This window comes from Neisseria sp., assembly GCF_030530745.1.
Taxonomy (GTDB): domain Bacteria; phylum Pseudomonadota; class Gammaproteobacteria; order Burkholderiales; family Neisseriaceae; genus Neisseria.
This window is the reverse complement of sequence record NZ_JAUMUI010000001.1, coordinates 100098-157564: the sequence shown is the minus strand read 5'-3', so window position 1 is coordinate 157564 and position 57467 is coordinate 100098. Positions and strand designations below refer to the sequence as shown.

49 protein-coding genes, 1 tRNA gene and 1 pseudogene (1 of these 51 only partly in view) are annotated in these 57467 nt (G+C 55.0%); 26 read left to right on the top strand and 25 right to left on the bottom strand.

The window, feature by feature from the left end; all coding sequences use genetic code 11:
• Nucleotides 1-16: 16 nt before the first annotated feature.
• On the bottom strand, nucleotides 17-1651 hold the full coding sequence (pgi, locus tag Q3970_RS00740) for a glucose-6-phosphate isomerase (protein WP_303098700.1): 1635 nt from the start codon (nucleotides 1649-1651) through the stop codon (nucleotides 17-19).
• 273 nt (nucleotides 1652-1924) lie between these two features.
• On the opposite strand from pgi, the gene Q3970_RS00735 reads away from it, so the two are divergent.
• Together Q3970_RS00735 and Q3970_RS00730 are read left to right on the top strand one after the other, a co-directional pair.
• On the top strand, nucleotides 1925-2977 hold the full coding sequence (locus Q3970_RS00735; protein WP_303098699.1) for a LacI family DNA-binding transcriptional regulator: 1053 nt from the start codon (nucleotides 1925-1927) through the stop codon (nucleotides 2975-2977).
• Nucleotides 2978-3250: 273 nt separating this feature from the next.
• A pseudogene (locus tag Q3970_RS00730) lies at nucleotides 3251-4568 on the top strand (MFS transporter).
• 521 nt (nucleotides 4569-5089) lie between these two features.
• Here Q3970_RS00730 and fabD read toward each other — a convergent pair.
• The 6 genes from fabD to Q3970_RS00700 form a co-directional block, all read right to left on the bottom strand.
• Nucleotides 5090-6019, bottom strand: coding sequence for an ACP S-malonyltransferase (fabD, locus tag Q3970_RS00725; protein ID WP_303098698.1), 930 nt, complete (start codon nucleotides 6017-6019; stop codon nucleotides 5090-5092).
• A gap of 9 nt (nucleotides 6020-6028) precedes the next feature.
• Nucleotides 6029-7285 (bottom strand): DUF1294 domain-containing protein, encoded by a 1257-nt coding sequence (locus Q3970_RS00720; protein ID WP_303098697.1) that lies wholly within the window; start codon nucleotides 7283-7285, stop codon nucleotides 6029-6031.
• A 176-nt stretch (nucleotides 7286-7461) separates the two neighbouring features.
• The gene (locus Q3970_RS00715; RefSeq protein ID WP_303098696.1) at nucleotides 7462-8427 is read right to left on the bottom strand and encodes a beta-ketoacyl-ACP synthase III; all 966 of its coding nucleotides are present in this window, start codon (nucleotides 8425-8427) and stop codon (nucleotides 7462-7464) included.
• A gap of 141 nt (nucleotides 8428-8568) precedes the next feature.
• A tRNA-Pro gene (locus Q3970_RS00710) sits at nucleotides 8569-8645 on the bottom strand.
• A gap of 88 nt (nucleotides 8646-8733) precedes the next feature.
• Complete coding sequence (locus tag Q3970_RS00705; protein ID WP_303098695.1) at nucleotides 8734-9444, bottom strand: SAM-dependent methyltransferase; 711 nt, start codon at nucleotides 9442-9444, stop codon at nucleotides 8734-8736.
• Between the two features lie 269 nt (nucleotides 9445-9713).
• Nucleotides 9714-10304, bottom strand: coding sequence for a nucleoside triphosphate pyrophosphatase (locus tag Q3970_RS00700; protein ID WP_303098694.1), 591 nt, complete (start codon nucleotides 10302-10304; stop codon nucleotides 9714-9716).
• Nucleotides 10305-10355: 51 nt separating this feature from the next.
• Here Q3970_RS00700 and Q3970_RS00695 point away from each other — a divergent pair, with 51 nt between their 5' ends.
• The 6 genes from Q3970_RS00695 to Q3970_RS00670 all read left to right on the top strand — a co-directional run bounded on the left by Q3970_RS00695 (nucleotide 10356) and on the right by Q3970_RS00670 (nucleotide 14861).
• Nucleotides 10356-10859, top strand: coding sequence for a DUF177 domain-containing protein (locus Q3970_RS00695; protein ID WP_303098693.1), 504 nt, complete (start codon nucleotides 10356-10358; stop codon nucleotides 10857-10859).
• A gap of 36 nt (nucleotides 10860-10895) precedes the next feature.
• A complete protein-coding gene (gene rpmF / locus Q3970_RS00690) occupies nucleotides 10896-11075 on the top strand; it encodes a 50S ribosomal protein L32 (RefSeq protein WP_003785213.1) in 180 nt (59 codons plus the stop codon).
• Between the two features lie 165 nt (nucleotides 11076-11240).
• Nucleotides 11241-11768: a phosphoribosyltransferase gene (locus tag Q3970_RS00685; RefSeq protein ID WP_303098763.1), complete on the top strand. Its 528-nt coding sequence runs from the start codon at nucleotides 11241-11243 to the stop codon at nucleotides 11766-11768.
• Between the two features lie 66 nt (nucleotides 11769-11834).
• Nucleotides 11835-12899: a phosphate acyltransferase PlsX gene (plsX, locus tag Q3970_RS00680; protein ID WP_303098692.1), complete on the top strand. Its 1065-nt coding sequence runs from the start codon at nucleotides 11835-11837 to the stop codon at nucleotides 12897-12899.
• Nucleotides 12900-13416: 517 nt separating this feature from the next.
• Entirely contained in the window at nucleotides 13417-14259 is an 843-nt protein-coding gene (locus tag Q3970_RS00675) for an SDR family NAD(P)-dependent oxidoreductase (protein ID WP_303098691.1), read from the top strand.
• Complete coding sequence (locus Q3970_RS00670; RefSeq protein ID WP_303098690.1) at nucleotides 14256-14861, top strand: nucleoside triphosphate pyrophosphatase; 606 nt, start codon at nucleotides 14256-14258, stop codon at nucleotides 14859-14861. Before Q3970_RS00675 ends, Q3970_RS00670 begins: the two co-directional genes overlap by 4 nt.
• Before the next feature lie 121 nt (nucleotides 14862-14982).
• On the opposite strand, the gene Q3970_RS00665 is transcribed toward Q3970_RS00670, so the two are convergent.
• The 3 genes from Q3970_RS00665 to Q3970_RS00655 all read right to left on the bottom strand — a co-directional run bounded on the left by Q3970_RS00665 (nucleotide 14983) and on the right by Q3970_RS00655 (nucleotide 17582).
• Entirely contained in the window at nucleotides 14983-15789 is an 807-nt protein-coding gene (locus Q3970_RS00665) for a TSUP family transporter (RefSeq protein ID WP_303098689.1), read from the bottom strand.
• A 48-nt stretch (nucleotides 15790-15837) separates the two neighbouring features.
• Complete coding sequence (locus Q3970_RS00660) at nucleotides 15838-16749, bottom strand: TauD/TfdA family dioxygenase (RefSeq protein ID WP_303098688.1); 912 nt, start codon at nucleotides 16747-16749, stop codon at nucleotides 15838-15840.
• 179 nt (nucleotides 16750-16928) lie between these two features.
• On the bottom strand, nucleotides 16929-17582 hold the full coding sequence (locus Q3970_RS00655) for an IS1595 family transposase (RefSeq protein WP_303098687.1): 654 nt from the start codon (nucleotides 17580-17582) through the stop codon (nucleotides 16929-16931).
• 218 nt (nucleotides 17583-17800) lie between these two features.
• On the opposite strand from Q3970_RS00655, the gene gcvP reads away from it, so the two are divergent.
• The gene (gene gcvP, locus Q3970_RS00650) at nucleotides 17801-20653 is read left to right on the top strand and encodes an aminomethyl-transferring glycine dehydrogenase (protein WP_303098686.1); all 2853 of its coding nucleotides are present in this window, start codon (nucleotides 17801-17803) and stop codon (nucleotides 20651-20653) included.
• A gap of 279 nt (nucleotides 20654-20932) precedes the next feature.
• On the opposite strand, the gene speA is transcribed toward gcvP, so the two are convergent.
• Together speA and Q3970_RS00640 are read right to left on the bottom strand one after the other, a co-directional pair.
• Entirely contained in the window at nucleotides 20933-22837 is a 1905-nt protein-coding gene (speA, locus tag Q3970_RS00645; RefSeq protein ID WP_303098685.1) for an arginine decarboxylase, read from the bottom strand.
• Nucleotides 22838-23473: 636 nt separating this feature from the next.
• Entirely contained in the window at nucleotides 23474-24262 is a 789-nt protein-coding gene (locus tag Q3970_RS00640) for an inositol monophosphatase family protein (protein WP_303098684.1), read from the bottom strand.
• Nucleotides 24263-24345: 83 nt separating this feature from the next.
• Between Q3970_RS00640 and Q3970_RS00635 the strand changes: the two genes are divergently transcribed.
• Nucleotides 24346-25068: a 16S rRNA (uracil(1498)-N(3))-methyltransferase gene (locus Q3970_RS00635; protein WP_303098683.1), complete on the top strand. Its 723-nt coding sequence runs from the start codon at nucleotides 24346-24348 to the stop codon at nucleotides 25066-25068.
• An 81-nt stretch (nucleotides 25069-25149) separates the two neighbouring features.
• Here Q3970_RS00635 and Q3970_RS00630 read toward each other — a convergent pair whose 3' ends face one another.
• Nucleotides 25150-25758 (bottom strand): riboflavin synthase subunit alpha, encoded by a 609-nt coding sequence (locus Q3970_RS00630; protein ID WP_303098682.1) that lies wholly within the window; start codon nucleotides 25756-25758, stop codon nucleotides 25150-25152.
• 237 nt (nucleotides 25759-25995) lie between these two features.
• Nucleotides 25996-27276 carry a NupC/NupG family nucleoside CNT transporter gene (locus Q3970_RS00625; protein WP_303098681.1) on the bottom strand — a complete coding sequence of 427 codons (1281 nt, stop codon included), beginning with the start codon at nucleotides 27274-27276 and terminating at the stop codon, nucleotides 25996-25998.
• A gap of 238 nt (nucleotides 27277-27514) precedes the next feature.
• Between Q3970_RS00625 and Q3970_RS00620 the strand changes: the two genes are divergently transcribed.
• From Q3970_RS00620 to Q3970_RS00585, 8 genes are all read left to right on the top strand, one after another.
• Nucleotides 27515-27955, top strand: a complete 441-nt coding sequence (locus tag Q3970_RS00620) for a peroxiredoxin (protein ID WP_303098680.1) — start codon at nucleotides 27515-27517, stop codon at nucleotides 27953-27955.
• Nucleotides 27956-27966: 11 nt separating this feature from the next.
• Nucleotides 27967-28551, top strand: coding sequence for a GNAT family N-acetyltransferase (locus Q3970_RS00615; protein WP_303098679.1), 585 nt, complete (start codon nucleotides 27967-27969; stop codon nucleotides 28549-28551).
• Nucleotides 28552-28682: 131 nt separating this feature from the next.
• The gene (locus Q3970_RS00610; protein ID WP_303098678.1) at nucleotides 28683-29144 is read left to right on the top strand and encodes a methylated-DNA--[protein]-cysteine S-methyltransferase; all 462 of its coding nucleotides are present in this window, start codon (nucleotides 28683-28685) and stop codon (nucleotides 29142-29144) included.
• Between the two features lie 49 nt (nucleotides 29145-29193).
• The gene (locus tag Q3970_RS00605) at nucleotides 29194-29394 is read left to right on the top strand and encodes a hypothetical protein (RefSeq protein WP_303098677.1); all 201 of its coding nucleotides are present in this window, start codon (nucleotides 29194-29196) and stop codon (nucleotides 29392-29394) included.
• Between the two features lie 9 nt (nucleotides 29395-29403).
• Nucleotides 29404-30294: a site-specific tyrosine recombinase XerD gene (xerD, locus tag Q3970_RS00600; RefSeq protein WP_303098676.1), complete on the top strand. Its 891-nt coding sequence runs from the start codon at nucleotides 29404-29406 to the stop codon at nucleotides 30292-30294.
• A 421-nt stretch (nucleotides 30295-30715) separates the two neighbouring features.
• Nucleotides 30716-31840: an ABC transporter ATP-binding protein gene (locus Q3970_RS00595; protein ID WP_303098675.1), complete on the top strand. Its 1125-nt coding sequence runs from the start codon at nucleotides 30716-30718 to the stop codon at nucleotides 31838-31840.
• A 16-nt stretch (nucleotides 31841-31856) separates the two neighbouring features.
• Entirely contained in the window at nucleotides 31857-32834 is a 978-nt protein-coding gene (locus Q3970_RS00590) for an ABC transporter permease subunit (protein ID WP_303098674.1), read from the top strand.
• Nucleotides 32834-33724 (top strand): ABC transporter permease subunit, encoded by an 891-nt coding sequence (locus Q3970_RS00585; protein ID WP_303098673.1) that lies wholly within the window; start codon nucleotides 32834-32836, stop codon nucleotides 33722-33724. Before Q3970_RS00590 ends, Q3970_RS00585 begins: the two co-directional genes overlap by 1 nt.
• A 340-nt stretch (nucleotides 33725-34064) precedes the next feature.
• Here the strand turns inward: Q3970_RS00585 and Q3970_RS00580 are convergent, their stop codons facing one another.
• Complete coding sequence (locus Q3970_RS00580) at nucleotides 34065-35231, bottom strand: nitronate monooxygenase family protein (RefSeq protein ID WP_303098672.1); 1167 nt, start codon at nucleotides 35229-35231, stop codon at nucleotides 34065-34067.
• A 399-nt stretch (nucleotides 35232-35630) separates the two neighbouring features.
• On the bottom strand, nucleotides 35631-36566 hold the full coding sequence (locus Q3970_RS00575; RefSeq protein ID WP_303098671.1) for a serine hydrolase: 936 nt from the start codon (nucleotides 36564-36566) through the stop codon (nucleotides 35631-35633).
• Nucleotides 36567-36941: 375 nt separating this feature from the next.
• Between Q3970_RS00575 and clpX the strand changes: the two genes are divergently transcribed.
• A complete protein-coding gene (gene clpX, locus Q3970_RS00570; protein ID WP_303098670.1) occupies nucleotides 36942-38198 on the top strand; it encodes an ATP-dependent Clp protease ATP-binding subunit ClpX in 1257 nt (418 codons plus the stop codon).
• A 466-nt stretch (nucleotides 38199-38664) separates the two neighbouring features.
• Here clpX and recN read toward each other — a convergent pair whose 3' ends face one another.
• The 4 genes from recN to prmB all read right to left on the bottom strand — a co-directional run bounded on the left by recN (nucleotide 38665) and on the right by prmB (nucleotide 44079).
• Nucleotides 38665-40326: a DNA repair protein RecN gene (gene recN, locus Q3970_RS00565; protein WP_303098669.1), complete on the bottom strand. Its 1662-nt coding sequence runs from the start codon at nucleotides 40324-40326 to the stop codon at nucleotides 38665-38667.
• A gap of 187 nt (nucleotides 40327-40513) precedes the next feature.
• Entirely contained in the window at nucleotides 40514-42676 is a 2163-nt protein-coding gene (locus Q3970_RS00560) for a cation-translocating P-type ATPase (RefSeq protein WP_303098668.1), read from the bottom strand.
• A gap of 39 nt (nucleotides 42677-42715) precedes the next feature.
• Complete coding sequence (locus Q3970_RS00555) at nucleotides 42716-42925, bottom strand: heavy-metal-associated domain-containing protein (protein WP_303098667.1); 210 nt, start codon at nucleotides 42923-42925, stop codon at nucleotides 42716-42718.
• Nucleotides 42926-43179: 254 nt separating this feature from the next.
• Nucleotides 43180-44079 (bottom strand): 50S ribosomal protein L3 N(5)-glutamine methyltransferase, encoded by a 900-nt coding sequence (prmB, locus tag Q3970_RS00550; RefSeq protein WP_303098666.1) that lies wholly within the window; start codon nucleotides 44077-44079, stop codon nucleotides 43180-43182.
• 169 nt (nucleotides 44080-44248) lie between these two features.
• Here prmB and glmM point away from each other — a divergent pair, with 169 nt between their 5' ends.
• The 4 genes from glmM to Q3970_RS00530 all read left to right on the top strand — a co-directional run bounded on the left by glmM (nucleotide 44249) and on the right by Q3970_RS00530 (nucleotide 48382).
• Nucleotides 44249-45610 carry a phosphoglucosamine mutase gene (gene glmM, locus Q3970_RS00545; RefSeq protein WP_303098665.1) on the top strand — a complete coding sequence of 454 codons (1362 nt, stop codon included), beginning with the start codon at nucleotides 44249-44251 and terminating at the stop codon, nucleotides 45608-45610.
• 155 nt (nucleotides 45611-45765) lie between these two features.
• Nucleotides 45766-46452, top strand: a complete 687-nt coding sequence (locus Q3970_RS00540; protein ID WP_303098664.1) for a DedA family protein — start codon at nucleotides 45766-45768, stop codon at nucleotides 46450-46452.
• Nucleotides 46453-46587: 135 nt separating this feature from the next.
• Entirely contained in the window at nucleotides 46588-47556 is a 969-nt protein-coding gene (speB, locus tag Q3970_RS00535) for an agmatinase (RefSeq protein WP_303098663.1), read from the top strand.
• 211 nt (nucleotides 47557-47767) lie between these two features.
• Entirely contained in the window at nucleotides 47768-48382 is a 615-nt protein-coding gene (locus Q3970_RS00530) for a hypothetical protein (protein WP_303098662.1), read from the top strand.
• A 77-nt stretch (nucleotides 48383-48459) separates the two neighbouring features.
• Here the strand turns inward: Q3970_RS00530 and Q3970_RS00525 are convergent, their stop codons facing one another.
• Nucleotides 48460-49290, bottom strand: coding sequence for a neutral zinc metallopeptidase (locus tag Q3970_RS00525; protein ID WP_303098661.1), 831 nt, complete (start codon nucleotides 49288-49290; stop codon nucleotides 48460-48462).
• 149 nt (nucleotides 49291-49439) lie between these two features.
• Nucleotides 49440-50477, bottom strand: coding sequence for a sensor histidine kinase (locus Q3970_RS00520; protein WP_303098660.1), 1038 nt, complete (start codon nucleotides 50475-50477; stop codon nucleotides 49440-49442).
• A gap of 46 nt (nucleotides 50478-50523) precedes the next feature.
• On the opposite strand from Q3970_RS00520, the gene argH reads away from it, so the two are divergent.
• Both argH and era read left to right on the top strand, forming a co-directional pair.
• Nucleotides 50524-51921 (top strand): argininosuccinate lyase, encoded by a 1398-nt coding sequence (argH, locus tag Q3970_RS00515; protein WP_303098762.1) that lies wholly within the window; start codon nucleotides 50524-50526, stop codon nucleotides 51919-51921.
• Nucleotides 51922-51986: 65 nt separating this feature from the next.
• On the top strand, nucleotides 51987-52907 hold the full coding sequence (gene era, locus Q3970_RS00510) for a GTPase Era (protein WP_303098659.1): 921 nt from the start codon (nucleotides 51987-51989) through the stop codon (nucleotides 52905-52907).
• Between the two features lie 150 nt (nucleotides 52908-53057).
• On the opposite strand, the gene Q3970_RS00505 is transcribed toward era, so the two are convergent.
• From Q3970_RS00505 to cysT, 3 genes are all read right to left on the bottom strand, one after another.
• Complete coding sequence (locus Q3970_RS00505; protein WP_303098658.1) at nucleotides 53058-54131, bottom strand: sulfate/molybdate ABC transporter ATP-binding protein; 1074 nt, start codon at nucleotides 54129-54131, stop codon at nucleotides 53058-53060.
• Nucleotides 54128-54988, bottom strand: coding sequence for a sulfate ABC transporter permease subunit CysW (gene cysW / locus Q3970_RS00500; protein ID WP_303098657.1), 861 nt, complete (start codon nucleotides 54986-54988; stop codon nucleotides 54128-54130). The genes Q3970_RS00505 and cysW overlap by 4 nt, the downstream gene beginning before the upstream one ends.
• 94 nt (nucleotides 54989-55082) lie before the next feature.
• Nucleotides 55083-55919: a sulfate ABC transporter permease subunit CysT gene (cysT, locus tag Q3970_RS00495; RefSeq protein WP_303098656.1), complete on the bottom strand. Its 837-nt coding sequence runs from the start codon at nucleotides 55917-55919 to the stop codon at nucleotides 55083-55085.
• Nucleotides 55920-56210: 291 nt separating this feature from the next.
• On the opposite strand from cysT, the gene Q3970_RS00490 reads away from it, so the two are divergent.
• On the top strand, nucleotides 56211-57467 hold the 5' portion of the coding sequence (locus Q3970_RS00490; protein ID WP_303098655.1) for an amidase family protein. It continues 120 nt past the right edge of the window; only the first 1257 of its 1377 coding nucleotides appear in the window; it begins with the start codon at nucleotides 56211-56213; the stop codon falls past the right edge of the window.

Here is a 57467-nt window from a genome sequence, read left to right as displayed (position 1 = left end):
GGCAAAAGGTGGCGGCCTATGGGTTGCATTTGCGGTAAAACGCAATCAATCCGGCGGTTGAAGAATCGTGTTGAATGTTTTGGGTGCGGGCAAGCTCGGGTTCGATGTTTTTTGCCAGCGCTTTGCCGTATTCCACGCCCCATTGGTCGAAAGAGTTGATGCCCCAAATTGCGCCTTGGGCGAATACTTTGTGTTCGTACATGGCAATCAGCATGCCGAGGTTGAACGGGTTGATTTCTTCGATCAGTATGCTGTTGCTGGGCTGGTTGCCGGGAAATTCTTTCTGCGGCGCAAGCTCTTCGCGTTCGGCTTCAGGCAGGGCGGTGAGTTCGGCGCGGGCTTCTTCAAGGGTTTTGCCGCGCATCAGTGCTTCGGTTTGGGCGAAGGCGTTGGCGACGGTGAAGCGGTGCTGGCGGCCGATTTGGTAGGGGGTGCGCATCGGCACGATGAAATCGGCGGGAATCAGCCGCGTGCCTTGGTGCAGCAGTTGGAAAAAGGCGTGTTGGCAGTTAACGCCTTCTTCGCCGAACACGATGCCGCCGGTGTGGCATTCCACCGTGTCGCCGTGCAGCGTGCGGCGTTTGCCGTTGCTTTCCATGTCGAGCTGCTGCAAATAGCCCGGCAGGCGGCGCAGGTTGTGGCTGTAGGGCACGACGGCCTGGCCGTGCGCGCCGCAGAAATTGCCGTACCATATGCCGATTAAGGCCAGTAAAACGGGGATATTGCGGCGCGGCGGGGTGTTGAAGAAGTGTTTGTCCATTGCGTGCGCGCCGCTGAGAAATTTGCGGAAGTGGGTGCCGCCGACGGCCACCATCACGGGCAGGCCGATGGCCGACCATACGGAATAGCGTCCGCCCACCCAGTCGAACATGGCGAATACATTGTCGGGTGAGATACCGAAGTTGCGTGCGGCAGCCACGTCGCTGGAAATGGCAGCGAAATGGCGGGCGATGTCGGCTTCGCGCAGGCCGCCGTCGCGGAACCAGGCACGGGCGGCGTGGGCGTTGAGCAGGGTTTCGGGGGTGCCGAACGATTTGCTGGCCACGCAGAAAACGGTGGTTTCGGCGTTGAGGGGGGCGAGCACTTGGGCGATGTTGGCATCGTCGGAGTTGGAAACGAAGTGTACGCGCACGTTTTTGTGAAAGGGTTGCAGGGCCTGCACGGCCAGTTGGGGGCCTAAGTCCGAGCCGCCGATGCCGATGTGCACGAAATCGGTAATGCGTTTGCCGGTGGCGCCGGTGTGCACGCCGTTAATCAGGTTTTCGGCGAAAGCCAGTGCGCGGTCGAGTTCGCGGTGTACGGCGGGGATAATGTTTTCGCCGTCTACCAGCACGGGATCGGCATCGGCGGGCAGGCGAAGGGCGGTATGCAGCACGGCGCGTTTTTCGCTGATGTTGATTTTGCCGCCGCGGCGCATGGCCGCGGCCTGCTGTTGCAGCCCGGCGGCTTCGGCCAGTTCGCACAATAATTGCAGGGTTTCTTCGCTGATGCGGTTTTTGCTGTAGTCGAACAGTAGGCCGTGCAGGGTTTCGTGCATGTTGTCGAAGCGTTGCGGATCGGCTTCGAAAAGCTCGCGCATGCGCATATTGGCGGTATTGATTTGATGGGCCTGCAGGTTTTGCCAGGCGGCGGACTGGGTGATGTTGTTCATGTTTTATTTCCGATGGACTTTATCAAGGTGAGGCCGTCTGAAACGGGTTTGTAGCGGCGTGTAGTATAACCTGCATGCCGTTATTTTCACACAAATAAGTATTTGACCCGGAAAGCGGCGAAAAGTACGGCAGGAGAATGAAAAGATAGATTGATTTTTCTCAAATTTGTGTATAAAAAACGGTATGACACCGATGTCATCTGTGATATGCTTTGCCGCAATTAACCGAAACAGGCAGCTGCGGTAAGAAAAATCCGCAGGAAAGCGGCAGGTATGGCCACGATTTATGATGTTGCAGAACGGGCAGGCGTGTCGCCCAAAACCGTCAGCCGGGTTTTGAACCGTGATGCGCCGGTGAGTGCGAAAACCCGTGCCGCAGTGGAGGCGGCGATGGAAGAGCTGGGTTATATCCCCTCGTCTGCCGCCCGCATCATGCGTTCCAACCGTTCCGGGCTGGTGGGTCTGATTACCGGTGCGATTTCCCGCCATCACGACCGCCACAGCGGCGGCGGCCTGCCCGATATGTTTTTGGTGCAGGGCATACAGCGCACGATGGCCGAAGCGGGCAAAACGGTGATGATTGCCGACACGGGCAACCGTTTTGATCAGGTGGAAATGCTGATGCGCACATTTTTGGAGCACCGGGCCGAGGGTATTCTGTATGTGGCCGAGTTTCATCAGGAAGTACGCCTGCCGGAGCTGAAACCCAACTGCCCGCTGGTTTTGGTCAACTGTTTCGACAAGCAGGGCACGCCGTCGGTGCTGCCCGACGACGAACAAGGCCAATACGGCTTGGTAAAGCGGATTATTGCAGCCGGCCACCACCGTATTGCTTATCTGAGCCTGCAGCCGCAGACTGTTGCCAGCAAACTGCGCCGCCTCGGCTACCGCCGCGCGTTGGAAGAAGCGGGCATCGCTTATGATGCGGCTTTGGATTTGGCGGGCTACCCCGACTACACCAACCGAAGCGAATCTTTGCAGGCGGCAGTAGGGAAACTGCTGGCGCTGCCGAAACAGCCCACTGTTTTGTGCTGCGGTAACGATGAAATGGCGGTGAGGCTTTACGGCATTTTGCGTTCGCGCGGCATCAAGGTGCCCGAAGAAATATCGGTGGCCGGTTACGACGACCACCGCTCGATTGCCGAAACGCTGTTTCCGCCGTTGACCACCGCCGATCTGCCCTATACGGCCATGGGCGCACGGGCGGCGCAGATGCTGCTGGATGCGGTGGCGGGTAAAGATCTGCCGCAGCGGCCGGTCGTGATCGGCTGCGATACCGTGTGGCGGGAATCGGTAACCGATATAAACCGCATAAAACAACCATAAATATCTAGAGCCTGATTCACAGGCCGTCTGAAAACCGTCTCTCATTAAAACAATAACAACAAACCGTCGCCACCGCCGTCAAAAATCTGTTTTAAGGAATCGCTTTGCCGGTTTGCCGCCGATGTGCGCGGCGGGCAGGGCGGTTTTTTAGAAAACAAAACCGGCCGTACCCGATAATCAAAACAAGCCTGAACATAAGGCTGCGATTTACCTTCACCACACACGCACGGGACAAACTTTCTCAGGTTTTTCAATTAAAAGGAGTCTTCAATCATGAGAATAGACCACCGTGTGGCGATGACGCTGCGCCAGATTATGCTGATGAACTTCGGTTTTTTCGGCATCCAATACAGCTTCGGTTTGCAGCAAACCGCCATCAATCCGATTTTCAGCTTTCTGAATGCCGACCCCGGCCAACTGCCGATTCTCAATATGGCCGGCCCCGTAACCGGCCTCTTGGTGCAGCCCTTGATCGGCGCTTTGAGCGACCGCACATGGGTTAACGGCTTGGGCCGCCGCCGCCCCTATTTCTTAATCGGCGCCATCGGGTGCAGTATCTGTCTGTTTTTCTATCCGCACGTTACCGCGCTGTGGATGGCCGTGCTGATGTTGTGGCTCTTTGGATATCAGCAACAACACCGCCATGGAACCCTACCGTGCGTTTATCGCCGACAAACTGCCCGATAACCAACAGCCCACCGGCTTTCTGATGCAGTCGGTGTTTACCGGTTTGGGCATCACGCTGGCCAACGTGTCGCTGTATTTCTTCCAGCAATGGATTACCGGCACTTCCGAATCCGGCATTCCCTATTGGGTATACGGTTCGTTTTATGTCGGTGCCGTCTGCTCCATCGGTTCGGTTTTAATCTCGGTATTCTCAACCCCCGAAATCCGCCCCAGCGACGAAGAACTGGCAGAGATGCGCGCCAAACCGCGAGGCCTTGTCGCCGCTGTAACGGAAATCGCCTCGGCCATCAAGGAAATGCCCAAACCCCTGTGGCAGCTTGCTTTGGTTTACCTGTTCCAGTGGTATGCCATGTTTATCTACTGGCAATACGTTACCCTCAGTATCGCCAAATCGGTGTGGGGCGCCACGCCTGCCGACAAAGCAGGTTTCGAGCAGGCAGTGGGCTGGACGGGCTTGGTAAACGGCTGGTACAACATCGTAACCTTTATTTCCGCTTTCGGCCTGATGGCGTTGGCCAAAAAATACAGTGCAAAACAAGTTCATGCCCTGTGTTTGATATTGGCCGCAGCTGCCCTGCTGACTTTCCCGCACATCACCAATAAATATATGCTGTTCCTGCCGATGATAGGTTTCGGTATCGCTTGGGCTTCGATTATGGGCGTGCCGTTTTTGATTGCTGTGGCTGAAGTGCCCAAAGAGCGTTACGGCGTGTATATGGGCATCATCAATATGATGATTGTGATTCCGATGCTGATTGAAACCGTTACCTTCGGTCCGATTTTCAATCATGTGTTGGGCGCCAATCCCACCAATGCAATGATGTGCGCCGGTGTTCTGTTGGGTTTGGCCGCATTCTGTACTCTGCGTATCAATACCAAGCAGCGTCCTGCTGAAGCATCGTGATTGGTTACGGCACAAAAGAAGGGTTGGTTGACAGGCCGTCTGAAACGGGGGAGACCACCTCCCGATACTTGGACATTTCTCAAACAGCCTTTTCAAGCCGGGTTCTGTAAGCAGCAGAACCCGGCTTTTTCTAACGGTATTCATGATGGGATGGATCGGATTTTCAGACGGCATGAGGCCTTTGCAAAACTCCTTCCAACAACTTAAAACCTCTGCGTTATGCCCGAGCCTGCCCCGGGCATCTTTTTGAGACCTTTACCCCCCATCTGCGGCGCATTTCTGCGTTGCGCGCTGCCCGCCCGCCTGCCTGACTCTATGTTTATGTCTGCGCCCGCTGCGCTGCTACGCCTTGAACTGTATCCACATCTGGAGGTTTGCAAAGGTATCTTTTTGTTTCAAAAGAAATAACAGATACCCAGAACAAGCCCGGGTATGATGAAACATAAATAAATTCAGGACTAAAACCTATTTTTGCAAAGGTCTCGGCATTAGTGTTTCATGCCGTCTGAAAAGTTCTGTTATCAGGTTTGTGATTCGATAAAAGCGGCCACTTGCGCGGTATCGGTCAGCGCGCTGCACGAGGCTTCTTTGTTGATACGTTTGGCCAAGCCCGCCAATACTTTGCCGGGGCCGCATTCTGCGGATTGGGTAATGCCTTCGGCAACCAGCGCGTTGACGGTTTCGGTCCAGCGCACGGGGCTGTAAAGCTGGCGTACCAAGGCGTCTTTGATTTTTTCGGCATCGTCGTAGGCGGCTACGTCGGCATTGTGGATTACGCGGATTTGCGGTGTTTTGATCACTACGTTTTTCAATGCTTCGGCCAGTTTTTCGGCGGCAGGCTTCATCAGGCTGCAATGCGAGGGTACCGAAACAGGCAGCGGCAAGGCGCGTTTGGCGCCTTTTTCTTTGGCAAGCTCCATCGCGCGCTCGACCGCAGCGGCGGCACCGGCAATCACCACTTGGCCGGGCGAGTTGAAGTTGACGGCTTCCGCCACGCTGCCTTGGGCGGCTTCGGTGCAAACTTCGCGCACCGCATCATCGTCCAGCCCCAAAATGGCGGCCATCGCCCCTTCGCCTTGCGGCACGGCGCTCTGCATCAGCTCGGCGCGCAGGCGCACGAGTTTGACGGCATCGGCAAAATCCAATGCGCCCGCAACCACCAATGCGGTGTATTCGCCCAAGCTGTGCCCGGCCGCTACGGCGGGAGCTTTGCCGCCTGCTTCGAGATAGGCGCGGTAAGTGGCCACGCCGGCGGCCAGCATCAGCGGCTGGGTGTTGACGGTTTCGTTGATGGGGGCGGCATCGCCGCCGTTAATCATCGCCCACAAATCTTGGCCGAGCACGGCGGAGGCTTCGTCGAAAGTGGCCTTCACAACGGCGGTGCCGTCGAAACCGTTCATCATGCCGAGGCTCTGCGAACCTTGGCCGGGAAAGAAAAATGCGAAAGACATAGCAATCCTTTAGTTTTTTAACAATGAAGCAAGCGGATTATCGGCATAATGTATCAGCAGAGCATAGGTGATGGCAATATTGATTGCCGCCACCAGCCAGAAAACGCGGATAAACGATGCTTTGCCGGTTTTGTGGTTGAAAGTGCCGCGTGCCAAAAGAGCGCCCGGCCAGCCGCCGATCAGGCCGATTTGGTGCAGCTTTTTCTCCGGCACACGCCCCAGATAACCTGTTTTGCCGGCTTGGGTAACGGCGGTTTGCTTGTCGCTGCGGTAAAGCCAGAAGGCGGCAGCGCTGGCAAGCAGGTAAAACGCGGCCAGTTTGGTGGAATAATGGTTAACGGCCAGCAGGTAAACCGTTCCGCTCAGTCCGTAACACAAAAATTTGCGCATATTCAGGTTCAGCTCGTGGTAATCGTAGGGGCGGTCGGAAAACAGCGAGGCCTCGTGGCCGCTCAACACCACTTTCAGGGCTTTCTGCGGTTCGCTGCCGACGGGGCGGTTGCAGTAGAAACTCACTTGCTGCCCGGCCTGCGGCCGCTGCGATGTGTAGTGGAACGCAGAAATGTGGAAAAACACACTTTGTTTTTTTGCGGTGCGGATAAAACCGTAGCCTTTTTCGTCGTCCCAACTGATGATTTCACCGTTTAAAACACGGTTGGCGGGCAGGGCGGGCGTGTCGGATCCGGCGGTGCCGTGTTGTACGGTATCGGTGCCGCCAGAGATTTGCGGGCCGCCGGCGCGGCCGGTTTCGGTTTGCGGTTGTTCTTCGGCGGCAGTGGCGGAGGGTTGCTGTGCTGTGTCCGGTGCGGTTTCAGACGGCCTGCCGATAATGTCGGCTTCCACCAAAAGCCATTGGCCGTTGCCGTGTTTGACCAGCCTGCCTTCCAAAACTTCGCCGGTTTCGGGAATACGGGTTTGGTCGTTTAAAAACTGCCCCAAAATAAAAATCGGGGAACTGCGCTGCACTTGGTGGATGCCGTAGCCGCCGTTTTGCCTGAAATCCCATTCGGTAAGTGTTACTTCCACCCGTTCATTTTCCTTTAAGGGGGGCAGAAGCGACACACCTTCTGCGCACAAGCGGTTTTTGGCGTCTTGATGCAGGCAGAAACTGATGCGGTCGCCGCTTTTCGGGTGGGCGTAGTGCCGGCTTAAAGATGAGGCTTCGAGCAGAATCCGCTGCGCGCCGTGATCATCGGAAACCACCGAGCCGCGTTGCAGCCCGGCGAACCAGTGCGTTACTGTGCCGTAATGTATTTGTTTGGTCATTTTCGTAATGTGTTTGGTAAATTATGGTTGGGCGGACGGGAGCTTCCCCTGCTCGCTGGTTGGCCGCCGTCGTTTTATTCGTTTTTTGTTTGGCCGTCTGAAAATATTCGGTTTGCTGCTGTGTTTCAGACGGCCTGAATGTTGTTTTTTTAATGGTTTGTATTGTTTTCAAACGGTTAGTATTTCAACAGCACCGCGCCCCAGGCAAAGCCGCCGCCTATGCCTTCGAGCAGCAGGTGTTGGCCGCGGCTGATTTGGCCGCTGCGTATGCCGCTGTCTAAGGCGAGCGGAATAGACGCTGCGGAAGTGTTGCCGTGTTCCTGCACGGTCAGCACCACTTTTTCCATGTCCAGCCCCAAATGTTTGGCGGTGCTTTCGATAATGCGTTTGTTGGCTTGGTGCGGCACGAGCCAGTCGATTTGATCGGCAGTGCAGCCTGCTTCGGTGATCACTTCGTCGGCCACTTTCGCCAGCATTTTTACGGCGAATTTGAATACGCCGGGGCCGTCCATGGTTAGGAAAGGGGTGCCCAAAACCCGGCCGTTTGCCACTTGGCCCGGGGTTTTGAGCAGGTCAAGGTAGTTACCGTCGGCCTGCAGTTTGCTGTGGATGATGCCCGGTTCGTCGGATGCACCCAATACCACCGCTCCTGCGCCGTCGCCGAACAGCACGCAGGTGGTGCGGTCGTTCCAGTCGAGAATACGGCTGAAGGTTTCCGCGCCGATTACCAACACGTTTTTGGCCATGCCGCTTCTGATGTAGGCGTTGGCGGTGGTGACGGCATACATAAAACCTGCGCACACGGCCTGTACGTCGAAAGCGGGGCAGCCGCTGCTGCCGATACCGAGCTTCTGCTGCACGATGGTGGCGGTGGAAGGAAAAATCATATCGGGCGTTGAAGTGGCGACGATAATCAGATCAAGCTCTCCGGCGGGCAGGTTGGCGCTTGCCAAGGCATTGTGCGCGGCGGCAACGGCCAAATCGCTGGTTTTTTCGTTATCGTCGGCGATATGGCGGAATTTGATACCGGTGCGCGTGGTGATCCATTCGTCGGAAGTATCGATTCTTTTGGCTAAATCATCGTTGCTGACGCGGTTGGCGGGCAAATAGCTGCCTGTGCCGAGAATTTTGGCATACTGCATGGTAACGCCTTTATGATGGTTTGCGGATAACGGCTATTGTAAGATAATCCGCCCGGTTTCCCAAATATTAATAACCGGGGGCAGGGCAGCCTCTAAGCAAACAGGCAGCTTTGGATTGCCAAAGCTGCCTGAATTGTTTGTTGGTCGGAATGAGAGGATTCGAACCTCCGACCCCTTCGTCCCGAACGAAGTGCGCTACCGGGCTGCGCTACATTCCGAATAAGCCGTGCATTATAGGTAAAGAGTTTCCGTTTGGCAAGACATGATGGAAATGAACGGTTGGGGAAGCGGCCGCCTGCACCGTAGTCAGCGAGCGTGCACAACAAATATGGTGGGGCGTTTTTTCAGGTCGGGCAATGTGCCGTTTTTGCGCCAGTCGGCCACGGTTCGGCTGATGATGGTTTGCGAAGGCAGCGTTAAATCGCTGGCGGTGCACAGGCGGGTGGTGGGAGAGAGTGTTCCGACAGCATCGGCCAGCAGGGCGTCGTTGCGGTAGGGTGTTTCGATAAACAACTGGGTTTCGTTATGCTGGCGGGAACGCTGCTCCAATGCCTTTAAAGCATGGATGCGTTCGCTTTTTTCAGACGGCAGGTAACCTTTGAATGCAAAATTCTGACCGTTGGCACCCGATGCCATCAAAGCCAGCAGCAGGCTGGACGGGCCGATCAAGGGCCGCACTTCAAAGCCGTACCCGTGCGCCAACGCCACCAGATTGGCGCCGGGGTCAGCCACGGCAGGGCAGCCGGCTTCGCTGACTATGCCCATGCTGCGGCCTTCTTGCAGCGGTTTGAGCAAATCGGGCAGGGTTTTGATGTCGGTGTGTTCGTTGAGTGTTTGCAGGTTCAGTTCGCGTATCGGCGCGGTTACGCCCAAATGCTTCAGGTGGGCGCGGGCGGTTTTTTCGGCTTCGACTACGAAATCGGTCAAGCCGGTGATTTGTGCCTGTTCGTGCGGCAGCAGGCAGGGTGTGTCGGGTGCGCCGAGCGGGGTGGGAATGAGATAGAGTATGGCGGGCATGGTTTCGGGCTTTCGGTGCAACCGGCAAACCGGCCGGTTTGATCAGGCCGTCTGAAAAAAACGGGCTATTTTATCTAAATGTTTCAACACACAGGACGACACATAAAGCGCCGCCCTACGTGTTTCCCTGATTGGGAAAGGGTTACACCCCGATAAACCCAAATTCTACTGCCATAAATGGCGGGGTCTCAACCGAAAAGGAAACTTGATGAAAATATTTTCAGACGGCCTCAAAGTGGTTTTATAAAGGTTTTTTGGTCTGATTGTTGTTAAATAACTTCCATACCTTCCGCCGCCAGAAACTCAACCAGTTTGAAAACCGGCAGGCCGATGAGGGCGTTGGGATCGGTGCTGTCTATCCGTTCCAGCAGCGCCGCGCCCAGGCCTTCGCTTTTGGCTGCGCCGGCGCAGTAAACTGCATCGGGTTCGCGCTCCAGGTAACGGCGGATTTGCCTGCCGCTCAATTCGCGCATGGTAACCACGGTTTTATCAACGTGGGTGTGCAGGCCGTCTGAAACGGTGTTGAGCAGGCAGAGTGCGCTGTAAAATTCAATACGCTGCCCGCTTAATTGAGCCAGCATCTGTTGTGCGTTTGCGACGTTCATCGGCTTGCCGAGCTGGCGGCCGTTGCACCAAGCCACTTGGTCGGCGCCGATAATCAGCGCGTGCGGAAATTTTCCGGCCAGCGAGCGGGCTTTGCCGACGGCAAGGCGTAAGGCGGTTTGCTCGGCGGTTTCGCCGGGCACGGGCGTTTCGTCGAAATCGGGACGGGCCGTTTGAAACGAAACCCCCAAGCGTTGCAGCTGTGCTTGGCGGAACACCGAACCCGAGCCTAAAATAAGCGGCAGATTTGCATTCATGTGTGTAAAAACATTGACGTTAAAACAATAAAATTATATCATGTTCCGTTTATGTCAGACCTTGATTTGATTGATCCCGCCGCCTTCGCCGCAGAAAAGCAGAACCTTAAAGGCAGGTTTTTGCTGAACCAGTTGGACGAACGCGTTTGGTCGCACGAATATTTTGCCGACAAACAGGCCGAGGTATTGTTCACGCTTCAGGGCGGGCAAGACCGCTTCGGGCGTTTGTTTCTTGATTTGGGCGTAACCGGCAGCGTGCCGCTGGTGTGCCAGCGGTGTATGCAGCCGATGCAGTTCGATTTCAACGAAACCGGCCGTATCGTGTTGTTTGCCGACGAAGCCGGTTTGGATTCGGCCATGCTTTCCGACGAAGACTTGGAAGGCATGGTGGCGGAAGAAACGCTCGACGTGCGCACTTTGGTGGAAGACCAAATCCTGATGGCCCTGCCGTTTTCGCCCCGCCATGAAAACTGCGGCAATGCCGCCGTCGGAGAGGTCAACCGAGACAAACCCAACCCGTTTGCCGTTTTGGCAGGGTTGAAAAGCAGCCGCTGACCCGGTTTTACAGTTTTTATATTTTAGGAGCTTGAAATGGCCGTTCAACAAAACAAAAAATCCCCCTCACGCCGCGGTATGCACCGCTCGCACGATGCTCTGACCGCGCCCGCCCTGTCGGTTGACGGCGCTACCGGCGAAGTGCACCGCCCGCACCATATTTCCCCCAATGGTATGTACCGCGGCCGCAAAGTGGTGAAAGCCAAAGGCGAGTAACCCACTCTAGATCCCGACTATGAACAAAAGCCAGAAGATTGCCTTTCAACCGCAATTACTGGCTTTTTTGCGTTAAACGCCGCAGATTTGACATATCAATAAATCAGACAGTTTGAAATTTTACTTTGAAGGTATATGCCTGCGGTATTGCCGGTGTTTGTTATGATGAAAAAGAAAATCTGGTATACATACGACGATATCCACCGCGTTATCAAGCAACTTGCAGAAAAAATCCGAGCCTCGGGCGTGCGTTATGATGCCATGATAGCTATCGGTGGCGGCGGTTTTATTCCGGCTCGGATTCTGCGCTGTTTTTTGGAAATTCCGATTTACGCCGTTACCACCGCCTATTACGACAGCGATAACGAAGGCCGGGTAACCGACTGCGTGAAAAAAATCCAATGGCTGGATCCCATGCCTGAAACCCTGCGCGGTAAAAACGTGCTGGTGGTGGATGAGGTGGACGACAGCCGTGTTACGCTTGAATTCTGCCTCAATGAATTGGCCAAAGAGCAGTTCGGCACTGTGGGTATTGCCGTTTTGCATGAGAAAATCAAAGAAAAACAAGGCAAACTGCCTGAAAATATGCCTTATTTCAGCGGATTGACCGTGCCCGACTGGTGGATCAACTACCCGTGGGATGCCGAAGATATCGACGGGCACAACCGCCTGGCAGCGCAGGCTGCAGAATGAGCGCAGGTTTTGCGGCCGTGAAGCCCGGCCGTCTGAAACATTTGTATAACATACGGAGAAACATGAATGATTACTTTGGCCGTTGATGCCATGGGCGGCGATGCCGGATTGAACGTTACCGTTCCCGGTGCCGTGGCCTTTCTAAACCGGCAGAACAACGTGAATCTGATTATGGTGGGAGACGAGGAGCGTGTGAAAGCCGCGCTTGCCGCCGCCCATGCGCCGATGGGGCGCATCACCGTGCAGCACGCTTCCCAAGTGGTGGAAATGGACGAAGCTCCGCAGTTGGCGTTGAAAAACAAAAAAGACTCTTCGATGCGCATCGCCGTCAACCAAGTGAAAGAAGGCTTGGCGCAGGCTGCTGTGTCGGCGGGCAATACTGGCGCGCTGATGGCGACGGCGCGTTTCGTGCTGAAAACCATTCCCGGCATCGAGCGGCCCGCCATTGCCAAATTTCTGCCGTCTTCCAACGACCACATGACATTGATGCTGGATTTGGGTGCCAATGTCGATTGCACCGAAGAGCAATTGATGCAGTTTGCCGTCATCGGCAGCGAACTTTACCAAGCCCTTTACCCCGAAAACGGCCGTGCGCGCGTGGGTTTGCTGAATGTGGGTACGGAAGACATCAAAGGCACCGAAACCGTTAAGCAAACGTTCAAGCTGCTGAAGGCAAGCAACCTGAACTTTGTCGGCAACGTGGAAGGCAATGCAGTGTTTTCCGGCAAGGTCGATGTGATTGTGGCAGACGGGTTTGTGGGCAATATCGTGCTGAAAACCATAGAAGGCGCTGTGAAGTTTATGGGCGGCGCCATCAAGCAGGAATTTCAGGCCAATGTGTTCACCAAAGCCGCCGCACTGGTTTCCATGCCGGCGCTGAAAGGTTTTAAAAACAAATTCGACCCCCGCCGCTTCAACGGCGCCATCTTTCTCGGACTGCGCGGCGTGGTGATTAAAAGCCACGGCGGCACTGATGCGGTCGGCTTTGCATTTGCGTTGGAAGAGGCTTATCACGAAGCCCACGCGGACAGCCTGACCAAAATAGAGCAGGGCGTAGCCGCACAGCTGGCGGTGATGATGGAGAAAAAATTGGAAAGCGAGCAGGCGGCTATGGCCGACAACATCGGTTAGTGCGGTTGGATATATATATATAGAGAGAGAGACTTCTTGCGAAACTGCCGGTTTTTTAAACTGGTTTCATAAGTTACGAAACCGGTACAAGACTCACAGGCATCGAATTCAAAAGACTAATCGGCATAGGGCACGAAACCTTCTTCGCACACATGCATTCAAATATTGAATGCCGCCTACACACAACGGCATCGGCGCGGCGGCCGTACGCCCAAATTGTCATTTATATAGCGGAAAAACTTATTTTTGCCACAAGGTAGCAAGCCGCAGAGTACAGTAGTACGGCAAGGCGCAGCAACGCCGTGGCAGAAATAAAGTTTTTTCGCTGTAGTGGCTTAAATTTACAACAGTACAGCGTTGCCCCGCCTTCGCCCAAAGAGAACGGTTTTGTAAGCCGCTGAAGCGGCAACAGAATCGGTTCCGTATTATTTGTACTGCCTGCGGCTTCGCCGCCTTGTCTTCTTTTAAATTTAAGCCACTATACTTATCCCACGCTTATCAAACCGTTATTAATGCTATGAAAACCATCTTAATCACCGGCTGCTCCAGCGGCATCGGTTACGATACTGCCAAACAGCTGCACGCACTCGGCTGGCGCGTGTTCGCAACATGCCGCCGCCCTGAAGACGTCGGGCGCTTGCGCAACGAAGGTTTGACCGACGCACTGCAACTGGACGTTACCGACAGCCACAGCATACAAACCGCTTTCGACTCCCTGTTGGCACTAACCGGCGGCAGGCTCGACGCCCTGTTCAGCAACGCAGGCTACGGCCAGGTCGGTGCAGTGGAAGACGTTCCGCGCGAAGCCCTGCGCGAGCAGTTTGAAACCAATGTTTTCGGCGCATGGGAATGTATCCGCCTGGCCATGCGGGTGTTCAGGCAGCAAGGCCACGGCAGGATTTTGGTGAACAGCAGCATTTTGGGGTTTTCGGCCATGCCTTGGCGCGGCGCCTACAACAGCACCAAATTCGCACTCGAAGGCATGTGCGACACGCTGCGCCACGAAACCTACGGTAGCGGTATTTTTGTCAGCTTGGTCGAACCCGGTCCGATTGCTACCCGCTTCCGCCCCAACGCCTTGAAAAAACTGCACCAATATATCGACATCGGATCCAGTTTTCACGCCGAAAACTACCGCCGTCAGCTTAACCGCCTAGAAGCGGAAGGTGCGGTGGCGCCTTTCACCATGTCGTCGCCCGATTGTGCCGCCGTGTGCGTAAAAGCCCTCACTGCCGAGCGGCCTAAAGCACGCTATCTCGTTACCTTTCCCACCGTATTGTTTTGGTATCTGCGCCGCCTGTTGCCTATTCGGCTGCTCGACCGTATGCAGCGCGGCGCCGTCGAAGGGCAAGGTAAATGAACACGGTTTACCTTGCCTCAGGCAGCCCGCGCCGCCGTGAAATTCTCGAGAACCTCGGCTACACTGTTGCCCGTCTGCGCGCAGAAATCGACGAAACCCCTTATCTGCATGAAGCCGCAGCCGCTTATGTAGCGCGAATGGCGTTTGAAAAAAACGCCGCTGCCGTTGCTTATTGGCAGGCACAACATCCTTTTACACCCGAATACCCGCTGCTGAGTGCCGATACCACCGTCGCACTGCACAACCACATTATCGGCAAACCCCAATCAGCAGACGATGCCGCCGATATTCTGCGCCGGCTTTCCGGCACCACTCACCAAGTATTAACGGCCGTATGCGTTTATTGGCAAGGTGATACCCGCGCCCTGATGCAGCAGAGCGACGTTACTTTCAAACCCCTGAGCGAAGCCGAAATCACCGCCTATATTGCCAGCGGCGAACCCATGGACAAAGCCGGCGCATACGGCATTCAAGGCTTGGGCGGGATATTCGTGGAAAACCTGCGCGGCAGCTTTACTGGTGTGATGGGTCTGCCCGTGTTTGAAACTGTAACTTTGTTGAAAAACCTGGGATTGGCAGTCCCACCTTTTCAGACGGCCTGAAAACCGAAATGCCGGTTGCCTGTTTACCCGAAGAAAAGGAAATGGAAGCCCTTGCAAAAATACTTTAAGGCCGTCTGAATTTCAGACGGCCTCCGTTTTCCATTGAAAATCTTTAAGATTTTTATCCCGAAAAGGCTTTATAAATCATAGTACACATAATCAAGCCTACGGTAACGATTAAAACTTTCTTAATAATTTCACCATTACTGTTGATTGCGTGCAAACTGCCGAAATGATTGCCTGCCAAATTGGCAAGAATCATCGGAATGCCGATTAAAAAAGCCATTTTTCCGGCGATTAAAAAAGCCACGAATGCACCGATATTGGAAGCAAAATTAAAAATCTTCGAAGTGGCCGATGCCTGTAGCAGAGTTAATTTATTAATAATAAATAACGCAATAATAAAAATGCTGCCTGTTCCCGGGCCGAAAAAACCATCGTAAAAACCTACTACCAAGCAGGTAATGAAAACTGCAACGGCAGATTTTTTAATTTCGCTGCCTGCGCTGTTGTCGGCTTTGGCAAGTAATTTACCTTTGAACAAAGTGGCGAAAAGGCCGACAGGCAGAAAAGCGAGAATAATATAACTGATTATATGCGCTGGAAGCATTAAGATAACTTCTGCTCCGATATAGGCACCGATTAACGCGGAAATTATGCCCACGGGTATAATTTTCCAAACAATCGAGCTGCTTTTCATAAAGTTTTTGATGGCAGCCAGAGTGCCGATTGTGCTGACCAGTTTTTCTTGGGCCAATGCCACTTGCGGAGGAAGCCCGACCATTAAGAAAGCGGGAATAAGAATCAAACCTGCACCCCCTGCTATGGCATCAATATAGCCTGCCACCAAAGATGCCAATACCAACAAAGCCAAACCGATGTAAAAATATTCGGCAATGATGCTGCCGTCTACAAAAATAGCGTCCATATTAATCCTATCTGTTTTGAATAAAGAATCGAGAGGTAAATTTAAAAATTACAGGGTTTTCAAATGGTGTTTGGAGCCGGGAACCAGGCAGCAGTCAGAAGGTTTGTGATACAGGCCGAATACGCGCAAAAGCCATCTGTCTTTACCGTTGAAATAGGGCTTGAAACCGTTGCGCGTATGTAACGTTTTTTGATTGTCAAACGTAACGGCCTGTCCCGGTTGGAGGTAAAAGGCTTTCCAAATGGTTTCATCTGTTGAAATGTGCTTGAATTTTTCTAAGGCACTGATATGGCCATGACTGTATTGTGTGGAGATATTGTGATAGTCAAATCGGGAAATGTAAGATCCGTCAGATTGTTGAATCAATAGGGGCAGATTTTCCGTAGTATGGCTGCCGGCAAAAGAGGCGGGTCTGCTAACTGAAAATACAGGGTCTTGCAAGAGCTGTTTTTCTTCTTCAGATAAAAAAGTCAGTATATCGTTTAATAATAAAATGCTGGTTGCAACACCTTCATGCTGCCTTAAGCAGAGCAGGGTTAGCGTATCGGGGGAAGGAGTTTTAATTGACCTTTGAAGCGGCTCATTGCGCAGCTGTAAATCGGGGTTGTCTACATGGGGATAAAAAGTTTCATTTGAACCGTAGGAACTTATCTGTTTTTCCAGTCCTTTTCTAGGTACTACATGGCGAATCAGATGCCCATTGTTTTCGCCTTCATAAACAACCGGATAAAGGTTCAGTGCATATAGGTAGGCAAGCAGGGAAATTGAGGTTGTCGGAATGTCGGAATCATGAACAAATCCTGTTTCAGTAGGCGTGTCCGGCAGAAGGTTGTCAATTTCGATCTGGCTGAGAACAAACGAGTCGGATTTTAGCTTGTTGAGATCTTCGGAAAATTTTTTATGAAAATTATGTTCCAAACTGTAAGCAACTGCTTGTTGATATAAAATGTCGTTATGCAAAATAACCTCCTTTAAAAAACGGATTTTAAGTTAAGCGGATTGAGTTTGGTTTTGAACAGGTATTTTTTGTAAAGGGGGATTGTCTGCAATTCTGCCAAATAGGTCAATAAATAATTTAAATTATTCATCATGTTATGATAATTGATTGACAAAAATATTGGGGCTGACGTAGATTAGCTCTAAACATCACACCATTTTCGCAGCGTTTTGAGCTGCTGACTTGGTGTGCCGAAGTTAAACCTAAACTCGCATTCCTTCAAGAACAGTGGGAAAGATTTCCGATCAATTCCGTTGTACTTGCGCAGAATGCGTTTGGCCTGGTTCCAAAAATTTTCAATGCCGTTGATGTGGTTTTGGCGCTGTGCAAACTGTTTGGAATGGTTGATGCGGTGGTGGATAAAACCGCTTACGTCCAGTACGTCATAGTTCTTGTAACAATCAGTATAAACGATACTGTCCGGCATGATTTTCTTTTTGATAACAGGAAGTAAAGTATCCTGACCGGTGTTATCAACCACAAGGGTAAACACTTTGCCTTGCCGTTTCAGGATGCCGAAGACGGCGACTTTGCCTGCCGCACCCCTGCCGCGTTTGCCTTTGCGCTGTCCGCCGAAATAGCTTTCGTCCAACTCCACCGCACCGTCAAAGACTTCCTCTGCATGCACTGCCAAATGATAGGCGATGACTTGGCGGATTTTGCGGTAAAACAGCATGGCCGAGTTGGGCTGGATGCCTAGAATATCCGCAGCGGAACGGGCGGTAACTTCCAGTACAAAAAATTCAAGCAGCTTTTTCTGTACGGATTTATTTAATTTACAATGGGTTATTTTCATTTTAGCAGCCTATCATGACTGCTAATCTACGTCAGCCCCAAAATATTTTTATTTTCTGATTAAATCTACTCAAAATGATAAAATGTCGGCAATGTTTCTCTAGGGAAATTTCTATTTAAGAAAACTCCCGTCAAACCCGCAAAAGCGTTTAAAATTACCCCCGTTTCAAACAGCAGGCCGTGCGCAGGCCGCTTTTTTACGCATACAAAGGAAAATCCATGAATTTCAACGAATTGTTTGACAACAACGAATTCGCCTCCCGCCATATCAGCTTTAACGACGAAGCCGCGCTGCTATCGGCGTTGGGCGAAAAAGATATGGCGGGCTTTATCGGCAACACCGTGCCGCAAAGCATCCGTATGCCGTCCGAACTCAAGCTGCCTGAGGCGCTCACCGAAGCCGACGCGCTGGCGAAAATCAAAGCGGTTGCCGTGCGCAATAAAGTGAACAAAAGCTACATCGGGCTGGGCTATTATCCGACCCGCCTGCCGAACGTGATTCTGCGCAACGTGCTGGAAAACCCAGGCTGGTACACCGCCTACACGCCGTATCAGGCCGAAATCGCCCAAGGCCGCCTGCAGGCGCTGCTCAATTTTCAGCAGGTGTGTTTGGATTTGACCGGCTTCGATACCGCAGGCGCGTCGCTGCTGGATGAAGCCACTGCCGCCGCTGAAGCAGTGGCGATGGCCAAGCGCGTGAGCAAGGTGAAAAGCAACCGCTTTTTTGTAGACGAACGCGTGTATCCGCAAACGCTGGATGTGATGCAGACCCGCGCCAAATATTTCGGTTTCGAATTGGTTGTCGGGGATTTTCAGACGGCCTCCGAAGGCGATTTCTTCGGCGCGCTGTTCCAATACGTAGGCAAAGACGGCGATGTTGCCGATTTGCAGGAAGTTATCGGCCGTTTGAAAGAAAAAGGCGCGGTTGTGGCCGTTGCCGCCGATGTGATGAGCCTGGTATTGCTGAAATCCCCTGCCGGGCTGGGGGCGGATATCGCCTTGGGCAGCACCCAGCGCTTCGGTGTGCCGATGGCCTTCGGCGGCCCGCACGCGGCTTATTTCGCGTTTAAAGACGAATACAAACGCTCCGCCCCCGGCCGCATTATCGGCGTATCGAAAGACGCACGCGGCAAGCCCGCGCTGCGCATGGCGCTCTCCACCCGCGAGCAGCATATCCGCCGCGAAAAAGCCACTTCCAACATCTGCACCGCACAGGCACTGCTGGCCAACCTGGCCGGCATGTATGCCGTTTACCACGGCCCCGAAGGCGTGAAGCGCATTGCCAAACGCATCCACGCACTGGCTTCCGCCTTTGCCGACGCGCTGGTTTCAGACGGCCTCAATGTGGTGCACGAAGTCTTTTTCGACACTGTGCTGGTGGAGTGCGGCAATGAAACCAAGGCAGACGAAACTTACCGCAGCGCACTGAATGCGGGCTACAACCTGCGCCGCGCCGGCAGCACCCGCATCGCCGTGGCGTTCAGCGAAGAATCCACCCGCGAAGAGCTGGCGGTGCTGTATTCCCTGTTCAGCGGCAAAAACACGCTCACCCTGCCTGCCGAAGCGGTTTTCAGGCTGCCTGAAAACCTGCTGCGCAGCGATGAAATCCTCACCCACGAAGTGTTCAACCGCTACCACACCGAACACGAAATGCTGCGCTACCTGAAAAAGCTGGAAGACCGCGACCTGGCGATGAACCGCAGCATGATTTCGCTGGGCAGCTGCACCATGAAGCTCAACGCCACTGCCGAAATGGTCCCGATTACCTGGCCCGAATTCGCCAATATCCACCCGTTTGCCCCGTCGGAACAAACCAGGGGCTACGCGCAGCTGCTGCACGATGTGCAGGAGCAGCTCAAAGCCGTTACCGGGTTCGATGCCGTTTCGCTCCAACCCAATTCCGGCGCGCAGGGCGAATACGCCGGCCTTCTGGCCATCCGCCGCTTCCACGAAGCCAACGGCCAACCCGGCCGCGACGTGTGCCTGATTCCCCAGTCCGCCCACGGCACCAACCCGGCATCCGCACATATGATGGGCATGAAGGTTGTGGTGGTGAAAACCGATGAAAACGGCAACGTCGACATTGACGATTTGAAAGCCAAAGCCGCCGAGCATCAAGACCGCTTGGGCGCGCTGATGATTACCTACCCCTCCACCCACGGCGTGTATGAAGAAGGTATCCGCGACATCTGCCGCATCATCCACGATCACGGTGGTCAGGTTTATATGGACGGCGCCAACATGAACGCCCAAATCGGCATCATGCAGCCTGCCGAAGTCGGAGCCGACGTATTGCACATGAACCTGCACAAAACTTTCTGCATCCCGCACGGCGGCGGCGGCCCGGGTGTGGGGCCCATCGGCCTCAAAGCCCACCTCGCCCCGTTTGCCCCCGGCCACAGCGTAACGCCCGTAGAAGGCGTTGCCGAGGGCATGGGTGCCGTTTCCGCCGCGCCCTACGGTTCGGCAGGCATTCTGCCGATTACCTGGATGTACATCACCATGATGGGTAAACAGGGCATGGAGCAGGCCACTCAGTGGGCGCTGTTGAATGCCAACTATGTGGCGAAAAAACTGGGAGAAGATTACCCGATTCTCTACACCGGCAAAAACGGCCGCGTGGCGCACGAGTGCATCGTCGACCTGCGCCCGCTCAAAGCCGAGAGCGGCATCACCGAAACCGACATCGCCAAACGCCTGATGGACTACGGCTTTCACGCCCCCACCGTGTCGTTCCCCGTGCCCGGCACGCTGATGATCGAGCCGACCGAGAGCGAAAGCAAAGCCGAACTCGACCGCTTCACCGCCGCCCTGAAAGCCATCAGGCAGGAAGTGAAAAAAGTGCAGGACGGCGAGTGGCCGAAAGACGACAACCCGCTCATCAACGCGCCGCACACAGCCGCCGACGTGGCCGGCGAATGGAACCGCGCCTACAGCCGCGAAGAAGCCGTGTTCCCGCTGCCCTATGTGCGCGAACACAAATTCTGGCCGAGCGTCAACCGTGTGGACGACGTGTTCGGCGACAAGAATCTGGTTTGCTCCTGCCCGCCCATGGAAGCGTATGAGGATTAATCCGGCTCGATCGGATGTATGAGGCCGTCTGAAAAAATGAACTGCACCTTTCTAAGTCGGAGGGTGTCCGACTTTGGGGGTGCAGTTCAAAAAAATATCGGCAGCCTGAGACCTTTGCAAAACAGCCGTTTTAATCCTGAGTTTATTCTATTTCGTCATACCCGGGCTTGCCCCGGGTATATCTTTTTCTTTTAAAACAAGAAGATGCTCGGGTCGAGCCTGATCATGACGCAGAGGTTTGAAAACGGACAAAGCAGTTTCGCAAAGGTCTCAGCTTTTTTAGATTCCGTCTTCCGTTTCGGTACTCAGATAGCTGCTTTGTTTGAGCGCGTGCAGAAATTCGGCGGTGTAAAGCCTGCGTTCGGCAGCTTGCAATTGCGCCCAGCGGGTTTTTTCTTCGAATTTGTTGATCACTTCGTTGGTGGAAAGGTGCACATAATGCAGCATATCCTCGATGGTGTCGTGTTCTTCCATGCCGGCAAATTCGATACTGCCGTCGTTGCGCACATAAACGTTGACCGAATCGGTGTCGCCGAAGAGGTTGTGCATATCGCCGAGGATTTCCTGATACGCGCCCACCATAAACACGCCCAAAACATACGGTTCGCCGGGGATTAAATCGTGCACGCTCATGCTGGATTCTATGCTTTGCTGATCAACATACTGGCTGATTTTGCCGTCTGAATCGCAGGTTAAATCCTGCAATACGGCGCGGCGGGTAGGGCGCTCGTTAAGGCGGTGCAGCGGCATAACGGGCAGCACCTGGCCGATGGCCCAAGTGTCGGGCAGGCTTTGGAACACGCTGAAGTTGCAGAAATATTTGTCGGCCAGTTTGTCGGTTAAATCGTCGTAAACCTGACGCTGCGAGCGCCGGTCTGCCTGAAGCTGGTTTTTCAGACGGCGGCACAATACGGCGTGGAGCTGTTCGGCCAGCGCTTTTTCTTTCAGCGGCACTTTGCCTTCGAGATAAAGCTCGGTTACTTCGGTGAGATAGTGGCCGATGCGGTAATAGGTTTCGGTAACCATTTCGCTGTCGTTGATGTCGAGACAGGCAATCAGCTTTTTGGTGGCGAAAGAAAGGTTTTCTTCGCCGGAGGTTTCGGGAACCTGTTCGGGCAGGCGTTCGACATCGGTAACGTTCATCACCAGCACGGCGTGATGCGCGGTCATGGCGCGGCCGGATTCCGAAAAAATATGCGGGTGCGGCACGTTGTGTTCGTTGCAGTATTCGGCCAGCATCGAAACGATGGTGTGCGAATATTCGCCCATGTCGTAGTTGATGGAGCTCTCATTGCGCGAGTGCGTGCCGTCGTAGTCCACGCCGAGGCCGCCGCCCACGTCGACATACTCAATCGGCAGCCCCAGGCCGCGCAGCTCGGCGAAATAGCGCACGGCTTCTTTGAAGCCCATGCGGTAGTCGGCGATATTGGAAATCTGCGAACCCATGTGAAAGTGCATCAGTTTGACCGTGTCGGCCAGATTGGCGGCGGTGAGTTTTTCCACGGCGGAAATCAGCTGCGCGGCGGAAAGGCCGAACTTGCCTTTTTCGCCGCCGGTGTCGGCCCACTTGCTCGACGAGAGTGAAGAAAGTCGCACGCGCAGGCCGATATTGGCCTTGATGCCGAGGTTTTGCGATTCTTGAATCACCAAATCCACTTCGGATTCTTTTTCAATCACGATAAATACCTGATGGCCGAGCCGTTGCCCCATCAGCGCCAGGCGGATGAAGTCGCGGTCTTTATAGCCGTTGCACACGATGGTCCCGCCTTTGGGGGCGAACGCCAAAACAATCATCAGCTCGGGTTTGGAACCGGCTTCGAGGCCGATGGAAACCTCGCTGTTTTTCGGTACGATGATGTTTTTAACCACGCTTTCCTGCTGGTTGACCTTAATCGGATAAATCGCCGTATATCTGCCTTGATAACTGTTTTTGCGTATGGAACGGTTGAACGCCGCACACAGCCGCGCCACGCGGTCTTGCAGGATATCGGGAAAGCGGAACAGCATGGGCAGATCCTGCCCGCGTCTGTTGAGTTGCGCCACCAAGCCGTATAAATCGACTTCTGTGCTGCTTTGGTCGTTCGGCCGCACCATCACGCGGCCGTTTTCACCCACTGAAAAATAGCGGTCGCCCCAATGGCGGATACCGTAAAGCGAAGCGCTGTCTGCTGCCGACCAAGACATGTTTTTTCCTTTGAAAACAGGGTTGATAAACGGTTTGAATCATAGCATAAGCGGTTGCGGCGGCGGGGAGGTTTCGGGAGGCTTTTAAGGTTGGGGCTTTGGGGATAGGATTCGGCGCAATCAGGTTTCCGGCGCCGTTTTCAGACGGCCTGAGGCCTGTACAAAATTAGCCGATATTGTAAAGCCCTTACGTCATGCTCGGGCTTGACCCGAGCATCTCATTGTTTCGAAAGAAATAGAAGATGCTCGGGTCAAGCCCGAGCATGACGACGGTTGGGTGTTTCAGACGGCTTTAACCGTAAAAAACGGCAGGGCGGTATTCTGCAGATAAAAAAAACCATTCATACCAAGGGAGAAGTATGAATGGCCAATACATTGCGGGAAAACGTCTTACCGGCACCCGCCTCAAGGGAGAGAAAAGGCGTTAGCGGTGCCAGCGGTTTGCATTCTAAACCAGTTAGCTTTAAATGGCGTTAATCTGTGCAATTATTTTCACAATTTACGTTCATTGTTGTTTGTTTGCAAATAGCATAATCGTTTTGAATATAATTTTCAGGAAGTTTTTGTGTTTTATGCGGTTTATTCATACGGCTTGTTAAGAGGCCGTTTGCAGGCCATGCGCGGGGCAGGGCGGCGTTATTGGTTTTCGCGAATCCATTTCAGCCATTTTGCAAACAATTCATCTTGCAAACCCGCAATCACCGAACGCTTGAACACATGCTCGCCGCTCCAGAAATCATCGCCTTCCAAGGTGGCCAGTTTGCCGCCTGCTTCTTCAAAAATCAGTGCGCCGGCGGCGTAGTCCCATAGTTTTTGGCCGCCGTGCACATAGATATCGTAGCGGCCCGAAGCCAGATAGCACCAGTCCAGCGTGCTGCTGCCCATGCTGCGTATGCTGCCGAACGGCGCCAGCGTGTTCATGCGGCTGGAAAGTTTGCCCGAGCGCAGGTATTTGATTTCCACGCCGGCGATGGCTTCGTGCAGCTGTTTACCCACATTGCGCAACGGCAGCGGGCGGCCGTTGAGAAACGCGCCGCCGCCGCGTTCGGCGTAAAAGCATTCGTCGCTTACGGGGCTGTAAATCACGCCCAGTTGCGGGCGGCCGTTGCGGATAAAGGCGCACGATAAAGCGAAATGCGGCAGGCCGTTGATGAAGTTGTTGGTGCCGTCGATGGGGTCGACCACCCATAATCCTTGCCTGTTATACCGCCATAATTCGTTTTGGCGCTGCGGAGGCATTTCTTCACCCAGCATGGGGCAGTCGATAATCGCGGGCAGTTTGGCTGCAAATGCCGCCTGTGCGGCCAAATCGGCTTCGGTCAGCAGCGAACCGTCGGCTTTGCGGCTGATGCCCACGTCGAGAAAACGTGGCATCACTTCGGTTTGCGCCACTTCACGCACCAGCATATGCAGTCTGTTTAACACGATGTATCCTTAAAGATTAAATGCTTGCCATTTCGGCCTGAAAACGACAATATTAACTTTTTTCAGCCGACGATACCAACACAATGCCACGCTTTTATGTCCCCTATGCTTTATCTTCCGGCCAATTGCTTGATTTGCCCGATAATGTGGTGCGCCACCTGAATGTGCTGCGCACGCGCGCGCATGAAGAAATCGTGCTGTTTAACGGCAACGGCAAGGCTTATCCCGCCCGTTTGGCGCTTTTGGAAAAGCGCCGCGCGCAGGCCGAGATTTTGCGCGAAGAAGGGGCAGACAACGAATCGCCGCTGCGTATTACGCTGGTGCAGGCCGTTTCCAGCGGCGAGCGTATGGATTTCACCCTGCAAAAAAGTGTGGAATTGGGCGTTGCCGAAATCAGGCCGGTGTTGAGCGAGCGTTGCGTGGTGCGTTTGAGCGGCGAGCGGGCCGACAAGCGTTCGGCGCGTTGGCAGGATATTGTGGTGTCGGCCTGCGAGCAAAGCGGGCGCAACGTGGTGCCGAAAGTGCTGCCGCTGTTGCCTTACCGCGAAGCCTTGGCAGGTTTGCCCGAGGGTTCGCGCCTGCTGATGAGCCTTAACCGGGCACGCAGTTTGAACAGCATCAAGCCTGATCCGCAGGGTATTGTTTTGATGGCCGGCCCCGAAGGAGGTTGGACGGCGGCGGAAGAGCAGTCGGCGTTTGATGCCGGTTTCGAATCGGTCAAACTCGGCCCGCGCGTTTTGCGCACCGAAACCGCCGCGCTGGCGGCTATCGCTGCCATGCAGGCATTATGGGGCGATTTCGCCTGAATTTTATTTGATGCCGCCGTCAGGTTTGAAAAAGGCCGTCTGAAACGTTTCAGACGGCCTTGTACTTTTGCAAAGCTGCGGTTAGCGCTGCGCCAGCACGCGGGTTACTGTGTCTACCACTGCCTGTGTTTGCGGGTCGATCTCAATGTTGATCACATCGCCCGCGCGGCGGCTGCCGAACAGCGTGCGTTGCAGGGTTTCGGGTATCAGGTGCACGTTGAATTCGCCGTCGGTTACGCTGCCGATGGTGAGGCTGCAACCGTCCAAGCCCACGAAGCCTTTGGTAAGGATATAGGGCTTTAATTCGGGCGGCAGGGCAAACCATACGGTGCGGTTGTGCGCGCTCTCTTCGATGCGGGTAACGGTGGTTGTGGCGATGATGTGGCCGCTCATCAGATGGCCGCCGATTTCGTCGCCGAAGCGGGCGGCGCGCTCGAGGTTGACGGGGCTGCCCACGCTTAGTGCGCCGAGGTTGGTTTTGGCCAGCGTTTCGTCCATCAGGTCGAAATCCACCAGCCTGCCGTTGATTTTGGTGATGGTGAGGCAGCAGCCGTTGTTGGCAATAGAAGCGCCGGTTTGCAGATTGTGCGCCATTTCTTCGGGCAGCTCGACGGTATAGGTGCGAAAGTCGGGGGAGGGCGCGTGCACGGCGGCGATGCGCCCCATGCCCTGAACGATGCCGGTAAACATAAATTGTTGTTTCCTTTTATAAATCAAGCAGGCCGTCTGAAGGCAAACAGGTTTTCAGACGGCCTTATTTAGGGCGTGTAGTCAGAAGGTTTGCGAAGCGGTTTTTTGAGGAAAAATCCGCAGATGCAAGGCAAAAAGCGCAGCAAGATTGGACATCTTGCGAGCATTTTTAACGCCGCAGGTGCGGATTTTAACCAAAAATACCGCCGCAACGCTTTCTGACTACATGCCCTGGTTTCAACCGATAATGGCCGCGCCCGACAAACCGATAAACAAACCGGCAATCACCGCGCTCATCAGGTTGGACAGCGAGCCGGCCGCCACCGCTTTGAGGCCGAGGCGCGCCACGTCTTTGCGGCGGTTGGGTGCCATAATGCTCAGGCCGCCCACCAGCACGGCGACGGAACCCAGGTTGGCGAAGCCGCACAAGGCAAACGAAATAATAGCCTGCGTGTTTTCGCTCAGCTTGACGGCCGATTCGGGGCGCAAGTATTTCACGAATTCGGAATAGGCCACAAATTCGTTCACCACCACTTTTTGGCCGATTAACGAGCCTGCGGTGCCCGCTTCGTGCCACGGCACGCCGATTACCCAAGCCAGCGGCGCAAACAGCCAGCCCAAAATGGTTTGCAGGGTCAGGCCGCCGTAGCCGAACCAGCCCGCCACGCCGCCGATCAGGCCGTTGAGCATGGCGATTAAGGCCACGAACGCCAGCAGCGAAGCGCCTACCGCTATGGCAATCTGCGCGCCCGTTACCGCGCCGCCCGCAGCCGCATCAATCACGTTGGCGGGTTTTTCTTCTTCATCGGCGGCGGCGTCGATTTCCGTTTCGGTTTGCTGTTTTTCGGTTTCCGGAACCAGCAGTTTGGCAAACAGCAGGCCGCCGGGCGCGGCCATAAACGAAGCGGCGATCAGGTAGGGCAGCGGAACGCCCATCTGCGCGTAGCCGCCCAACACGGAGCCGGCCACCGAAGCCAAGCCGCCGCTCATAACGGCAAACAGCTCCGATTCGGTCATTTTGCGGATAAACGGGCGCACCACCAGCGGCGCTTCGGTTTGGCCTACGAAAATGTTCGCCGCTGCCGACATCGATTCGGCTTTCGACGTACCCAGCACTTTTTGCAGAAAGCCGCCGATGATTTTAATCAGAATCTGCATCACGCCGATGTAATACAGCACCGCCACCAGCGACGAGAAAAACACGATCATCGGCAACACGCGAAAGGCGAACACGAAACCGCCGCCGCCGAACACCTCAAACATTTTGTCCGACACCAAACCGCCGAACAAAAAGCTCACGCCGTCGCCGCCGTAGGCAATCACCTTGCCCACGCCTTCGGACACCGCCAAAAGGCCGTCGCGCCCCCACGGCACATACAGCACCAACGCGCCCAGCGCCACTTGGATCAAAAACGCGCCCGCCACCGTGCGGATATTGATGGCTTTGCGGTTGGTGGAGAGCAGCACTGCAATCGCAATCAGCACCGCCATTCCCAACAAACTGTTTAAAACGCCCATTTCGTTTTCCTTTTTCTAACGAATTGCGCACATTATAAAGGAGCGTGTAAAGCCGTAGCGGAATTTTCAGACGGCCGGCAGCGGTTGGATTTCAAGTAATACGGTGTTGCCTTTATTTGCACTGCCTGCCTTGTCTTATTTGAAATTTAATCCGCTATATAAGGCAAGGCTTTTGGCACCTGCCCGAAATGATATAAGATAAGGCCGTCTGAAAACATTTCCGCAAGAAAGGGCAAATATGTCATATCACTTCACCCTGCCTTCCGGCGTCGGCCGCGATTTCGTGTCGTCCGAACATCTGCCACTGGTGGTTTATTTCTACCCGAAAGACAGCACGCCGGGCTGCACCACCGAAGGTTTGGACTTCAACGCCCGCCTGGCGCAGTTTGAAGCATTGGGTTATACCGTAGTAGGCATTTCGCGCGACGGCGTGAAGTCGCACCGGAATTTCTGCGCCAAACAGGGTTTCCGGTTCGAACTGTTGAGCGACGCCGACGAAACCGTGTGCAAAATGTTCGATGTCATCAAGCTGAAAAAACTTTACGGCAAAGAATCGCTGGGAATCGAGCGCAGCACTTTCGTGCTCGACCGCAACGGCGAAATCATCCGCGAATGGCGCAAAGTGAAAGTGGCCGGCCATGCGCAGGAAGTGCTGGAAACCCTGCAAAACCTGTCTTGAAAGCAACAGCCGTGAATACCCTACAACCCGTAACCCTCGATTTGAACGGCATCCGTTTGGAGCCGCTGGGTATACAGCACGAACACGGCCTGCGCGAAGCCGCAGCCGACGGCGAATTGTGGCGGCTGGTGTTTACCTCGGTGCCCGAGCCGCACGAAACCGCCGCCTATATCCGCAAAGCCTTGCTCACGCCCGACCGTCTGGCCTTCGCCGTGATAGACGAAACCTGCGGCAGAGTTATCGGCAGTACCAGCTATCACGACATCATTCCCGCCGCCGCACGCTTGGAAATCGGCTACACATGGTATGCGCAAAGCTACTGGCGCAGCCGTGCCAACACCACCTGCAAATACCTGCTGCTGTGCCATGCTTTCGACACGCTGGGCGCACAAACCGTGGGCTGGCGCACCGACAACCTGAACACCCGCTCGCAGCAGGCCATCGAACGGCTGGGCGCGCAAAAAGACGGCGTGATACGCGGCCAGCAGGCGCGCCGCGACGGCAGCGTGCGCGACACCGTGATGTACAGCCTGATCCGCGCCGAATGGCCGCAGGTTAAAGAACGGCTGGCGGCGCGTTTGGGTTTGGCCGGTTGAACGCGTGTTATTCGCTAGGGCGTGTAGTCATAACGCCGCAACGCTTTCTGACTGCACGCCCTATGGTTTAAAAAACAATGAAAATCCGGCTGCGGGTTTTCAGACGGCCAAAGTAAGCATAAGTAGGCATTATGAACCGCTATCCCTGTTTATACGCTGCTCCGTTCGGCAACATTACGCTGGTTTTCGACGCGCAAAACAACCTGCTCGAACTGCATCTTTCCGGCAAGCCCGAATATGCGCCGTATCCCCTGCCCGAAGCGTGGCAGCGCAAGCTCGACGACTATTTCGCAGGCCGTCTGAAAAACTTTAACCAGCCCGTTTCGGAGCAGGGCACGGCCTATCAGCGGAAAGTGTGGCAGGCGATTGCCGAAATCCCCGCCGGGCAGGTGATGACTTACCAAGACATCGCCCGCAAAATCGGCAGCCACCCGCGCGCCGTCGGCGGCGCGTGCGGAAAAAACCCGCTGGCACTGGTGGTGCCCTGCCACCGCGTCGTCGCCAAACACGGCTTGGGCGGCTTTTCCAGCGGCGAGGGCGACGCGCTCAATATCAAACGCTGGCTGCTGAAACACGAAGGCGTGGAAATATAACCCGCAGGCCGTCTGAAAAAAACGCAACCGCAATGCTTTAAATTTAAATATGAACGAAAACCCCCAATCCGATTTACAGAAACGCCTGGCCGAGATGGAGATCCTTCTGGCCGAAGCGCAGGCCGGCAAAGCGCGGGCGGAAGCGTATTTGGCGGCGGTTAAGGCCAAAACCGCCAAAATCGCCATGTTAAGCATTCTGGCGGCCATCGTTGCGGTTTTTGCCTTGATTATCGTAACGGCCGCCCTGTGAACCCCGTTTATGCCGTCTGAAAAACACCCCGACATCTTTGCCGAACGCCTGCTCGAACACCTGTGGCTGAACCACCGTTTGAGCCAAAACACGCTCGATGCCTACCGCCGCGATTTGGAAAAAATTGCCGGCCGCCTGCGCGCGCAGGGGTTGGACTGGCAAACCGCGCAAAGCACCGACTTGGCCGCCGCCGTTTACCACCCCGATGAAAAAACACGCTCGCAGGCGCGCGCGCTGTCGGCCTGCAAGCGGCTCTACGGCTGGCTGCTTGAAACCGAGCAGCGCACCGACAACCCCACCCGCCACCTCAGCGCGCCCAAGCAGGCGCAAACGCTGCCCAAACTGATTACCGAAGCGCAAATCGAGGCGCTGTTAAATGCGCCCGACACCGAAACCGCGCACGGCCTGCGCGACAAAGCCCTGCTCGAATTAATCTACGCCACCGGCCTGCGCGTGAGCGAAGCGGTGAAGCTGAAAGTGAACGAAGCCAACCTCGGCAAAGGCATCATCAACACCGTCGGCAAAGGCAACAAACAACGCATCGTGCCGCTGGGAGCCGAAGCCGTGTATTGGATAGAGCGCTATCTGGCCGAAGCGCGGCCGCAATTATTGAAAAACCGCATTTGCGACGAATTGTTTGTGAGCCAGAAACGCACGGGCGTCAGCCGCCAATTGGCATGGATGATAGTGGAAAAATATGCCGAGGGCGCCGGTATACGGCACCTCAGCCCCCACGGCCTGCGCCACGCCTTCGCCACCCATTTGGTCAACCACGGCGCCGATTTGCGCGTGGTGCAGCTCTTGCTTGGCCACGCCGACATCAGCACCACGCAGATTTACACCCACGTTGCCAACGAGCGGCTGAAAAGTATTGTGCGGGAACACCACCCGCGCGGCTAGGGTCTGCTGACAATTGGCCGGTGAAGCGGTTTTTTGAGGCAAAAGCCGCCGTTGCGTTAATTGTCAACAGACCTTGGATTCGGCCGTATGAAAAGTTACTTGGTTTGCCGCCTGTCCGTCTGTTTGGAGTGTGCGGTAAAAAACACCTTGGAAGTTTTTCCAATGGTTCAAAAGTTTAATTTTATATTGCCCCATTTGGCCGCAGGCTAATATAATTACAAGTTCAGTCGGGGCTGTCGGCAACCTTAACGGGTTTTCCACAGCCCTTAGAAGTTTCCGTGCTGCCCGTGCGCTTTTTATAAAAAAGCCGTTTATTTAATGTATTTAAACAACGGTTTTTCATCAGGCAATCAAACAGCTTTATTTTCACCCTTTGCGAACCCCGTTTCGCCGGTACCCGTTATCGATTGGAGTATTGTTTATGAACGCAACCGCTGCGTCTTCCACCCGGCCTTATCTGCAAATTCAAGGTTTGGTGAAGAAATTTGGTGACAATTATGCTGTCGACCACATCGACTTGGATATTGAAAAACATGAAATTTTCGCCCTGTTGGGCAGCTCGGGAAGCGGCAAGTCCACACTGCTGCGCATGCTGGCGGGCATGGAAACGCCGAATCAGGGAAAAATCATTCTCGACGGCCAAGATATTACCCGCCTTGCCCCTTACGACCGCCCGATCAATATGATGTTTCAAAGCTATGCGCTGTTTCCGCATATGACGGTGGAGCAGAATATCGCTTTCGGTTTGAAGCAGGACAAAGTGCCCAAAGGCGAAATTATCGACCGCGTCGAAGAAATGCTGCGTTTGGTGCAGATGACCAAGTTCGCCAAGCGCAAACCGCACCAACTTTCAGGCGGCCAGCAGCAGCGCGTGGCTTTGGCACGCAGCCTGGCCAAGCGTCCGAAAATCCTGCTGCTCGACGAACCTTTGGGCGCTTTGGATAAAAAACTGCGCCAGCAAACCCAGCTTGAACTGGTTAATACGTTGGAACAAGTAGGCGTAACCTGCATTATGGTAACGCATGACCAAGAAGAGGCCATGACCATGGCCACCCGTGTGGCGATTATGTCGGAAGGCAAGCTGCAGCAGGTGGGTACGCCCAGTGATGTGTATGACTTTCCCAACAGCCGCTTTACTGCGGAGTTTATCGGTGAAACCAATATTTTTGAGGGTGTGGTTTTGGAAGATCACGCCGATTACGCCGTTATCGAATCGCCTGAGTTGGAAAACAAAGTGCGCATCGATCACGGCTTGGGCGGCCGTGCCGAGCAGAGCCTGTGGATCAGCATCCGCCCCGAAGACATCGACGTGCATAAGGAACAGCCGGCAGAAGAGGGCGGTTTCAACTGGGAAAAAGGCATTATCAAAGAAATCGCCTATTTGGGCAGTTTCACCATCTACCACGTACAGCTGGCTAACGGCCGCGTAATCAAAAGCCAAGTGCCGGCGCCTTATTGGTATGTGCGCAATATCACACCGCCCACTTGGGATGAAACCGTTTATGTAAGCTGGCCTGAAAACCAACCTACCCCCCTGTTCAGCTAAATTGCAAGGATGTGCGATGAAACTGAAAAAACTGAAACACAAACTGTTGCGCCGGCCGGGGCGGCGGGCGGTAATCGCCGTACCGTATATCTGGCTGCTGGTGCTGTTTTTGGTGCCGTTTGCGATTGTGCTGAAAATCAGCTTTGCCGAGCAGGAAATTGCCATTCCGCCCTACTCGCCGCTGATTACCACTGATCCCGATATGGGGCGGGTGAATGTTGCCCTGAGTTATCAAAATTATTCGGATATTTTCCAGAACTTTTGGATCAGCCTGGGGCAGATGCTCAACCCGTTGGCAGCGGGAAACGGTAAAAATATTTACCTGCTCACTTATTGGCTGTCGATTAAAACCGCACTGACCACCACCTTAATCTGTCTTGCACTCGGATATCCGATTGCCTATGCCATTTCGCGTGCCAATCCCGCTTATCGGAACGGCCTGCTGCTGGCGATTATGCTGCCTTTCTGGACTTCGTTCCTATTGCGCGTTTATGCATGGATGGGGTTGCTGGGGCATAACGGTATCATTAACAACTTTTTGTTGAAATACGGTGTGATCAGCGAACCGCTGAACCTGTTTTACAACTCGTTTTCGCTGAATCTGGTGATGGTTTACGCCTATCTGCCGTTTATGATCCTGCCGCTCTACACCCAACTGGTGAAGCTTGACGGCAGGCTGCTGGAGGCCGCATCCGATTTGGGCGCGGGGCCGCTGAAAGCCTTTTTCGCGATTACCCTGCCGTTGTCGAAAACCGGTATTATCGCAGGCTCGATGCTGGTATTCGTGCCGGCGGTGGGCGAATATGTGATTCCCGAACTGGTCGGAGGCTCGGAAAACCTGATGATCGGTAAGGTGTTGTGGCAGGCGTTCTTCGATCAGAACAACTGGCCGCTGGCTTCCGCCGTTGCCGTGGTGATGGTGATCCTGCTGGTGATTCCGATTGTGCTGTTCCACCGTTATGAAAACCGTGAACTTGAAGAAGGGGCCAAATAATGTCGTCAAACAGATTGTCTTGGTTTCTCAAACTGATGCTGGGTTTGGGTTTGGCCTTCCTGTATATCCCTTTGGTGGTGTTGGTGGTTTATTCGTTTAACGAATCCAAGCTGGTAACCGTTTGGGGCGGCTTTTCAACCAAATGGTATGGCGCGTTGATGAATAACAGCACCATTCTTGAGGCGGCTTGGTTGTCGTTGCGGATTGCTGTGGTATCGTCGCTGGCCGCCGTTGTGCTCGGCACATTGGCAGGTTATGCGCTGGCACGCATCAAGCGGTTTCGCGGCAGCACCTTGTTTGCCGGCATGGTGTCGGCGCCGATGGTTATGCCCGATGTGATTACCGGTTTATCGATGCTGCTGCTGATTATTCAGGTGCAGATGTTCCTGCAAAGCAGCGAATTACTGAGCTGGCTTTATTTCGACCGCGGCTTTTTCACCATTTTTCTGGGGCACACCACCTTGTGTATGGCCTATATCACTGTGGTGATCCGCTCGCGTTTGATCGAGTTGGACCAATCTCTGGAAGAAGCGGCTATGGACTTGGGTGCACGCCCGTTGAAAATCTTTTTTGTGATTACCCTGCCGCTGATTGCACCGGCCATTGCTTCGGGTTTTTTGCTCGGCATTACCTTGTCATTAGATGACTTGGTGATTACCTCGTTTCTTTCCGGCCCCGGTTCTTCCACCTTGCCGCAAGTAATTTTCTCTAAAATCAAACTCGGCCTTGATCCGCAGATGAACGTGTTGGCAACCATCATGATTACCATCGTCGGCACATTGGTGATTCTCATCAATTACTACATGATGCGCCAAGCCACCAAACGCGAACGAGAAGCCGCAGAAGCTTACCGGCAGGAAAAGCTGGCGTTGGAAAAAGTGGGCCGCTGATTTATCGATAATGCAAGTACAGATGGAAAAACCGAACCGCCTAGAAATATGGGCGGTTCGGTTTTTTATTGGCGTAGATTAAATTCAATATGAACAAAAGGGAAATACCTGATTGATTCAAACAATAAGTTAAAGCCTTTACAGCATTCTCTAAGGCCGAGGCTTTTGCAAAACTCAAAAAAGTTTATTTGCCGTCATTCCCGCGTAGGCGGAAATGACAATAATCGGATGTTTCAGACGGCCTAAGCGACTTGCAAAGATCTCAGGCCGTCTGAAAATATTTTGCAGCTTTATGGTATTTGAGCCAAATTTATTTTCAGACGGCCTGTATTGACAGGGCTTAACCTTGCTGTACGGGGTGGCCTTGCAGCAGATATTGAATGGTTTCCCGCACGCTTTTGATGGCATTGCCGAAAGGAAGCGGGTCTTTGCCTCTGAAGAACAAACCCTTATCGACTTCACCCCGCCAAGCGGCGGCCAGTTGGATATCGATGCAGAACTGGCCTACTTTTTCCAAGCCGTCGCGCAAGCCGCATACCGACAAGCAATTGATGCCCTGTGTGCAGCGGCGCGGGTCGGCTTTGGCATTGGCCTGAAGCTTGGCTTCACGCTTGATGTAGCTGTCGAGAAATTTAGTGCGCACACCGCGCGCAGGCAGGCCGGCCACCGACATAAACTCCACTACTTGCTCCACCGGCGCGCCTGCTAGTGTTTGTTTGAAGTTCGGATGGGCATCGCCTTCTTCGGTAACGGCGAAAGCGGTGCCGATTTGTACGGCGGAAGCTCCCCAGCTTTTCAGCGCTGTGGTGATTTTTTCGAAATTGGCCATGCCGCCGGCCAGCACCAACGGGATTTTTTCGCTTTCCAGCCCGAGCTTTTTAAACACTTCAAACGTTTCTTCAATCACTCGTTTAAACTCGAACTTTTCATCGTTTACACTGTCTACCGTCATCGCGCCCAAGTGTCCGGCGGCGTGGGCAGGGTGTTCGATAACGATGGCATCGGGCAGAATGCCTTTTTTCATCCAGCGTTTCAACACGATGTTGATACCGCGCGATTCGGAAAGAATCGGCAGCAGGGCAACATTTTTGTGGTAGCCCTCGGTCATTTCGGGCAAATCAAGCGGCAGCCCTGCGCCCATCACAATGGCATCGGCACCCGATTCGCAGGCTTGGCGCACCAAGCGCTGGTGGTCTTTCACCGCTTTCATCACATTCACGGCAATCATACCTTTGCCTTGCGCGTCTGCTTTAGCTTTTTGGATTTCACGGTCGAGTGCGATGTGGTTGAGCCTGGCGTATTTTTCTTCGGAAGGGTTGATTTTAGACTCGGCCAGCAAGTCGTCATGCAGGTGGCGCAAGTCCACGCTGGCGATGGTGCCCAAGCCGTTTTCCCGAGCCACGGCGCTGGATAATTTGGATGCGGATACGCCTACGCCCATGCCCCCCTGTACAATCGGAATCAGTGATTTTCCCCGTATAATTAAAGGGTTGAAGCTATGCTGCATATGTATTTCCTTAATTTGTCAGATGTGTTGCGTAAACTTGAACAGCTGTTTACCGTTGGCAGGCAGTGCAGCACATCAAAGTGTGTTTATGATATTTAGGCATTATACTCTAGCTTTTCTTAAAATTAGAGTAAAACTATAGTTATTTTGCTGCAAGTTGCAGTAAAAACACTTTATCAAGTTTCCTTTTCGGTTGAGACCCCGCCATTTATGGCGGTAGAATTTGGGTTTATCGGGTAGGGGTGTAACCCCTTCCCAATCAGGGCAACACGTAGGGCGGCGCTTTATGTGTCGTCCTGTGTGTTGAAACATTTAAATAAAACAAAGAGTTGATTGTGGCATGTACACAAAGGCCGTCTGAAACGTTTCAGACGGCCTTTGCTTGTTTGGAAGTAATGTTTAAGAGCGGCGCTGCAGCATCCACGATTCGATTTTGCGCGCATCGTTCACACGGCTGAGTGAGGAGGGCGCATTCAGTAAAACAATGGTAACGGGCTGGTTTTGCACATTGGTTTTCACTACCATCGAGCGTCCGGCTTCGCGGATATAGCCGGTTTTCTGCAACTCGATATTCCAGCCGCCGTCGCGTACCAGCTGGTTGGTGTTTTTATAGCTGATCTGGCCGCGTTTGGTGTAAACCGAACGGTGGTTGGAGGTACTGTCGCGGCGGATGGCGGGATATTTGCTGGCGGCCTGTACCAATTTGTTCAGATCGTTGGCAGTGGAAACATTGCGGAAATCCAAGCCGGTCGGTTCGTAAAAACGAGTGCTGGTCATACCCAAACTTTGCGCTTTGCGGTTCATGGCGCTGACGAAAGCGGCCATGCCGCCCGGGTAGTTGCGGCCGAGTGCATGGGTTGCGCGGTTTTCGCTGCTCATCAGGCTCAGGTGCAGCATTTCTCCGCGCGTTAATGTGGTGCCCACGGTTAAGCGGCTGCCGGTGCCTTTCAGGCGGTCGATTTCGGCCTCGGTAATGGTCAGGCGTTCACTCATGTTTTGATTGGCGTCAAGCACCACCATTGCCGACATTAATTTGGAAATCGAAGCAATGGGCATTACGCGGTTGGGATTTTTCTGAAACAGCACTTCGCCGGTTTTGTTGTTCACAATCAGGGCGGATTGCGAAGACAGCAGGGGGCCGGCATAAGCGGCCTGCGCCTCTACCTGCTCGGCCGCATTCATGGAGGCAAACGCACCTATCGGATCATTTTCTACAGGAAAGTTTTGTTCTAAAAACTGGCCGAGCACATCCAGATCATCGGCGGCGGCGGGCAGGGAAAAAGCGGCCAGCCCGATGCTCAGGCAGGCGGCGGCGATTTTTTTGCTGAAGTTCATTTTAGTCGGATTCCGTAAGTGTTTTGTGGGAAAGATTTGAAAGCAAACAGCGGCAGCCGGGTCCGAAAAACATTTTTGCGGTACAAACGGCGGCAGGATCGGGGTTATGACAAATCGGCGCTGTTTGGAATGACTAGCGGATTATCGTGGAGCAGGAGGAGCTTGTAAAGTAAATAAAGTATATTTTTCATTAGTTTGCGCTATTTTTTACGTTTCCGTTGTATTTTTTTATGTAAAACAGGCCGTCCGAACGGTTTGAAAGGCAATTTGAGCGGTGCGGTTTGATAAACGGGCGGATAGTATTTATACTAAACCATTTTTGCGGCCTGCTCCGTCCGGCCGCTTTGTTGTAGCTGAATAATTGAAGAATGGAATATGTCTGACGAAAAGCGTTATTGCTCGTTTTGCGGTAAGCCCGAGCATGAAGTAAAAAACCTGATTGAGGGCGAACACGCCTGCATCTGCAACGAATGTGTGGAAACCTGCGGCATCATGCTGCAAAACCCTGATGATGATTTTATGCAGGAAGCGGGCGCAGGGGAAGACAAACTGCCCACGCCCGCCGAAATCGTGGCCAACCTCAACGATCACGTTATCGGGCAGGAACAGGCGAAAAAAGCGCTGGCGGTGGCGGTGTATAACCACTATAAACGTTTGCGCCATCCCAAAAGCAGCGACAAAGTGGAATTGTCGAAAAGCAATATTCTGCTGATCGGCCCCACCGGTTCGGGCAAAACCCTGCTGGCGCAATCGCTGGCACGCAAACTCGACGTGCCGTTTGTGATGGCCGATGCTACCACACTCACTGAAGCGGGTTATGTGGGCGAAGATGTGGAGCAGATTATCACCAAGCTTTTGGGCAAATGCGATTTCGATGTGGAAAAAGCCCAGCGCGGCATTGTGTATATTGATGAAATCGATAAAATTTCACGTAAGAGCGACAACCCTTCGATTACCCGCGACGTATCGGGCGAGGGCGTGCAGCAGGCGCTGTTGAAACTGATTGAAGGTACGGTGGCTTCGGTGCCGCCGCAAGGAGGGCGCAAACACCCGAATCAGGAATTTATCAATGTCGATACCACCAATATCCTGTTTATCTGCGGCGGCGCGTTTGCCGGTTTGGAGAAAGTAATCCGCCAGCGAACCGAAAAAGGCGGCATCGGTTTCGGTGCGGTGGTGAGCAGCAAAGACGAAAACGCCGACATCACCGCCCTGTTTGAAACCGTGGAACCGGAAGATTTAATCAAATTCGGCCTGATTCCCGAATTAATCGGCCGCCTGCCTGTGATTGCCACGCTGGCCGAGTTGGATGAAGATGCTTTAATCAATATCCTCACCGAGCCGAAAAACGCGCTGGTGAAGCAATATCAGGCGTTGTTTGCAATGGAGGGCGTTGAGTTGGAAGTGCTGCCTTCCGCCCTGCGCAGCATTGCCGGGCAGGCGATGGAGCGTAAAACGGGCGCGCGCGGTTTGCGCTCGATTGTCGAACGCTGCCTGCTTGATACTATGTATATGCTGCCTGATTTGCAGGATGTGAAAAAAGTGGTGGTGAACGAAAGCGTAATTGAAAAAGGCGAGGCGCCCAAACTGTTGAAAGCGGACGGAAGCGAGTATCTGCCAACCGCTGCGTAAAATGCAAAACGTATGGGCAGGCCGAGGCTGTTGCACAATCCAAAAAGTACCGCCTTTTACAGTGGCTTAAATTTAAAAGGGGACAAGGCGGCGAAGCCGCAGACAGTTACAGATAGTACGGAACCGGTTCTGTTGCCGCTTCAGCGGCTTACAAAACCGTTCTCTTTGGGCTAAGGCGGGGCAACGCCGTACTGTTTTAAATTTAAGCCGCCATACAAAAACATCAGGCCGTCTGAAACATGGGTTTTCAGACGGCCTGAATTTTTGGCGAGTAATTTCGGTATCTTCAAACATCCGCGTTATATTCGGGCTTGCCCTGGGTACCGTGTCGGTTCAGAAAATAGCAGATACTCGGGTCAAGCCCGAGTATGACGGGGTTTAAAGTATGGCAGGGTACAAATATTTTCGGGATTAAAGCGAATTTCGCAAGGCGTTTGATTGGCCGGTCTGCTTTATCCGGTGCCGATTATTGCGCCGCCAGAGCCAGCATTTCTTCGGCATGTTTGCGTGTGGTGCCGGTAATCACTTCGCCACCGAGCATGCGGGCGATTTCTTCGATGCGGCTGCTGTTGTCCAATACTTTGATTTCGCTAACGGTTTGATCGCCTTCGCTGTGTTTGTGCACCTGCCAGTGGTTTTCGCCGCAGGCGGCCACTTGTGGCAGGTGGGTAACGGCCAGCACTTGGTGCCGTTTGCCCAGCGCGCGCAGGGCGCGGCCTACGGTTTCGGCCACACCGCCGCCGATACCCGTGTCTACCTCGTCGAAAATCAGCGTCGGCACTTGGGTGTAGCGGCTGGTAACCACTTGGATGGAAAGGCTGATGCGGGCAAGTTCGCCGCCGGAGGCCACTTTGTTGAGCGGGCGCAGGGGGCTGCCTTTGTTGGCGGCCACTTGGTACTGCACTTGCTCCAAGCCGTGCGGCGCGGGCGGGCAGGGTGGCAGTTCGATGTGGAAGGTCGCCCCTTTCATTGATAAATGCTGCATGTGTCCGGTGGTTTCGGCGGCCAGTTTGGCGGCGGCCTCACGACGCATGGCCGACAGTTTCTGCGCGGCGGCGGTGTATTCGGCCTCGGTGTGCGCAACGGCGGCTTCGAGGGCGGCGATGTCGGCGGCTTCGTGCAGGCTTTGCAGGGTGCGGTTCAGCTCTTCGAGTTTGGCGGGCAGCTCTTCGGGTTCGACGCGGTATTTGCGCGCCATGCCCATCAGCTCGCCCATGCGCCGTTCTTGTTCGGCCAATTCTCTAGGGTTGATTTCGACGCGGTTGGCTACGTCGCGCATATTGGCGCCGATTTCGCCCAATTCGGCTTCGACGGCGGCGAGCATTTCGAGGCTTTCGGCAAAGTGCGGTTCGATGTTTTGCAGGCTGCCCAAGAGTTTTTGGCATTGGTAGAGTTGGCGCTGCATACCGTTGTCGCCGTCGATGTGTTCCGAAACCTGCTCAGCGGCCTGCAACAGTTCGGCGGCGTGGGCTAGGCTGTGGTGGCTTTGGTTGAGGCTTTCCCATTCTCCGTGGCGCAAATCGAGCCGGTTCAGTTCGTTATATTGCCATTCCACCCGTTCGCGTTCGATGGCGGTGTTTTCGGCGTGGTTTTGCGCTTCGTGCAGGGATTTGCGGGCGTCGCTCCAGTTTTGGTAAAGCTTTTTCACCGATCCTGCCTGTTCTTGGGCGCCGGCGAAAGCATCGAGCAATTGCCGCTGGGCGGATTCTTGGTTGAGCGAATGGTGTGCGTTTTGGCCGTGGATATCAATGAGTTGGCTGCCGATTGCTTTCAATTGCGCCAGCGTGGCGGCCTGGTTGTTGATGAAGCTGCGGCTTTTGCCTTTGACGTCGATAATGCGGCGTATGCTCAGCTCTTCGCCGCCTTCTTCCAGCAAACCCTGTTCATACAGTTGCGCCTGCAATGCGGGCAGGCCGCCGATGTCGAACAGGGCGGAAAGTCGGGCTTCTCGGGCGCCGGTGCGCACTTGGCTGAAGTCGGCTTTGTCGCCCAACAATAAGCCGAGCGCATCAAGCGTGATGGATTTGCCCGCACCGGTTTCGCCGGTGAGTACGGTGAAGCCGGTTTGGAAGCTGAGGTTGAGTGTTTCTACAATCACGAAGTCGCGTAATGAAAGCGCCAGCAGCATGGGAGTTCCTCGGTTGGGGCCGTCTGAAACGGGAGTGAGATGGTTATGCGGGATTATAACTAAGATTTTTCGTAGTTAAAATAAGATTTTTTATAGTTTTCTTAGAATTTATTTATTTTTTAATTGATGTGGTTGATTTTATTGAGTTTAGGCCGTCTGAAAGGTGTTTTCAGACGGCCTGGGCATATCACTCAATCCTTACCCGCTTCAGGCGCAAAGCATTGCCAAGCACCGAAATCGAGCTTAAGGCCATGGCTGCGCCGGCAATCACCGGGCTGAGAAAGCCCAAGGCGGCCAACGGAATGCCCAATGTGTTGTAGAAAAAGGCGAAAAACAGGTTTTGCTTGATGTTTTTCAGGGTGGCGCGCGAAATCAGCAGGGCATCGACCATTTGGTCGGCCGAGTGCTGCATCAGGGTGGCCGAGGCGGTGTGTTCGGCCACGTCGGCTCCGCCCTTCATGGCGAAGCTGACGTCGGCGGCGGCGAGTGCGGGGGCGTCGTTGATGCCGTCGCCCGCCATCGCCACGGTTTTGCCTGCGGCTTTCAGCTTCTGCACTTCGGCGGCTTTGTCGCGCGGGCTCATGTTGCCGAAAGCGCGGTCTATGCCCAGTTGCGCGGCGATGTAGCCGGCCACGCCCTGATTGTCGCCGCTCATCATATACACTTCGATACCGTGCGCTTTCAGACGGCCTACCGCCTGTTTGCTGTCGTTTTTTAGACGGTCGGCCAGCGCGAAGGCGCCGAGGGCGCGGCCGTTTGCCGACACGGCGGCGATGCTGGCGATTTGCCATACGGAATCAAGGTTTTCGGGCAGTGTGAGGCCGCAATAGGCGGGTTTGCCCACTTTCACTTCGCCGATACCGTCGATATCGGCTTTCACGCCTGCACCGGCTTCGGTTTGCACATTGCAGGCTTCGGGCAGGGCGATGCCGCGCGCCAAGGCCGCTTGAACGATGGCGCGTGCGAGCGGGTGGGCGGCATTTTGTTCGACGGCGGCGGCAAGGCGGTAGAGTTCGTTTTCGTCTGTGTTTTCAGACGGCCTCAGATACACCGCCGCCACTTCGGGTTTGCCTTCGGTGAGGGTGCCGGTTTTGTCGAGCACCACCGCGTTTACATGGGCGGCGGCCTCCATGGCGGCAGCGTCTTTAAACCAGATGCCGTGGTGCACCGCCTTGCCCATGCCGACCATAATCGCAGCGGGCGTGGCGAGGCCGAGCGCGCACGGACAGGCAATCACCAATACCGCCACGGCGTTCATCAGCGCGGGTATCCAATCGCCTTTGAAGAGCCAGGTCAAAACAAAAGTGAGCGCGGCGATGCCGACCACGGCGGGCACGAACACCGCCGCCGCTTTGTCGGCCACCCGCGCAATCGGCGCTTTGCTGCCCTGCGCTTCGGAAAGCGCGGCCATCATGTCGCCCAGCAGGGTTTGGCTGCCGAGCTGTTCGGCGCGGTAAACGATGCTGCCGTCGGTGATCATGGCACCTGCCAGCACTTTGCTGCCGGCGGTTTTTGCCTCGGGCTGCGATTCGCCCGTGAGATGGCTTTCGTCGGCCCAGCCGCCGCCGCTTTCCACCGTTCCGTCGGCCGCAATCCGTTCGCCGTGGCTGGCGCGGATCAGGTCGCCGGTTTGCACTTGGTCGAGCGGCAGGCTCTGCCATTGACCGTTGCGCTCCACATTCACTTGGCTCGGCGTGAGTTTCAGCAGCAGGCCGAGGCTGTTGAGGCTGGATTTTTTCGCGCGGTGTTCGAGAAATTTGCCCAGACTCACGAAACCGACCACCATCACGCCCGCCTCGAAATACACATGCGCCATGCCGTCGTGGCCCATCGCGCGGTGGGCAAACATCATATAGGTTGAATAAAGGTAAATCGCCACCGTGCCGACGGTAACCAGCACATCCATATTCGCCAGCCCGCCTTTGATGCTCGCCCATGCGCTTTTGTAAAACGGCACCGCCAGCCAAAGCTGCACCACGCTGGCCAGCGCAAACTGCCACATAACGGGCATCATCCAGTCGTGCCGGCCCGTCATCATGCCCGCCATGCCGATGAGAAACGGCACGTTGACGGTCAGCAGCAGCCACAAACGCCGGCCGATATGGTTTTCAGACGGCACCGTGGCGGCGGTATCGGTTTTTTCCACCGCTTCAAAACCTGCCTTTGCGATGATTGCCGCCAGCGCGGCGGCATCGGTGCGGCTGCCGTCGAACACCACCTGCGCCTCTTCGCTGGCGAAGTTTACCGAGGCCGCTTGAACGAAATCTTTTTTGTTCAACACCTTCTCAATGCGCGAGGCGCAGGCTTGGCAGGTCATGCCGCCGATTTGGAAACGGGCTTTCTGCTGCATGGTTTTTCTTTCTGCTGCGGGCGTTTCAGACGGCCTGTGTTACAGCGAGGCATCGAAGCCCGCGTCTTCCACAGCTTCGATTAAGGCGGCGGTTCGGATTTTGCCGGCATCGAAAGTAATCACGGCATTGGCGTTTTCCAAGCTCACTTCGGCCTTTTTCACGCCGTTTAGGTTTTCCAAAACTTTGGTAACGCTGCTAACGCAGCCGCCGCAGGTCATTCCGCCGATGTTGAGGGTGATGGTGTTCATAATGTTCTCCGTGATAAGTGAGGTGAGAGTTTAACTATAAACCTTAACGTATGGTGAAGGTCAAGCGGGCGGAAGGTTGGTGCGTGTTGATCTGCTGCCTCTAAACTGGAGCCGGGTATGACGAAAAACAAGGGTTTCGGGCTTCGGTAAGGTTTGGCGGCAAAGATATTTGGCTGAGGAAACTGAAAGGCCGTCTGAAAATATTCAGACGGCCCGGGCAGACTTTGCATATGTTTTTGATATTTTCGGGAAGATTATTCCCCGCCCAAAAGCTGTTCGCGCGTGAGCAGGAATACGAAGCCGTCGCCGCCGCTGGTTTCCAGCCAGGTGAACGGCAGTTCGGGATAAGCGGCTTCCAGCACGTCGCGGTTGTGGCCGATTTCAACCAGCAGCACGCCTTTGGGGTTTAAGAACTTGGCGGCCTGCAAGATGATTTCGCGGGTGGCGTCGAGACCGTCCGAACCGCTGCCTAAGGCCAGTTCGGGTTCGTGCAGGTATTCTTCGGGCAGTTCGGCCACCGATTCGGCATCGACGTAAGGCGGGTTGGAAACGATTAAATCGTATGTGCCTTCCAACCCTTCAAATAAATCGGTGTGGATCAGGTTGATGCGCTCTTCGAGGCCGTAGCTTTCGATGTTGGTGGCGGCCACTTCCAAGGCATCGAGGCTTAAATCGACCGCGTCGATTTCGGCGGCGGGGTAGTGGTGCGCCATTTGGATGGCCAGACAGCCGCTGCCGGTGCACAAATCCAGCGCGCGGTGCACCAGTTCTTCGTGTTCTATCCACGGCAGCAGCGGTTCGCCCAAAAGCTCATAAACAAACGAACGCGGCACGATAACGCGCTCGTCGACATAAAAATCAAACTCGCCCTGCCAAGCCTGCCGGGTGAGGTAAGCCACGGGTATGCGTTCGGTTACGCGCCGTTCAATAAGGCCGAGCACTTCTTCTTTTTCGGCACTCAGCAGCTTGGCGTCAAGATAGGGCTCAAGCGTGTCTAACGGCAGGTTGAGGGTGTGCAGTATCAGATAGGCGGCTTCGTCGTGGGCATTGTCGCTGCCGTGGCCGAAATGCAGCCCGGCTTCGTTGAAACGGCTTACGGCAAAGCGCAGGATGTCGCGCACGGTGGTGAGGTGTTTGGCGGCTTCGGAAAACATGGGGCGGTCCGTCGGTTGGAATAAGGCATGATTATAGCCGATTAAATTTCAGACGGCCTGTGTTGCGGATGTCCGGCGCAAGCCCGCAAACCGCAAAACCTTGTAAACCGCTGGATACCGCGGCAGTGCTGATTTACAATGACAGCTTCAATTTCACGGAGTGTTTTATATGTCAAAGAAATATTTCGGCACCGACGGCGTGCGCGGTGAGGTGGGTCAGTTTCCGATTGCCCCCGATTTTGTATTGAAGCTCGGTTATGCCGCAGGCCAGGTGTTGGTTCAGCACGACAGCGAACACAAACCCACCGTGATTATCGGTAAAGACACCCGTATTTCGGGCTATATGCTCGAAGCGGCATTGGTGGCGGGTTTTACCGCCGCCGGCGTCAACGTTATCCAAACCGGCCCGCTGCCCACGCCCGGCGTGGCCTATCTCACGCGCGCGCTGCGCCTGTCGGCCGGTGTGATGATTTCCGCATCGCACAATGTTTATTCCGACAACGGCATCAAATTTTTCGCCGAAGGCGGCGTGAAGCTTTCTGACGAAATCGAGTTGGAAATCGAAGCCAGGCTTGATGAGGAAATGAAAACCCTGTCTTCCGACAAACTCGGGCGCGCCCGCCGCGTAACCGGTGCCGACGACCGCTATATCGAATTCTGCAAATCAACGTTTCCTGCCAACCTCGACCTGCGCGGCCTGAAACTGGTGGTGGATACCGCCAACGGCGCGGGTTACGATGTTGCGCCCAAAGTATTTCACGAGCTGGGGGCGCAGGTGGTAACCATCGGAGATGAGCCCGACGGCTACAATATCAACGAAAAATGCGGCGCCACCCACCCGAAAGCCTTGCAGGCGGCGGTGCTGCAAAACGAAGCCGACTACGGCATCGCGCTCGACGGCGACGGCGACCGCCTGATTATGGTGGATAAAAACGGCAAGGTTTACGACGGCGACAGTCTGATTTATGTGATTGCCAAAGCCCGCGCCCGCGAAGGCGTGGAAATCGGCGGCGTGGTCGGCACGGTGATGACCAACATGGCGATGGAGCTGGCCCTGAAAGAGCAGGGCGTTGCCTTCTGCCGCGCCAAAGTGGGCGACCGTTATGTGTTGGAACAACTGCACCAGCGCGGCTGGTTAATCGGCGGCGAAGCCAGCGGCCATATTCTGTGCATGGACAAACACAATACCGGCGACGGCATCATTTCTGCCCTGCAGGTATTGGCCGCGCTGCGCATTCTGAAGCAGGACCTGATGACCGTGTGTTCCGACTGGCAGGCGTTTCCGCAAACTATGATCAATGTGCGCATTCAAAAAGGGCAGGATTGGCAGAGCGCTTCGAAAGACGTGCTGGCCGAAGTGGAAAAAGAGCTCGAAGGCAAAGGCCGCGTGGTGTTGCGCGCTTCGGGCACCGAGCCTGTAGTGCGCGTGATGGTGGAGGCCCGCCAGATCGATCAGGCCAAGAAAGGGGCGGAACGTATCGCTGCTGCCATTCAAGGCACGGCGGATCCTGCGGCAAAAACCAAGAAATAGGCACGGCTGTTTTCAGACGGCCTGCGGGAAAAGTTTGGAAGTATGGTTTTCAAACCGTAATTTTTCAAAAATACTGCGGGGCCGTCTGAAAAAACAGCGGCGGAAAACAGCAGCACAGATTCCATACAATCAAACCAATAAGGAATACAAGCATCATGCTTGCAATTTTAGAAGCGTTTTTTATCCAATACGGTTACGCAGCGGTGTTTTTGGTGCTGCTGGCCTGCGGCTTCGGCGTGCCGATACCCGAAGACGTTACTTTGGTGGCCGGCGGCGTGATTTCCGGCCTTGGCTATACCAACGTGCATATTATGGTGGCGGTGGGCATGCTCGGCGTGTTGGTGGGCGACGGCCTGATGTTTGTTGCCGGCCGCGTGTTCGGGCATAAAATCTTGAAAGTGCGCTTTATTGCACGCGTGATGACGCCGAAACGCTATGCGCAGGTGCAGGAAAAATTCGATAAATACGGCAACCGCGTGCTGTTTGTCGCGCGCTTCCTGCCCGGTTTGCGCACGCCGATTTTCATCACCGCCGGCATCAGCCGCAAAGTTTCTTACCTGCGCTTTTTGATTATGGACGGCCTGGCTGCGCTGATTTCGGTGCCGGTGTGGGTGTATCTCGGCTCATACGGCGCCGAAAACCGCGAATGGCTGATGCACAAAGTGCACCAGTTCCAATCGGGGTTGTTCGTTTTAATCGGCATCGGCGCGGCGGTGCTGCTGTATTTCTGGTGGAAGAAACGCCAACGCCAACGCTTTTTCCGCGAGCACATCCGCAGCATCCGCGCCAAACGCAAAGAGCGTAAGGCCGCGCGTAAAGCGGCGGAAAAACAGGCCGATTGACGGCGTATTTAAAAAAGGGTTTTGGCTTCGCAGAAACTTATTTCCTGCGGAAACCGCGTTTTCAGGCCGTCTGAAAGCCTTTTTCTCTTTTCAGACGGCCAAAATATATTTATTTTTTGCAAGAGGGCAGGCAACATGAACGGAAAAATCTACGGCGACGGCGCGTTCCGCCGCGAATCGCTGCAAGGCTCCACCATTGAAAACACCTATGCCGGTGCCTTATCGTTTATGCGCCGCCGCTACACCCGTGATTTGGCCGGTGTGGACGTGGTGGTGTCGGGCGTGCCGCTCGATTTGGCCACCACCTTCCGCCCCGGCGCACGCTTGGGCCCTGCCGCCATCCGTGCAGCCAGCGTGCAGCTGGCAGAACTGAACCTGTTTCCGTGGGGTTTCGACCCGTTCGACGATCTGGCCGTTATCGATTACGGCGACTGCTGGTTCGACGCCCACCAACCGTGGACGATACGTGAAACCATCAAACAGCACGCGCTCGACATTATCACCAACAGCAACGCCAAAATGCTCACGTTCGGCGGCGACCATTTCATCACCTATCCATTATTGCAGGCGCACGCCGAAAAATACGGCAAGCCCTTGAGCCTCTTGCATTTCGACGCCCATTGCGACACTTGGCCCGACGATGCGCCCGAGTCGCTCAACCACGGCACCATGTTTTACAAAGCCATTAAAGACGGCCTGATCAACCCGCACACTTCCGCACAAGTCGGCATCCGCACTTGGAACAGCGACTTTATGGGCATGAACATGCTGTTTGCGCCGTGGGTGAATGAAAACGGCATCGAAGCCACCGTCAAACGCATCTACGACATCATCGGCAGCCACCCCGTTTACATCACCTTCGATATCGACTGCCTCGACCCCGCGTTCGCCCCCGGCACCGGCACCCCCGTTCCCGGCGGCCTCAATTCGCACACCGCGCTGGGCATTATCCGCGCGCTGGGCAATTTGAATATCGTCGGTATGGACGTGGTGGAAGTTTCACCGGCCTACGACAACGCTGAAATCACCGCCATCGCTGCCGCCCACGTTGCCGCCGATATGCTGTGTTTGATGCGCAATAAGAAAGTGGCGGGTGCGCTGTAACCGTGCCGTTTTTCCGGCGGGTTTGGCAAAAGGCGTTTGAGGCCGCCTGAACATACCTGATACCGTCATACCCGGGCTTTACCCGAGTATCTTTTGGTTGCAAAAGCAATACGGGCATTGGGATCGAGGCTGAGTTATGGCGGCAGATAAACTTTTTGTGATGTCTTTGAATTTTGCAAAAGCCTCATATTTTTAATAAGCGGGAGCGGATATGGATTTATCAATGGCGGTAATGGTTTTGGCATCGGGGCTGGTTCATATGTATGCGGGCGTGCTGCTGTTTTCGGGGCGCGACCGCCGCAATCCGCAGCAGGGCAGAGACAGTGTGATTGCCAACACGCCCGACAAAAATATTTTTGCATCGGGCATTCTCAGCCTATTGGCCGGCAGTTTTTGGATGATGCCGCTTTATTATCTGGCCAGGCTGCCTACGTTTACGGGTATGGTGGCGTTTATTTCATTTGCCTTATTTGTGCTGTCTTGCACCGTGTTCCATGTGGCTGCCGGTTTTGCGCTGTATACGTATAAAAAAGACCAAACGGGCAACAGCCCCATGCAAAACATCATCAAAACCTATGCTTTGGTTTATATTTTTTGGGCGGCGGTGTATTCGCTGGCCATGATGTTGCTGGGGATTTCGGGTGTGTTGTCTATGAATGCCTTCCATTATCTGAGCCTGCCGTTGCCTGCGATTCTGATCATACAGCTCGGCTTGGGTGTGAAACTGAGAAAAACGGCTTATTTTACGGATATATCCGGCACATTGGCGGTGATGGTGTCGCTGTTGTCAACCGTGAATATCATGGTGTCGAACCATATTCAGTAGAAAAACATTTTGAAAGGCAGCAGGCCGTCTGAAATTTTTCAGACGGCCTTCTTTTTATTTTTAAAACAAATAATTAATCAAGAAAACGTATTGCATTGATTGATGTCGCCGCTCTGCATGCCGCGTTTGAACCATGCCATGCGCTGGGCAGACGAGCCGTGGGTGAAACTGTCGGGCACGGCATAGCCTTGCGCCTGTTGTTGCAGGCGGTCGTCGCCCACTGCTTCGGCGGCGGCCACGGCCTCTTCGATGTCGCCCTCTTCAAACAGTTTCTGGTTGACGGCGTAATGCGCCCAAATGCCGGCAAAGCAGTCGGCCTGCAATTCGAGCTTCACCGAAAGCGCGTTGGCCTGCGTTTTGCCCACGCTCTGCTGTGCCTGGTTCACCTGCGGCAGAATACCGAGCAGGTTTTGCACATGGTGGCCGACTTCGTGGGCAATCACATAGGCAAACGCCGCATCGCCCGATGCGCCGAGCTGTTTGCGCATGTCTTCGTAGAACGACAAATCCAGATAAACCTTACGGTCGGCCGGGCAGTAAAACGGCCCCATCGCCGCCCGGCCGGTGCCGCAGGCGGTTTGGGTGCCGGCGGTGTAGAGCACCAGCGTGGCGGGTGTGTAGCGGCTGCCGCGTTTGCTGAAATAATCGGCCCACACGCTTTCGGTGTCGGCCAGCACCACGCGCGAGAGCTCGTTTAATTGGGCTTCCTGCCCGCTGCTGAGTGAAGACTGCTGCGCGGCTGTGCCGATTTGCGGTGTGCCGACAATGCCGGATAAATCCACGCCGTAATAAGCGCCCACCAGTAAAATGATGATGCCGATGATGCCGGTGCCTTTGCCGCCGGTGCGGCTGCCCCGGCTGCGGCGGTCTTCCACGTTAGAGCTTTGTTTCCTTCCTTGCCAACGCATGGTCTGATTCCTTTTGCGGGTAAAAAATACGGCAGCATTATACGCCTGCTTTTCGGGTTTAAGGCGGCAGAGGGAAGGGCGGCAGGATTTTTGCATAAAAGGCCGTCTGAAAAACAATTTTTCAGACGGCCTTGATGCGGGTGTGGCTCTTAACCGAACAGCTGCTTTAAATCGGAAGACTTCCTGCGGTAGGGCAGGCGGATGTCGACGCGGAAAATACCGTCGAGCTGGCGGCTTTTAATCACCGCATCGTTGTCGTACATCAGCGCCAAACGCTCTTTCAGGTTGCGCAGCGCCATAGAATTGCCTTTGTGGGGTTTGGCGTTTTCCTGGCTGTCGGTGGGAACGTAGGGGTTTTCGATGCGGATATAGATCCAATGTTTCTGGCGCGTGGTCAGCACCGAAATGCAGCCGGGGCGGTGGGTGGATTCAATGCCGTGGAACACGGCGTTTTCCAGCAGGGGCTGCAGCAGAAGGTGCGGCGTTTCGGCGTCGTCGGGCGCATGGTGCTGCCACATCACCTGCACGCGCGTGTGGCCCATGCGGATCTGTTCGATGGCGATGTATTCCTGCGCCCATTCGATTTCCTGCCCCAGCGTGCTGTTTTGGCTGCCGTCGCGCAGTTGGGCGCGGAACAGGTTGGCCAGATTTTCGAGCAGGGTTTCCGCATCATAGGGGCGCAGGCGGATCAGGCTGATGGCAGCGTTGAGGCTGTTAAACAGAAAGTGCGGGCGGATGCGGGCGGTCAGCGCGCTCAAACGCGCTTCGGAAAGCGAGGGCGCCAGGCTGTAACGGCGCGAGGCTTCGGTGTACATAAACCCCAAAGCAAAGAAATTGAACAGGAAAAAGTGTTGCCAAAACGACATGCGCTCGCCCAATACCACATAATCCACCACTGTAAATATTACTAGGTTGGAGATATGTATGACAGGCACGGCGAATCTGGATTCGGTAACGCGCCGCAGCACGTTTGCCAGTGTGTAGCCCTTCACCAGAATCAGCAGCAGCGTGGGTGCCGCCCATGCGGCATTTCCGTAAACCTGCCCAAGGTAGCTTTCCGAAGAATTGCTGATCAGCGGAAACAGCAGCAAAGCCAGCATGCTTGTCAGCATCAGGCGCGATATGGTGCCGAAATTGCGCAAATCGGGAACTGCAAACCAAGTGTGCATTTGACGTATAATAGGCATCTTTACAACAAAATCCTAACTAATGCGATAAGCAAGCGAGCGAATGATGAACGATAACAAAACCTGGTCGGGCCGTTTTAACGAGCCCGTGTCCGAGTTGGTGAAAAAATACACAGGCTCCGTCGGTTTCGACAAACGCCTGGCGAAGTGGGACATACAAGGTTCTCTGGCGCACGCGCAGATGCTTTGCGAGGCAGGCGTGCTGGGCGCGGAAGACCTTGCCGCCATCCGCAACGGAATGGCCGAGATTATAGCAGAAATCGAATCGGGCCAGATGACCTGGTCATTGGATTTGGAAGATGTGCATATGAACATCGAGCGCCGCCTCACCGATAAAATCGGCGACGCCGGCAAACGCCTGCACACCGGCCGCAGCCGCAACGACCAGGTTGCCACCGACATCCGCCTGTGGCTGCGCGACCAAATCACTGATATTCAAGCCCTGATTCAAGAGCTTCAGACGGCCTTGGTTGATTTGGCCGAACAAAACGCCGAAGTGGTGATGCCCGGCTTCACCCACCTTCAGGTTGCCCAGCCCGTGAGCTTCGGCCACCACATGCTGGCTTATGTGGAAATGCTCGGCCGCGATTTCGAGCGCATGGCCGACTGCCGCAAGCGCGTGAACCGTATGCCTTTGGGCGCGGCGGCGCTGGCCGGCACCACTTATCCCGTCCGCCGCGAAACCACCGCCGGACTGCTGGGTTTCGGGCAAATCTGCCAAAACTCGCTCGATGCCGTGTCCGACCGCGATTTCGCCATCGAATTCACCGCTGCGGCCAGCCTGATTATGGTGCATTTGAGCCGCCTTTCCGAAGAGCTGATTTTGTGGATGAGCCCGCGCTTCGGCTTTATCGACATCGCCGACCGTTTCTGCACCGGTTCTTCCATTATGCCGCAGAAGAAAAACCCCGACGTGCCCGAACTCGTGCGCGGCAAAAGCGGCCGCGTGATCGGCCACCTCACCGGCCTGATTATGCTGATGAAATCGCAGCCCTTGGCATATAACAAAGACAATCAGGAAGACAAAGAACCGCTGTTTGACACCGCCGACACCTTAATCGATACCCTGCGCATCTATGCCGACATGATGCGCGGCGTAACCGTGAAGCCCGAAAACATGCGCGCCGCCGTGATGCAGGGTTTCGCCACCGCCACCGATTTGGCCGATTATCTGGTGAAAAAAGGCATGCCGTTCCGCGATTCGCACGAAACGGTTGCCCTTGCCGTGCGCCATGCCGACACGCAGGGCGTAGATTTGAGCGGACTGCCGCTGAGCGTGCTGCAAGGCTTTTCGGATTTGATCGGCGAAGATGTGTACGAAGTGCTCACTCCCGAAGGCAGCCTCAACGCCCGCAACCATTTGGGCGGAACCGCGCCCGAGCAAGTGCGTTTGCAGGTAAAACGCTGGCGCGGCCTGCTGGCGGATACGCAAAACGCAGGGTAGGGTGCCGCCGTTTCAGACGGCCTGAAATAAAACAGGCCGTCTGAAAAAAGCATGAAAGATAAGCTATGAACGAAAACCTTTCCCAACACCCGCCCGGCGCAAACGGATACCGTTGCGGTTTCGTGGCGATAGTGGGCCGCCCCAACGTGGGCAAATCCACGCTGATGAACCACTTAATCGGCCAGAAAATCAGCATCACCAGCAAAAAAGCGCAAACCACCCGCCACAAAGTAACCGGCATCTACACCGACGACACCGCACAGTTTGTTTTCGTCGATACTCCGGGCTTTCAAACCGAACACCGCAACGCCCTGAACGACCGCCTCAACCAAAACGTTACCGAAGCCATGGGCGGCGTGGATGCGGTGGTGTTCGTTGTCGAAGCCATGCGTTTCACCGAGGCCGACCGCCGCGTGATGCGCCTGCTGCCCAAGCATATTCCCGTGCTGCTGGTGGTGAACAAAATCGATTTGTCGAAAGCCAAATCAGCGCCCGAGCTGGCCGCCTTTATCGAAAAAGTGCGTGCCGAATTCGATTTTGCCGGCGTGGAAACCGTCAGCGCCAAACACGGGTTGGGCATCGCCCAACTGCTGCACGCGCTCAAGCCTTTTCTGCCCGAAGGGATACCGCTCTATCCCGAAGACATGGTTACCGACAAATCAAGCCGTTTTCTCGCCACCGAAATCGTGCGCGAAAAACTGTTCCGCTATTTGGGCGAAGAGCTGCCGTATGCCATGAACGTGGAAATCGAACAGTTTAAAGAAGAAAACGGCATCTGCCATATCTACATCGCGGTGCTGGTGGATAAAGAAAACCAAAAGCCCATCGTGATCGGCAAAGGCGGCGAAAAGCTGAAAAAAATATCCACCGAAGCCAGGTTGGATATGGAAAAACTGTTCGACTGCAAAGTGTTTTTAAAAGTGTGGGTGAAAGTGAAATCGGGTTGGGCCGACGACGTGCGCTTTTTAAACGAATTGGGCTTGTGAGCCGGATAGGGTATCTTGAGTTTCAGTAGCCGGTTTACGACAGGCCGTCTGAAAAATATGAACTGCACCTTTCTAAGTTGGCGGGTGTCCAACTTTTGGGGTGCAGTTCATATTTTTTTCAGACGGCCATTTTGAATGGGAGCGGGCGGTTTAAATCGCAAAATCAATCAGCTCGCTTTGGGGAAAGATATAAATCTGTTTGGGTGAAAGTGCGATGTTTCGGCCTTCGGCCAGCCCAAGGCGCGCGGCATCGCTGCCGGCGAAAGTGATGCGTACGTTTTGCCCGCCTTCTTTCACAGTAAGGTGGGTAAGTGCGCCGGCGGGGTGGATTTTTTCGATGCGGGCGTTGAGCATGGGCACGGTGCCGGCGGCGGCCACCGCCCATTCGTGGGGGCGTACGTAGCCTATGGCGGTCTGCTCCTGCCATTTGTGCGCGGCATCAAGCGGCCGGCGGTAGCCGTTGTAGAGCCACGCGCCTTTTTCGATGCGGCCTTCAAAGGCGTCGGTTTCGCCCAGAAATTCGGTTACGAAGGCGTTTTCGGGCTTGCGGTAAAGGCTTTCGGCGGTGCCGGTCTGCTCGATTCTGCCGTGGTTCATCACCACGATCTGATCGGACACTTCCAGCGCTTCTTCCTGATCGTGGGTAACGAGTATGCTGGTGATGCCCAATTCGTGGTGGATGTCGCGCAGCCAGGTGCGCAGTTCTTTGCGCACTTTGGCATCGAGCGCGCCGAAAGGTTCGTCGAGCAGCAACAGTTTGGGGGAAACGGCGAGCGCGCGGGCAAGTGCGATGCGCTGGCGCTGGCCGCCCGAAAGCTGGTGCGGGTAGGCTTTGGCCAGATGGGCAAGCTGCACGAGTTGCAGCAGCTCTCCGACTTTGGCGCGGATTTGCTCTTTCGGGGGGCGTTCGCCGCGCGGCAATACGGTGAGGCCGAAGGCAACGTTGTCGAACACGTTCATATGGCGGAAGAGGGCGTAGTGCTGGAACATAAACCCCACTTTGCGTTCGCGCACGTGTTTGCGGGTAACGTCTTGGCCGTCGAACAGGATTTGCCCGTTATCGGCGTTTTCTAAACCGGCGATGATGCGCAGGAGGGTGGTTTTGCCGCAGCCGGAAGGGCCGAGCAGGGAAACCAGCTTGCCGGTGGGCACTTCAAGGTTGATGTTTTTGAGGGCGTGGAAACTGCCGAAATGTTTGTTTAATTTTTGAATGGTAATGCTCATGTGCGACTCCTTCCGGCGGTGGCAAGTTTGCGTTCTTGAATGCGGGTGATGATGTTTTGCAGCGCCAGCGTGGCCAGGGCGAGCAGGGCGAGCACGCCGGAAAGGGCGAAGGCACCGGTGAAGTTGTATTCGTTATAAAAAATTTCCACCAACAGCGGAATGGTGTTGGTTTCGCCGCGGATGTGGCCGGACACCACGCTCACGGCGCCGAATTCGCCCATGGCGCGCGCGTTGGTGAGAATGATGCCGTAGAGCAGCGCCCATTTGATGTTGGGCAGGGTAACGCGCCAAAACATCTGCCGGCCGCTTGCGCCCAAAATCAGCGCGGCCTGCTCTTCGCTGTCGCCCTGCGCCTGCATCAGCGGAATCAGCTCGCGGGCAACGAAGGGAAAGGTAACGAACAGCGTGGCCAGAATGATGCCGGGAATGGCAAAGATAATCTGTATGCCCTGTGCTTCGAGCCGGCCGCCCAGCGCGGTGTGCGCGCCGAACAGCAACACGAACATCAGGCCGGCCACCACGGGCGACACGGAAAAGGGCAAATCGAGCAGGGTGGTGAGAAACTGTTTGCCGCGAAAATCGAAACGGGTGAGCAGCCAGGCCATTGCGGTGCCGAGCACGGCGTTAACGGGCACGACGATGGCGGCGGTAATCAGCGTGAGCTTGATGGCAGACCAGGCTTCGGGGTCGGTTACCGACTGAACGTATAAATCCCAGCCGCCTTTCAGGGCTTCGTAAAACACCGCCGTTAACGGCACCACCAGCATCAGCAGCAGAAACGCCAGTGCGGCGGCGGTGAGCGTGAAACGCAGCCAGCGCGGTTCGGTAAGGTTGGGGTTGGAAGTGTAGGTTTTCATGATTCAGGTGTTTTATGGTTTGTGTGCCGGTAAGGCCGCTTGGGTAAAAGGCCGTCTGAAAAAAATGCGGTTTTTCAGACGGCCTCGGTGCCGGTTAAGCCTTCGCCCCCGCCCGTTTGCTCAAAGCCCATTGGCCTGCGTTCAACAGAAACAGAACCGTAAACGAAATCATCAGCATAAACAGCGCCACCGCCGATGCGCCCTGCACGTCGAACTGCTCCAGTTTGCCCGTGATAATCAGCGGCAGAATTTCGGAAACCATCGGGATATTGCCCGCAATAAAAATTACCGAGCCGTATTCGCCGGTGGCGCGGGCGAACATCATGCCGGCGCCGGTGAACAGGGCGGGCGCGATTTCGGGCAGCAGGATGCGGCGGAACGTGGTGAAACGGCCCGCGCCCAGCGTGGCGGCGGCTTCTTCGCATTCGGCCGACAACTCTTCCAAAACCGGCTGCACCGCGCGCACGATAAACGGCAGGCTCACCACCACCAGCGCAATCCAGATGCCGATAGGGGTGAAAGCGATTTTGATGCCCAAGGGTGCAAACAGGCTGCCGATCCAACCCTGCGGAGCATACAGCGTGGCCAGCGCGATGCCGGTTACGGCGGTGGGCAGCGCAAACGGCAGATCAACCAATGCGTTTACCAGGCTTTTGCCGGGAAACTCATAACGCACCAACACCCACGCCACCAGCGTGCCGAACACGATATTGGTGAGCATGGCGTAAAACGACATCCGCAAACTCAGCCACACCGCGGCCAAAACGTTAGGCTCGGAAATGGTCTGCCAAAACGCCGTCCAACCGATTTCACTTGCTTTCACAGCCATCATGGCAAACGGCAGCACAACCAGAAGCGACAGACACAACACGGTCAACCCTAAGCTGATTTTGAAACCGGGTAACACGCTGGGGGTTTTAAGTAATAGCATGGCAGAAATACGGCAGGGAAAATACCGCCACTTTACCGAGGCCGTCTGAAAAAAGGAAAGAATGCTTGGTTTTAATAAAAGATGATTTCGTTATAACAGGCCTCAGCATCTGCAAGGCATCGTGCGGATAATGTTTTCAGACGGCGTGGGCGGCGGGTTGTCTGATGAAACAGGGTGCACCTGCAGCGCGTGCCCGATGTGCCGGAAAACGGCACGGCGGTTTGCATGTCGGCGGCAGAGGGGTATATTGCATATCCGAACCCCTTTGTAACGCATTGCCCGTGAATACGCATGAAATATCCCGCCCCCCAAACCCTGCCCACTGTTGCTGCACTGAACGCCGCGTTTGAATGCGGCACCGCCACACCTTCTGCGTTGGCCGAAAGCCTGCTGCAGCGGGCGGCGCAGACGCAGTCTGTATTTACCGCACTTACGCCCGAACGTGCGCTGGCTGCCGCGCTGGCTGCCGAAACCCGCCTGAAAACGGGCAGGCGGCTGGGGGCGCTCGACGGTATCCCCGTGTCGTGGAAAGATTTGTTCGATCAGACAGGCGAAACTACCCGCGCAGGCAGCCCCACCACCGCTCACGATGCACCGAAAACGCATAATGCCGCCGCTGTCGATTTGCTGGAAAGCATGGGGGCAGTATCGCTCGGGCGTACCAATCTGACCGAATTCGCTTTTTCCGGGCTGGGCCTCAACCCGCACTACGGCACGCCGCCGAATGTGTGGCCGTACCCCGAGCCGTCGGCGCCGGGCGGTTCTTCATGCGGCGCGGCGGTGTCCGTGGCATGCGGCTTGGCTGCTTATGCAATGGGAACCGACACTTCCGGTTCGATACGCATTCCGGCCGCGCTCAACGGGCTGGTGGGTTTCAAGCCGACATCGGCGCGGCTGTCGCGCATCGGCGTGTGGACGCTCTCGCCCACGCTCGACAGCATCGGCCCGCTGGCGCATACGGTGGCAGACGTCTGCACCGTAATGGCGGCTTTCGGCATTCGTGCCGGCACAGTTTCAGACGGCCTCAGAATAGTGGTGCCGCAGGGTTTGTACGGCGAAGATGCCGAACCGCAGATATTGCAGGCATTCGAAAACAACATAGGCCGTCTGAAAGCCGCCGGGGCGGAAATCACCCGCAAGCCGCTGCGTGCGCTTGAACGGCTGGAAGCGCTGTTCGGCGGATACGGCACGCTGGTCGGCATCGAGGCGTGGCAGCTCCACCAAGGCGCGCTGGCGCAGGCCGCACTAATGGATGAGCGGGTGGCAAAACGCCTGCAGGCCAACGCCGCTTGGCCGCCGCAAAACCTGGCACAGCTGCTGGCCCGGCGCACACATTTGCAGCACATGCTGGCCGAAGAGCTGCAAGGCGCACTGCTGCTGATGCCCACTACCGCCGTCGGCGCGCCGCCGCTGGCACGTTTGGAACAAGATCAAAACTACTTTTTTGCCTGCAACGCCAAAATCCTGCGCAACACCATGGCGGGCAGCTTTCTCGACATGCCCTCGCTCACCATACCCGCCGGGCTGAACGCCGACGGCCTGCCTGCG

What these genes read in the sequence shown, in the direction of transcription:
- pgi (WP_303098700.1), bottom strand. Translation starts at nt 1,651, where the DNA reads ATGAACAACATCACCCAGTCCGCCGCCTGGCAAAACCTGCAGGCCCAT.
- Q3970_RS00735 (WP_303098699.1), top strand. Translation starts at nt 1,925, where the DNA reads ATGGCCACGATTTATGATGTTGCAGAACGGGCAGGCGTGTCGCCCAAA.
- fabD (WP_303098698.1), bottom strand. Translation starts at nt 6,019, where the DNA reads ATGTCTTTCGCATTTTTCTTTCCCGGCCAAGGTTCGCAGAGCCTCGGC.
- Q3970_RS00720 (WP_303098697.1), bottom strand. Translation starts at nt 7,285, where the DNA reads ATGACCAAACAAATACATTACGGCACAGTAACGCACTGGTTCGCCGGG.
- Q3970_RS00715 (WP_303098696.1), bottom strand. Translation starts at nt 8,427, where the DNA reads ATGCAGTATGCCAAAATTCTCGGCACAGGCAGCTATTTGCCCGCCAAC.
- Q3970_RS00705 (WP_303098695.1), bottom strand. Translation starts at nt 9,444, where the DNA reads ATGCCCGCCATACTCTATCTCATTCCCACCCCGCTCGGCGCACCCGAC.
- Q3970_RS00700 (WP_303098694.1), bottom strand. Translation starts at nt 10,304, where the DNA reads ATGAATGCAAATCTGCCGCTTATTTTAGGCTCGGGTTCGGTGTTCCGC.
- Q3970_RS00695 (WP_303098693.1), top strand. Translation starts at nt 10,356, where the DNA reads ATGTCAGACCTTGATTTGATTGATCCCGCCGCCTTCGCCGCAGAAAAG.
- rpmF (WP_003785213.1), top strand. Translation starts at nt 10,896, where the DNA reads ATGGCCGTTCAACAAAACAAAAAATCCCCCTCACGCCGCGGTATGCAC.
- Q3970_RS00685 (WP_303098763.1), top strand. Translation starts at nt 11,241, where the DNA reads ATGAAAAAGAAAATCTGGTATACATACGACGATATCCACCGCGTTATC.
- plsX (WP_303098692.1), top strand. Translation starts at nt 11,835, where the DNA reads ATGATTACTTTGGCCGTTGATGCCATGGGCGGCGATGCCGGATTGAAC.
- Q3970_RS00675 (WP_303098691.1), top strand. Translation starts at nt 13,417, where the DNA reads ATGAAAACCATCTTAATCACCGGCTGCTCCAGCGGCATCGGTTACGAT.
- Q3970_RS00670 (WP_303098690.1), top strand. Translation starts at nt 14,256, where the DNA reads ATGAACACGGTTTACCTTGCCTCAGGCAGCCCGCGCCGCCGTGAAATT.
- Q3970_RS00665 (WP_303098689.1), bottom strand. Translation starts at nt 15,789, where the DNA reads ATGGACGCTATTTTTGTAGACGGCAGCATCATTGCCGAATATTTTTAC.
- Q3970_RS00655 (WP_303098687.1), bottom strand. Translation starts at nt 17,582, where the DNA reads ATGAAAATAACCCATTGTAAATTAAATAAATCCGTACAGAAAAAGCTG.
- gcvP (WP_303098686.1), top strand. Translation starts at nt 17,801, where the DNA reads ATGAATTTCAACGAATTGTTTGACAACAACGAATTCGCCTCCCGCCAT.
- speA (WP_303098685.1), bottom strand. Translation starts at nt 22,837, where the DNA reads ATGTCTTGGTCGGCAGCAGACAGCGCTTCGCTTTACGGTATCCGCCAT.
- Q3970_RS00635 (WP_303098683.1), top strand. Translation starts at nt 24,346, where the DNA reads ATGCCACGCTTTTATGTCCCCTATGCTTTATCTTCCGGCCAATTGCTT.
- Q3970_RS00630 (WP_303098682.1), bottom strand. Translation starts at nt 25,758, where the DNA reads ATGTTTACCGGCATCGTTCAGGGCATGGGGCGCATCGCCGCCGTGCAC.
- Q3970_RS00625 (WP_303098681.1), bottom strand. Translation starts at nt 27,276, where the DNA reads ATGGGCGTTTTAAACAGTTTGTTGGGAATGGCGGTGCTGATTGCGATT.
- Q3970_RS00620 (WP_303098680.1), top strand. Translation starts at nt 27,515, where the DNA reads ATGTCATATCACTTCACCCTGCCTTCCGGCGTCGGCCGCGATTTCGTG.
- Q3970_RS00610 (WP_303098678.1), top strand. Translation starts at nt 28,683, where the DNA reads ATGAACCGCTATCCCTGTTTATACGCTGCTCCGTTCGGCAACATTACG.
- Q3970_RS00605 (WP_303098677.1), top strand. Translation starts at nt 29,194, where the DNA reads ATGAACGAAAACCCCCAATCCGATTTACAGAAACGCCTGGCCGAGATG.
- xerD (WP_303098676.1), top strand. Translation starts at nt 29,404, where the DNA reads ATGCCGTCTGAAAAACACCCCGACATCTTTGCCGAACGCCTGCTCGAA.
- Q3970_RS00595 (WP_303098675.1), top strand. Translation starts at nt 30,716, where the DNA reads ATGAACGCAACCGCTGCGTCTTCCACCCGGCCTTATCTGCAAATTCAA.
- Q3970_RS00590 (WP_303098674.1), top strand. Translation starts at nt 31,857, where the DNA reads ATGAAACTGAAAAAACTGAAACACAAACTGTTGCGCCGGCCGGGGCGG.
- Q3970_RS00585 (WP_303098673.1), top strand. Translation starts at nt 32,834, where the DNA reads ATGTCGTCAAACAGATTGTCTTGGTTTCTCAAACTGATGCTGGGTTTG.
- Q3970_RS00580 (WP_303098672.1), bottom strand. Translation starts at nt 35,231, where the DNA reads ATGCAGCATAGCTTCAACCCTTTAATTATACGGGGAAAATCACTGATT.
- Q3970_RS00575 (WP_303098671.1), bottom strand. Translation starts at nt 36,566, where the DNA reads ATGAACTTCAGCAAAAAAATCGCCGCCGCCTGCCTGAGCATCGGGCTG.
- clpX (WP_303098670.1), top strand. Translation starts at nt 36,942, where the DNA reads ATGTCTGACGAAAAGCGTTATTGCTCGTTTTGCGGTAAGCCCGAGCAT.
- recN (WP_303098669.1), bottom strand. Translation starts at nt 40,326, where the DNA reads ATGCTGCTGGCGCTTTCATTACGCGACTTCGTGATTGTAGAAACACTC.
- Q3970_RS00560 (WP_303098668.1), bottom strand. Translation starts at nt 42,676, where the DNA reads ATGCAGCAGAAAGCCCGTTTCCAAATCGGCGGCATGACCTGCCAAGCC.
- Q3970_RS00555 (WP_303098667.1), bottom strand. Translation starts at nt 42,925, where the DNA reads ATGAACACCATCACCCTCAACATCGGCGGAATGACCTGCGGCGGCTGC.
- prmB (WP_303098666.1), bottom strand. Translation starts at nt 44,079, where the DNA reads ATGTTTTCCGAAGCCGCCAAACACCTCACCACCGTGCGCGACATCCTG.
- glmM (WP_303098665.1), top strand. Translation starts at nt 44,249, where the DNA reads ATGTCAAAGAAATATTTCGGCACCGACGGCGTGCGCGGTGAGGTGGGT.
- Q3970_RS00540 (WP_303098664.1), top strand. Translation starts at nt 45,766, where the DNA reads ATGCTTGCAATTTTAGAAGCGTTTTTTATCCAATACGGTTACGCAGCG.
- speB (WP_303098663.1), top strand. Translation starts at nt 46,588, where the DNA reads ATGAACGGAAAAATCTACGGCGACGGCGCGTTCCGCCGCGAATCGCTG.
- Q3970_RS00530 (WP_303098662.1), top strand. Translation starts at nt 47,768, where the DNA reads ATGGATTTATCAATGGCGGTAATGGTTTTGGCATCGGGGCTGGTTCAT.
- Q3970_RS00525 (WP_303098661.1), bottom strand. Translation starts at nt 49,290, where the DNA reads ATGCGTTGGCAAGGAAGGAAACAAAGCTCTAACGTGGAAGACCGCCGC.
- Q3970_RS00520 (WP_303098660.1), bottom strand. Translation starts at nt 50,477, where the DNA reads ATGCCTATTATACGTCAAATGCACACTTGGTTTGCAGTTCCCGATTTG.
- argH (WP_303098762.1), top strand. Translation starts at nt 50,524, where the DNA reads ATGAACGATAACAAAACCTGGTCGGGCCGTTTTAACGAGCCCGTGTCC.
- era (WP_303098659.1), top strand. Translation starts at nt 51,987, where the DNA reads ATGAACGAAAACCTTTCCCAACACCCGCCCGGCGCAAACGGATACCGT.
- Q3970_RS00505 (WP_303098658.1), bottom strand. Translation starts at nt 54,131, where the DNA reads ATGAGCATTACCATTCAAAAATTAAACAAACATTTCGGCAGTTTCCAC.
- cysW (WP_303098657.1), bottom strand. Translation starts at nt 54,988, where the DNA reads ATGAAAACCTACACTTCCAACCCCAACCTTACCGAACCGCGCTGGCTG.
- cysT (WP_303098656.1), bottom strand. Translation starts at nt 55,919, where the DNA reads ATGCTATTACTTAAAACCCCCAGCGTGTTACCCGGTTTCAAAATCAGC.